Below are 57671 nucleotides of genomic sequence, written 5' to 3'. Positions count from 1 at the left end.
GCCCTTAGCATTTGCGCAAAATAAACAGCAAGGTGGTTATGATAATCGACATCCGCGCGCCCAACAAAATGCCTTAGTGGGTTTTGGTGCTCGGGCCAAAGCCGCCCACGAAAATAGCTTTGAAGCTTTAATTATGTTTACTCCAGGCGCTTTGAGCGTCATTGCCTTGAACCAAGTCGGTCCTATCGCTCAGTATCTGTGTATCGCATTTATTCTAGCGCGCGTAGCCTATTTACTGAGTTATTGGTTTGATTTTCACCTTGTTCGCAGTATTTGTTGGGGTTTAGGCTTCTTTTGCTCCATTGGTCTTATGGTTGTAGCTCTGTATTAGGCGCTACGTCACTGCACCTGATGGCTAAGCAGTTTTTGATTAAGCAAACGTTTGCTTTGTGCATATGGCCAAAAGTATTGTACTTCGCGGGTAGCAGCTTTTTGTTGAGCTTCTAACCAGAATGCCTGAGTCATTAAGTCGCCATGTAGTTCTTTAAGTAATAACTTCAGGTGTTTTTTTCCTACTATAAAATGCTCAAACTGCTCTGGGAAGACGTCGGTGGGCCCAACGGACAAAGTATCCAGAGCATAGGGGTCATCCGATTTGGGTAAAACTCTAAATTCTCGCTCATGCATATAACAAATTTCATCATAGTCATAAAAAATAACGCGGCCGTGGCGAGTAATGCCAAAGTTTTTATGTAGCATATCACCGGCAAAAATATTAGCCGCGGCGATTTGTTTGATACATAAGCCTAATTCGTCAATGGCGTTGCGTACTTTGTTTGTATCGGTCTCCTGCTCTAAATAGATATTTAAGGGGGTCATCTTTCGTTCAATATATAGATGTTTAATGATCACAGCATCTTCAGTCACTTCAATACTACTGCCACATTCTTGCTGTAATTCGCTTAATAAAGACGCTTCAATTCTGGCTTTAGGTAAACGAAAATTGACATATTCATGAGTGTCGGCCATCCGACCGACGCGATCGGTCATTTTGACCAGTCGATAACATTCTTTGACGCGTTCCCTAGTGATTTTTTTGCTTTCCGGGAAATGGTCCTTAATGATCTTAAATACCACGCCGTAAGAGGGCAGATGAAAAACGGACATCACTAAGCCACGTATACCGGGTGCAAAGGTAAAATCATCGTCACTGTGTGCTAAGTGTTGCAGAAAATTGCGATAAAAAACGGTTTTACCATGTTTGTACAAACCCAATGAAATATACAGTTCAAAGTGCTTTTTATTGGGTAATAGCTCATGTAAAAATGCTACGACTTCCGCCGGGTGTTGGGTATCTGCCATAAAATACGCTCGGGCAAAACCAAAAATAACACTGAGTTCGCTTGGTTCTAATAAAATAGCATCAATTTCAAGTTTTTTATCTTCATCAAGCATCAAAGCAATAACAAAAGGGATGGTCCGTTCTGGCATGCAAATATGACCAACTAAATAAGCTGATTTACTTCGATAAAACACGGGTTTTAATATTTCAATGGTATGAATACTGGCCAATTGCTGCCTATTCAAGTTTTGGCGAATAATTTGATCAACCAGAGCAAGATCCTTCTCTAAGTGCGCAAAATCAATATTAAAACGATAGGTATTAAAGATATCGTCTAGCAGTTTTCTTACCGTGCCGGTGGTATCAAAACTGTTGATCACTTTGTGGCGAAAATGGCCAGCTAAAAAACAACGGCTGGGCAAAACAAACATCATTTGATCATCAATCTTTTGATGTTTAAATATGCGGCCAATGACAGAGTTATAAAACGTTTCGGCTAACTCAAATTGGGGATGGTCATCGAGTAATTTTAGATAGGCATTTTTTAGGTCGTACCAAAATTTGTTATTTTGCTGCAGGGGGTATATGTGATGATAAATATCACTGACCGCGGCCGATAGGCTTTGCTCGTATATACTAATGCGTTCTTTGACTGCCAGTTGAGTGGCATGCCACTGACCTTGTTCAAAACGTTGTTGCGCGCCACCTGTTATGCGGCAGTACCAGCGAAAGCTTTTATCAAAGCCTGTCAGTATTTGGTAAGCCACTGTCGCCGTAAGTTGACTTAGTTCTGCTTTTTCAAATCCTTCAAGCATAGTGTTAACCTTCTTATTATTCGCTTAAACGGGTGCCGACTGGCATAACTCATTGGTCTTATTTATTTCGCGTTTTGCCGCACATCGACAATATATTCAGCAAAAGTACCATAGACTGCTGACATATTAAGCTGACTCAGTATGCAAATGCGTCTATTTTTGGTTTTATTTATCATTATTTATGTTTTAAATAGTTCGCCACTTGGTGCGGAGTTATTGTCAGTTGACGGCCATCAACTGCATTTTGAGACGTGGGGATCGAAGGAAGAGGCCCAAACACCGACTATAGTATTATTGTCTGGCCCAATTGATACTTGGCATTCTGATTCCGCTTGGTGGGCTAGCTTGGGTCCAAAGCTGGCAAAAAATTATCGAGTAATTGCTTTAGACAGAGCCGGTGTGGTAGTGGGTACTCCTGATGCTAGAGTGGGTTATCAACACTTCGCCAGCGATCTCGAACTGGTGTTTAATCAACTCAACATCGACCAGGCTACCTTGGTCGCCTTTGCCAGCAGTAATATCAGTGTGCAGTTATTCTTAGCTCAAAACCCCGAGCAGCGAGCTATCAAACAAGTCATTATGATCGATCCCGATGTCCTCTCGCCTTTTTCTATCAATCGATATAAAAATGATGCTGCCCAATTTAAGCAAAATTTGACGAGCTATATCGACTATATCCAAGCTGGAAATTATATCACTAGAACAGAGCAAAAAAATGCGGCTGAGATTGCCCAGTTAAAAGCATTAGGTATGGTCGCATCGTTTATCGATTGGCAATATGTAGAGAAGTTGCAACAGGCTCGACTTAACATTACAAACCAAGTCAATTTATTCCGTGAAATTGCTATTTACGACCAAGATCTAGATGCTGCGGCTGCGACTCAATGGCCAGCGACCATACCACTTATTGTGATTGACACCGATTTTGAAGCGAAATTGATCGATGAAGAAAAAGATCTTATCGAGAAACAAGACCTTGTTACTTGGCAGCAAGATGCAGGTCAATATTATAAAAGTCTAACTGTGCTGCATCCCACTAGTCGTTATATTGCAAGCGCCAGTCGCGAGCATTGGTATCAGATCGCCGAGTTAACGCGTTTAGTTGAGCTAGTCGAACAACAACAGACCAGCGTCAAAGGCAATAACTAGTTAAACACTTCAGTCAATATGGCCTGAGTGAAATTTTTACGTAAATAGAATCCGCGAGGACGCGTTTGTATAAGCGTGCCATTAGGACCAATCGCGTTGGTAAGGGCTTTACCGTCGGCTGCTTTGGGTCTGAGTTGCAAATGTTGCCCGAGGCGAGCGGTGATTTGTTCTATTTTACCCAGCGCGATTAACTCCATCAATTCTTCCCAATCTTGACGCAGTTGTTGTTCTTGCTCCGCACTGGGTGACCATAAAAACGGAGTTGCTATCATGCGAGCACTAGGCTCAATCTCACGTCTGCCATCAATCGGCACCCATAGCACTTGGTTAAGTTTATTTTTAACGTTGCAGTTATGCCATTCGATCCCGGCGATTTGGGTCAAGTGGGCATAACAAACATAGGTGGTCTCTAGCGGCTTTCCCTGTAAATCAATGGGAATGGTTTTGAGTTCAATACCCAGATGGGCAAAGTCTTGCTGGCTTTTAGAGCCCGCGCTGGCCCCTAAGCACAACTCCAGCAATTGACCGGTCCAGCCTTTTTCGCGTTTAAAATTAGCGGGTACCTTTATATTGAGGGTCGCAGCCAATTCGCCAAGGGTTAAGCCCGCAATTTGCTGGGCACGCTTAAGTAACTCATCGCAATCTTGTGGTGGCATACTAGTGCCTAACATAAGTATTCCCTTGCTTAATACAGCCTAGAAATAAGTAATACTGGGCTAAATAATAAGTCAACATCACTAATAAATGTTGTGCTGGTAAGGCTATTACAAACTTATTTACTGCAATTAAGCTGTCAGAAATAACAAATAGAAAAGCACCGATGAGTAAATAGGGAGTTTGTACTTGACTAAAAATGGCCAATACTGCCATCAAACTAATAATCCCCATGTAAACCAGCACGGGTAGGCGTAATTCTGCGGTGTGTGGCAATACCAGTAACAACACAACCAACAGTATCCCTACAAGAGGTAAAGCCTTTAGTAGGGCCTTATTCGACCATCTGCACCAAGGCCAAAATCCCACTGCGTAACATAGATGGGCAACGGCAAATGACAATAAACCAAAAATAAAACTATGCTCTATGGTGCTGGCTAATAAAATATCTCCAGTTGCACTAAATAGTAGGGCCATAGCTAACCAAAGTCGCAAACGGCCGGTGCATAAAAGACCAGTGAGAATCACTAAAAATAAGATTGGACCTGCTTTATGTAAGGCCTGCAGAGGATAAGGATAAAACTGACTAAGGAGCAAATAGCTAATAGCTAAGAGCCAATAGAATAGCTGGCTAAAACGGATGTTTTGACGATTCATCGATATCTCTAAGGTGATAAGTTTACAGAAATAATCATTTTGCGTCTGTTTGACACATTTTATTCCTTTGAAAGCCCAGTAGTTTATGGAAGAATGCCAAACATTAAAAGAATAGAGTTCTTGGGAGTCTAAGTGATTGATGCCGAAGGATTCCGCGCCAATGTTGGCATAGTAATTTGCAATGAACTAGGACAAGTATTTTGGGCAAGGCGCTATGGACAACATTCTTGGCAGTTTCCGCAAGGCGGAATCGATGAAAATGAAACTGCCGAACAAACGATGTATCGCGAACTCCATGAAGAAGTGGGCTTAAAACCAGAAGACGTAAAAATTCTGGCGGTAACCAAAAATTGGTTGCGATACAAATTACCCAAACGATTAGTAAGACAAGGGAGCAACCCCGTCTGTATTGGACAAAAACAAAAATGGTTTTTGTTGCAATTGACCTGTAAAGAAGAAGATGTAGATTTATTGCATTCAAGCCATCCTGAGTTTGATAATTGGCGCTGGGTTAGTTATTGGTACCCAGTGAGAAATGTGGTGTCGTTTAAACGCGAGGTTTATCGTCGCGTCATGAAAGAATTTGGGCCAGTTGCGATGCCTGAAATGGCTAACGTAGGCTTAGTTCAAAGTAATAAATCTAAGCGTCGGCGCAAGGCACAATAGGCTATGTTGAAAACGTTAAAAAGGATAGTACAGGAAGTCAATCAAGCGCCAAATTTGGATGAGGCCTTAAATTGCCTCGCCAATAGTCTGATCGAAGCGCTAAAGGTCGACTCATGTAGTATCTATTTGGCCAATTACGATCAACAGCATTTTTTGTTAGTCGCGACACAAGGGCTGGCTAAAACAGCTATTGGTCAAGTCACTATTGGTTTTTCTGAGGGACTCATTGGATTTATCGGGCAAAGGGAAGAGCCGATTAACTTGAGTGACGCTCCATCCCACCCGCGTTTTAAATATTATGCCGAAGTGCAAGAAGATCATTTTCATGCCTTTTTGGGTGCGCCTATTATCCATCAGCGTAAGGTCTTAGGTGTATTAACCCTTCAGCAAAAAAAGAAACGACGATTTAGTGAAGACGAAGAAGCGTTTTTAGTTACCCTTGCGACCCAATTAGCAGTGCAAATTGCTAATGCTAAAGCGCGTGGCTCGGTGCATTTGCTTGAGCAAAACGTGCCCAAAGATTGGCAAAAATCGCTGAAAGGCGTGGCGGGCTCTTCTGGCTTGGCGGTGGGTGTGGGTTATGTCAGTAATCTGCTAGTTAATATTCGCAATCAAGTTCCTACTCGAAATAAAGATGCGGCCAAACAAATTTCCCTCTATCGCAATGCGGTAAAACAAACCCGAGAAGATGTCAGTGTGCTAGCTGATCGTATTCAAGGTGAGGTGCCTGATGACGTGCAGGCTATTTTTCAACTCTATCACCACTTACTTGATGCCAATAGTTTAGGTCGAGAAGTTGAACAAAAAATCAATGCCGGTTGGGATGCGCCAAGCTCTTTGAAGATGGTAGTAGAAACCTATATCAGCCAGTTTCAAACTATGTCAGATCCTTACATGCGTGAGCGTTCGGTTGATGTAGAAGACATGGGTAACCGTGTGTTGGCAAATATACTGGGAATATCAAGCGGCAAAGTGATTGAGCGTCAGTATCCGGACCAAGCCATACTAATTGCTGAAGAAGTCACGGCATCAATGTTAGCTGAGTTTCCTAGTGAAAAATTAGTTGGCATTATCTCTATGCGCGGTTCTACTAACTCACATGCTGCCATCATGGCAAGAGCGATGGGCGTGCCTGCAGTGATGGGCCTATCCAATGTGCCTTTCTCTCTGCTCAATGAAAAAGACATATTATTAGATGGTTACACGGGTGATGTGATTGTTTCACCCAGCGCCACGATACGTCATGAATTTGGTTTATTGATCCAAGAAGAGAACGCATTAACCGAGCGTATTCATTCACAAGATACCTTACCAGCAATTACCGTTGATGATTGTGCAATGAGTTTATTGGTTAATGCGGGTTTGTCTCTTGAAGCGGAAAAAAATGATAATCCCTATTCTGATGGGGTAGGTTTATTTCGTACTGAAATTCCTTTTATGATGCGTGAACGTTTTCCAACAGAACAAGAGCAAGTCAAACTGTATCGCACCTTGTTGCAAAACCAGCCACAAAAACCCTTTACCATGCGCACTTTGGATGTGGGGGGCGATAAACCTTTACCCTACTTTCCTATTAGTGAAGAAAACCCATTTTTAGGTTGGCGCGGGATCCGGTTAACTCTCGATCATCCAGAAATCTTTTTGGTGCAAATTCGTGCCATGTTACGGGCGAGTATCGGTTTAGATAACCTAAATATAATGCTGCCAATGATCACCTCCGTTAACGAAGTCAAAGAGGCAAAAAGACTCATCGCCCAAGCTTTATTTGAAGTGTCTGAAGAGGCCGCCGAAAAGGGTGAGGTGTGTATTCGTCCTAAAATAGGTGTGATGCTTGAGGTTCCTGCGGTGATTTATCAATTGCCGCAACTTGCCAAACATGTTGATTTTTTCTCGGTAGGCAGTAATGACTTAACGCAGTATTTGTTGGCGGTGGATCGCAACAATGCCAGAGTGGCGGATTTGTATGATAGCTATCATCCTGCGGTATTAGCTGCCCTTTATTATATTGTTCAACAATCCAATAGTTTAGATGTGCCAGTTACTGTATGTGGGGAATTAGCCGGTGAGCCCGGTGGTGCAGTGTTATTATTAGGTATGGGTTACCGTAAATTGAGTATGAACAACCACAATTTACTTAAAGTGAAATGGGTCGTGCGCAATGTCAGCTTGCAGCAGTCGGAGCTTTTGTTGCAACGGGTTTTATTACTCGACAATCCCCAAGCGGTAAGACGAGAAGTAAATGTTTACTTAGAAACTATTGGCTTAGGCGGATTAATTCGAGCGGGAATCTAAAGGTGTTTAGAACCATCAGGAACGGTGAATAATTGGACGCTGTCATCAGCATTTTTGTGTGGTGTTTAGCAATGGGGGCTGTGATTGGATTTCTAGCCGGCTTACTCGGTATTGGTGGTGGTCTTATTATGGTGCCAGCACTACTCTATTTGTTCATGCATAAATTGCAGCTCGATCTTTCTTTTGCCATGCCGATGGCTATCGCGACGTCATTATCAACTATCATGTTTACTGGATTTTCTGCCTCTGTTGCGCATTATAAATTGGGGAATTTAGAACGATTTGTTTTGCTTTATAGTGGTGTTGGTATGGCGCTAGGGGCTATAATCGGCGCCCAATTTGCTAGTGTATTACCGGGTGAATTGTTAAAAAATGTCTTTGCCGTGTTGGTTATTGTGATCGTAATGTACATGATTTTTGGTAAGCGGGTAGAGTCAGCTCGGCAAGTTAATAAAACTAATTTAAGTATTATCGGCTTAACGACCGGTAGTTTGTCTTCCCTAATGGGAATTGGCGGTGGTGCTATTTTTGTGCCTGCATTGCTTTGGTTTAATATCGATATTAAACGAGCCATAGGTTGTGCTGCATTTTGTGGTTTAATTATCGCGATATTTGGTTCACTTAGTTTTGTGCAAGCGGGCTGGCATCATACTGATTTACCACCATTGTCCTTTGGATATGTCTATTTGCCTGCCAGTTTGGGCATAGTGTCATTATCGGTGTTTACTGCCTCCTGGGGTGCTAAGTTAGGACAAAGCTTAGATACACTTTTATTAAAGAAAATTTTTGCCGGCTTTTTAGTTCTTGTCAGCCTGCGTATGTTGTTAGGATAAGTTTAAACAATGAATGATAGTTATTTTGTGTTCCCCCATATAGATCCCATCATAGTAAGTCTAGGTCCGCTTAGCTTGCGCTGGTATGGGCTTATGTATCTGATTGGCTTTGTTGCTGCATTTTGGTTAGCGGGTAGGCGCTTAAATCGCACTCTCTGGACAAAGGAGCAACTCAGTGACATGTTATTCTGGGGGTTTTTAGGCGTCATTCTTGGCGGACGTGTTGGTTATGTATTCTTCTACCAATTTGCGACTTTTCTCGACGACCCTCTGTATTTGTTTAAAATTTGGACCGGCGGTATGTCATTCCATGGTGGTTTGCTGGGCGTCATTTGTGCGCTGTGGTTATTTGCACGCAAGACCCAAAGTCATCTTTTAACTGTGGGTGATTTTGTCGCACCACTTGTACCTATTGGTTTAGGTGCAGGGCGTATTGGTAATTTCATCAATGCCGAATTGTGGGGTAGAACAACTGACGTGCCATGGGCGGTGATTTTCCCCAATGCAGGCAATTTACCGCGCCATCCATCGCAATTATATGAATTTGCTTTAGAAGGCCTAGTGTTATTTTTTGTTCTTTGGCTTTATTCGAGCAAACCGCGGCCAAGAGGGGCGGTGAGTGGCTTGTTTTTATTAGGTTACGGCGCATTTCGCTTCATTATTGAGTATTTCCGCGAACCGGATCAACATATCGGTTTGTACCATGATTTTATTTCACGGGGACAAATATTGTCTTTACCCATGGTTATCGGTGGATTAGCCTTGATTATCTGGGCCTACCAGAGCAAAACAAAGACAGAATCGACTTTACCTAAGTCAAAAAAGAATATGCAGAAAAAAGTAAAATCTTAAAGTTATAAGAGTTAGAGACACTAATATGCAGCAATATTTACAACTTATGCGCCACGTGCTTGATACAGGCACAAAAAAAGAAGACCGCACGGGAACCGGAACACTGAGTGTTTTTGGTTATCAGATGCGCTTTGATTTGAGCCAAGGCTTTCCATTGGTCACAACTAAAAAGTGTCATTTGCGCTCGATTATTCATGAACTTCTTTGGTTTCTAAAAGGCGAAACCAATATTGCTTATTTACGCGACAATAATGTTAAAATTTGGGATGAGTGGGCAACGGAAGAAGGTGAATTAGGTCCTGTATACGGTAAACAATGGCGCAGTTGGCAAGGGGCCGATGGCCTAGTTATCGATCAAATCAGCGAACTTATTGAGCAAATTAAACATAATCCTGATTCTCGTCGCTTGATTGTTAGTGCTTGGAACCCAAGTGTTTTACCTGATACGCAATTTTCTCCTAAGGAAAACGCGCAACATGGGCGGCAAGCTTTGCCTCCGTGTCATACCATGTTTCAGTTTTATGTATTAAATGGCAAATTGTCTTGCCAATTGTATCAGCGTAGTGGCGATGTGTTTTTAGGCGTGCCATTTAATATTGCAAGTTATGCTTTACTGACTATGATGATTGCCCAAGTATGTGATTTGCAAGTAGGTGATTTTATTCATACTTTTGGAGACGCGCACTTGTATGTTAATCATTTAGAGCAAGCTGAATTACAATTGGTTCGTCAACCTTTTCCCTTGCCCAATATGCTGATTAATTCTAGTATAAAAAATATTTTTGATTTTACTATTGATGATTTTGAATTAAAAAATTATCAATCACATGCACACATCAAAGCACCCATAGCTATTTGAATTTTGTAAAAGGTAATAAAGTCATATGACAACACCTGTACTCATTTGTGATGATTCTGGTTTTGCCCGTCGGCAAATGGAAAGGTCGATTCCCGATGGTTGGGATGTTGAAGTTAGCCATGCTGAAAATGGTTTGCAAGCGCTTGAAATGATTCGAGCTGGCAAGGCTGATGTTATGTTTCTCGATCTCAACATGCCAGTCATGGATGGTTATCAAACCATGCAAGCTATTCGGGATGAGGATTTACCTACCATGGTTATTGTGGTTTCCGGTGATGTGCAACCAGAAGCTCGAACACGCATGATGGGTATGGGCGCCATCGATTTCATTCGTAAACCCATAGATAATGCCAAACTAATAGAAATTCTCAATCAATATGGTCTCTATTCTGGTGAAGCGATTGCCAGTCATCGGGCTGAAACGGTTCCAAGTTTTCAGATGGAGTCTCGAGACGAGAGTTTAGATGCCTATCGAGAAATGGCCAACGTAGCAATGGGGCAAGCCGGTGAGAGTCTAGCAACGATGTTAGACGAATTTATTAATTTACCTATTCCAAACGTGAATTTAATTACCAATAACGAATTACACATGGCCATTACTGATATTCAACGTAATGAGCAAGTATCGGCGGTTTCTAAGGGGTTTATTGGCTCAGGTATTAATGGCGAAGCGTTAGTCATTTTTAATGAGTCGAACTTTACTAATATGGTCAAACTGCTTAAGTACGATAAAGCAGTTGGCAGTGAAACCCTTGAACTAGAAGCCCTAATGGATGTATCAAACATATTGATTGGGGCGTGTTTAAATGCTTTGTCAGAGCAGCTACATGTGACATTTAGTCATAATCACCCGATTATTTTAGGTCGGCACTGCGATTTAGATGACATACTTAAAAGTAATATTAAAAAGCAAGATAAGATACTGGCGATAGAAATTGCCTATTCGATAAAGAGCCAGAATATTAATTTCGACTTGTTGCTTTTATTTCCAAATCAATCCATTGATTTGATCTTAGATAAATTGGTGCAAATTTGACCTTGAGGTGTGGTGATGGCAGTTGATTCAAGCCTAGCAGAAATGCATTGGAAACATGATCTTCTTGGTTCAATTGAGATGGGGATCGTGGTACTGAATAAAAACTACGAGGTACAAGTATGGAACCAGTTTATGGAGAACCATAGCAGTATCGTGCCCGGTTTTATTCTTAATAAGTCTATTTTCGACTTTTTCCCTGAAATTGATGAGCAATGGTTTAAACGTAAAGCTGAGCCTGCATTTAAACTGCGTTGTCCGGTTTTTGTAATTTGGGAGCAACGTCCACATCTATTCAAGTTCAGTACAATACGTCCGATTACATCGCAAACTGAGCATATGTATCAAAATATCACGATATTCCCGCTAGCGTCTTTAAGTGGGCAAGTCGAGCAAATTTGTATTTTGGTATATGACGTGACTGATGAAGCAGTCAATCGCCAAGGTATTCAAACCTTAAACAAAGAGTTAGAAAAAATCAGTCGGGTAGACGGCCTGACGGGTTTGTACAATCGGCGCTATTGGGAAGAGCAGTTTGAGTTAGAATACAAGCGTGAAAAGCGTCACGATCACCATTCGAGCGTGGTCATGATTGATATAGACCATTTCAAAAAAGTGAATGACAACTATGGACACCCAGCGGGTGATGATGTCATCAGATCCTTAGCTCATATCATTAAAAAAGCAACGCGTGAGACAGATGTCTGCGGCCGTTATGGTGGAGAAGAGTTTGCCTTGTTGCTGCCTAATACACCGGTAGCAAACGTGGAGTTTTTGACTGAAAGGATCCGTCGTTTAGTCGAAAAGTACACGGTTATTCACGAAGACCATGAGATTAATTTTACCATTAGTATTGGTATTGCCGGATTCAAAGGAGATTTTAAGAGTCACACTCATTGGCTCGAGGCCGCTGATCAGGCTTTATACAGAGCTAAAGAGTCAGGTCGAAACAAAGTTGTAGTAGCACCTGAATGAAGTAAGAAGACTAAGACGGAATGTGTGAATAATTGATTGAATATAGTCGGTGAACATGATCCAATAGCCTTCTGATTTCATCAAGATTTTGCTCGTGAGCCACACTTTTAAATCAACCCTGTTGTGCTATAAAGATAGACGTCTGTTATTCATTTTTTTATTCGGTATTGCCAGTGGTTTTCCTTGGGTCATGATCGGCTCAGCACTATCCGCTTGGTTGCAAGAGTCTGGTTTAAGCCGCTCTTCTATCGGCTTATTTGGCTCGATGTTTATTGCATATTCTATCAATTTTTTATGGTCACCCTTACTCGATCGTGTAAAACCACCCTTTTTAGGGCAGCGCCGAGGCTGGATTCTGACCACACAAATACTCATTGTCATGGGGTGCATTGGCTTAGCCATCGTACCCGTTAAAGAACAATTGTTGATTGCAGGTTTAGTTGGTTTTTCCATTGCTTTGTTTTCAGCGACCCAAGATATTTCAATAGATGCTTATCGCATTGATATTATTAAACCAGACGAGAAAGATAAATTGTCTGCTGCTTCTGCAATGGCAACAGCTGGCTGGTGGACAGGTTTTGGTGGCTTAGGTTCTATCCCTTTTTTTATTGCTGACCTTCCTAATTGGCAATGGTCTGAAATTTACTTTGTGCTGGCTGGGATAATGGCTTTATTGTCTTTAGTCGTCTTAGTCTCTGAAGAACCAGTTACCGACAGAGAGTATCGTCAACAGCTTGCCGCTAAGGCATATTCTGAATGGCAAACGACTAAGGGTGTCTTATTAAATACTAGACAAAAAGTAGTCAATTGGTTGTTAGTGACATTGCTTGAACCCTTCCGAGATTTTTTCCAGCGTAATACCTTCAAATTGGCTTTTTCAATTTTAATGTTTATTTTTCTGTTCAAAATTGGTGAGGCTTTTTTAGGCAGAATGAGTATCGTTTTTTATAAGGAAATAGGTTTTTCCAATAGCGATATTGGCAGTTATTCAAAATTATTGAATTGGTGGGTAACTATTGTATTTTCAGTGCTGGGCGGCATGGTAAACATTCGTTATGGTATCTATCGCGGCCTAATGACCGGCGGTATCGCAATGGCTGCGAGCAATTTAATGTTTGCCTTGATGGCCCATGTTGGACCGGATAAAACCTTGTTTGCAGCTACCATATTTGTTGATGGTTTTACTGCGGCTTGGAGCTCAGTTGCTTTAGTGGCCTTTATTTCCCTGTTATGTAATCAGGCTTTTTCAGCCTCACAATATGCCCTTATGGCCTCACTCGGTGTATTGGGTCGGACATTTATGGCATCAAGTAGTGGCTTTTTAGTTGATTGGATGGATGGCAACTGGAGTGCATTTTTCATTCTGACTGCGGTGATGGTGATACCCAGTTTGGTGTTTTTATGGACGCTTCGAGAACATATTGGTCGCTTAGAGCGAGGTGAGAAGTATATTGGGTAGAACATGTTAACCAGAACGTAAGTTAGATTAAGGTCTGATACCGATACAATCCTTTGGGAACGGATATTGGCCGGCTCCTAACAAGGCATCAATGCAAGACTCTAATTCTCCGCGTAAACATAAATCATTGAGCAAACTGTGTTGTGGCCAATAATGAATTTGATGCATTAAATGCCAAAACACATTTTCATTTCTGCCATAAGGCAGATGTTTACCTTGCTTAATTTGCGCCCACTCTTCCATCGTATCCCAAAAAAACAAATCGAGTTCAGCATAGATAATTTTTTGGTCAAGGTAAGCCCTAACAAAGTAGGCTAATTGTTTAGTTTTGTTTTCAATAAATTTTTGGACTGTTGGCACGAGTTCTTGAGTTCTGCGCTAAGAGAGTAGTTGCTGACAATTATAGTTAGTAATTCTGGTATTTGCGTAGCTCTACCTTTGTAAATTGTAGGTAAATGTTATGTACGTGAATTTTAATCGCAATTTACTGGTCAATTGGTATTACCAACCCATATGACTGAGCCAGCCATATATTTCTTTACTAATATAAGGTGCCACTCGTTCCATATCATTACTGCCAATGATTTGCCTTTGTCTGTATTGTAATTTGAGCGCTTTGACTGTCGCCACTTTACGTAAATCAACACTTGTTAAACTCCAAGTATTATCTCTAGTACTGAACAAGTCTAAGACTGGCATTGAAGTGTTAGCTAACTCTGTGGCCAGTTGATTGTTGTATATTCGATCTGGCCAAAAAGGAGCAATAACTACCAGAGCGTCGGGTGATGGGAGAGTTTGTTGTGCATATAATTGCGTCAAACTGGCAGCGCTCGTTCCTTGGGCAATGACTAAAATGAAGCCTGGGTATTCTTTGGCCTTTTCAAGCGCTGCCTGCATGATGAGGCTTAATTTTTCTAAATGCTCATCAAAGGTAGCTTGAGAGATGTGTTGAACAGGCATTTTGACTGACGCCGGTTCGAGAGGACTTTCAGCACCATCAATCAATAGTTCACGTGCAGTGAGAAATTCGGTGGCGGGGCTGGGCACCAACATAGTTACCCAACCAAGTTGTGTTAACTGGCCCACTAAGGGGGCCAAGCCTTGATTACTGGTCAGGGTGGTATTACCTTGGGTGAGCAAAATAGCAACACCTCTGGCAATTGCATTGGTGTTTTCATTGAGGACCACCAATAGGTCTTGCTCAGCCACTTTCAGCTTGATGTACTGATCACTAAATAAAGCTCTTTGCAAATCTATAGTAGAGAGTAATTGTTTATCTACGGCTGCTGATATAGGCAAGCTAAACAATAAGGCCGTGATAGCTATTGCAGTTAGTCTGATGATCACATTTCCCCACTGTTATAAACCTTAATCTTATATCGTACATATAGACCTAAGACTTTAACTTAAAACGGTACTGTGCTGTGAAATGTTTGCAAAGTCTCAGTGCCTGGATGAGTAAAGCGCAGCATTTTAGCATGCAAATTTAAACGCGTTGCTAAGGCCAGGGCAGATTTATGAGCATACAAGCGATCGCCAATGATAGGGTGGCCTAGACTTAACATGTGCACGCGCAATTGGTGAGAACGCCCTGTAACAGGAAATAGATCCACACGGCTAGTGTTGTCTTCCTGACTTACCACCTGCCATCGGGTTAGTGCTTGTTTACCGCGTTGAAAATCCACTATCTGCTTGGGACGATTAGGCCAATCACAGATTAAGGGCAAATCAACTTCGCCCGATTCTAGACTGAGTCGGCCAAATACGATGGCTTGATACGCTTTTTCTGTTTGCCGCAACTCGAACTGGCGAGATAAATGACGGTGGGATGTCTTGTGCATAGCCATCAACATAATACCTGAGGTCGCCATATCTAAGCGATGCACCACGCTAGCATTGGGGAAAACCCGTTGCACGCGGGTTTGTAACGAATCCGCGTGTTCTGGCGCCTTACCGGGTACACTTAGCAATCCACTGGGTTTATCTAAAACAATAATATCGTCATCTTGATAAATTATCTCCAAATAAGGTGTCAGTGGAGGAGCATAATGAATCAGAGCCATTAAGGATTGTTTACCACCAAACGAACCGCTTCTAAATTGAGCTTGGCTCCACTGATTAAACCATTCAGACTATCGATTTGATTGGCTAAATGGCTAATTTCTTCGGGTCTAATCGCCGGATTGACCTTTTGTAAACTTTGCAAACGAGCTAACTCATCTCCTAATAAACTATCCATCTGTTGTTGGCGTTCACTTTTTACCGTGATGGCCAGCTCTTCAGCTTTTACTTGAGCCGTCTCTAGTGCGGAAATAATTTGTTTGCGCAGAGCATTAATCAGCTGAGCGCCCATTTTTGGACGAATTGATTCAATTTTATAGAATTTTTTGTCTTCTAATTCGAGCTTAGTATTGATACATACTTTAATGGGCGTAGGCGGTAAAAAACGTGTAAGTTGCATACTTTTTTCGGCTTTGGCGGACAATACAAATAAACATTCGAGCCAATAGGCTCCAGTGGGTAAGCTTTTATCCTGACACAAGCCGATTGAACTTTTACCTATCACTTCTGTTGTCATCATATCCATGGCATGAGTGATCATGGGGTGATCCCAACTTAGAAAATGCGCTTGTTCCAAACGTGTTGCTGTGGTGCGTTCATAGGTAACGGTCATGCCCTCTTCATCCAAACCTGGTAAGGGACTTAACATGGTTTCTGTCGGTCTAAGCAAATAACAACTTTCGTCTTTTTCTTCTTGTAATACACCAATAGCATCAAATAATTTAGTCATAAATAATTCAAGTGTCGGTGATTCTTCGGCGCTTAAAATATGCGCCAAAAAGTCTTCCACTCGGCCATGACCCGAAGAGTTAAGTTCAAGCAGCTTATCCCGCCCCTGCTCCATTTTTAACTTCAAGGTTTTATGCAGTTGAGCCGTTTGGTTTATCAGTTGATGACACTGCACTTCGTCTTCTGGATTTTGCAGACAATTAAGTAATATTTCTTGGGTTTCTTCGAACACAATCATGCCAGTAGGGCAGGTTTGTTCAAAGGCATTGAGGCCTTGATGATACCAATCTAGCAAAACCTGCTGAGCGCTGTCTTTAAAGTAGGGAACATGCAGACACACATCGTGTTTTTGACCAATACGGTCCAAACGACCGATGCGTTGTTCGAGTAAATCTGGTACACGGGGCAAATCAAACAAAACTAAGTGATGGGCAAATTGGAAGTTCCGGCCTTCACTGCCAATTTCGCTACAAATTAGCACCTGTGCCCCTTCTTCATTTTGAGAAAAATATACGGCCGCTTTATCACGCTCTACAATGCTCATACCCTCATGAAACACGGTTGACCTGATGCCAGTTTTCACTCGTAAAGCTTCAGATAACTGCATAGCGGTAGCTGCATTGGCACAAATGGTTAATACTTTTTCTCCTTTTAACTCTCTGAGTTTATCAGCAAACCATTCGACTCGAGGGTCAACATCCACCCAACTATTGACTACGTTAGGGTGCCTTTCAGGGGTGAGATGCAGTTGCAAATTATTCGGCTCTAAGGCTAATAACATCTGGTATTCTAATGGCTGAGTGAGGGCATAAGAATGCAATATGCGAGCAGGAAATCCACTGACGCCAGCGCGACTGTTTCTGAAAAGCATGCGGCCTGTACCATGGCGATCAAGCAAGGTATGCAGCAGTTTTGTTCGTTGTTGATGCTCTGTTTGATTAATATTTGTGAGCATATCGTCATCGGCAAATTTGCTAATAGCCGCTATATCAGTGGGACTTAATGTTTCACCACTCAGTAAAGGAGTGATAGCTTGCGCTAAAAGACTATACTGCTGTTCTTCTTGCACAAAGCGCTGATAGTCATGGAAACGTGCAGGATCGAGTAATCGCAAACGAGCAAAGTGACTTTCGTGACCTAGTTGATCTGGTGTAGCGGTTAGTAATAATACGCCAGCGGTAACCTGGGCTAGCTCTTCTATCACTTGATATTCTTGCGAAGGCTGACCTTGTGACCACTTAAGGTGATGGGCTTCATCTACCACCATTAAATCCCATTGGGCAGCTAGGGCTTGTTGATAGTAGCGGCTGTTATGGGTCAAAAAGTCTAAGCTACAGATCACCAGTTGTTCTGCTTCAAAGGGATTGCTCGCATCTTCAGACATGGCTTCACAACGCTCTTCATCAAACACTGAAAAAGCCAAATTAACGCGACGTAACATCTCGACCAACCATTGATGAACGAGACTGGAAGGCACGATAATCAGTACTCTTTGCGCGCGCGCTGTGAGCAACTGTTGATGAATAATAAGCGCAGCTTCGATAGTTTTGCCTAGGCCTACCTCATCAGCCAGCAAAACACGTGGCGCATGCCTGCGCCCAACTTCTGACGATATATGTAATTGGTGGGGAATTAAATCCACACGAGCACCTACAAAACCTAAGAGGTCAGAAACGCTATGATTAAACTGATGGCGTAAACACTGCTCGCGCAAATCAAACCATTTTGGATGATCAAATTGGCCATTGAACAAACGCTGTTCGGGTTGATTCAATTGAAAATGGTGATCAATAAAAGTTTCTTTAAGCACAGCCGCATTTTTAGTGTCGAGTCGCAGGCCGTGATAAGTAAGTTGACCATTTTGCTCTGTTAAGCGCTCAATCAGTAGCTCCCAACCTTCGTGACATTGAATGGTATCACCTACTTCAAATTGAATACGGGTTAAGGGTGCTGATTGCGCTGCGTAAACGCGGGTCTCTCCTGTGGCGGGAAACAAAACGGTAACAGTACGACTGTCGAGTAATATTATGGTGCCTAATCCGAGATCAGTTTCAGTATCACTTAACCAACGTTGTCCCAATGCAAATAGTTGTTGTTTCGCCATAGTTGTTGAGGTTCCCCATTAAATATAAAAATCAGTGTTACTAAGAAAAATTGGTCATATTGACGCGTGTGAATGCAGGCATCGGGCGCATTCCTTTGTAAGGGCCGCCACTGTTCTATACCGAGCGCAGGCTCCTATTGTAACAAATTAAAATTGGCTTACCTGCTTAACCGCAAGTTTTTACGCAAAATTAATTAGGACTATGTCCGAAAAGTAGATGAATGTGCTTAAAAAGTGGTTTATTGTTTGTGAGTACCTTAACAAAAGAGGTATGACTAGTCTGTGAGTGTGGTTTGTTTAGTGCACAGAGAGGCTTTTGGTCCTATCAATGTGAACAAACAACGCCTTACCGCAGATAATTAGGCCTTATTGAAGCGGAGAGTCGGATGCCCAAAAAAACAGCACTAGATTCAAAAATTTATGTGTTAGATACCAATATACTCCTTCACGAACCACTCGCCTTTTTATCCTTTAAAGAAAATGATGTTGTAGTGCCCATGACGGTACTAGAAGAACTCGATTACATTAAAGACAGTAAAAAAGATGTAGCTCGAGATGCGCGTGTTTCAATTCGAGCCATGGAAGATTTATTGCACGACGCTACACCTGAGCAGATGGTTGATGGGGTTTCCATGAAAGGTTTAGGGGAGGGGCTTAGTGCACCAACTGGTAGCTTATCTATCTTTGTTGACCACGGTTTACCCATCGACAAGCACGTCTTTACCAGTAATGAAAATGATAATCGTATCATTAATAGTGCCTTGCATTTACAAGCAGAGTGCGCGCCACGCCAAGTGGTCTTAGTAACCAAAGATATTAATATGCGGCTCAAAGCCAAAGGCGCGGGTCTGGCTTTAGTTGAAGACTATCGAACCGACCAATTGATCAGTGATATCAAATATTTATCCAAGGGATATCACACTTTCAATGGTGAATTTTGGAGTGGGGTTAAGTCGGTAAATAGTCGTACTGAAGGCCGTGATACTATTCATACCATTGAACGCAAAGTATTGCCGGAAGCTTATGTTAATGAGTTTTTAATTGATGAATCTGGCACGTTTGCTGGCATAGTGGAGTCGTTGAGCGAAGACCATCTTGAAGTCCTCGATTTGGGTTTTGAACGGCTAATGGGTCGACGAGCATGGGGTATTACGCCTAAAAATATCGGCCAAGCGATGAGTTTGCATGCCTTACTTGATCCGCATATTGATTTAGTTATTTTAACCGGCCCAGCAGGTAGTGGTAAGACCTTACTTGCCTTAGCTGCAGCATTAGAAATGGTTATCGAAAAAAACATGTACGATAAAATTATCGTCACGCGCAGTACGCCAGAAATTGCTGAATCAATTGGTTTTTTGCCGGGTACCGAAGAAGAAAAGATGGCGCCGTGGCTTGCTGCTATTACTGATAGTCTGGAAGTATTGCACAAACATGATGAAAACGTTAAGGGCTCCATGAGTTACATTATGGAAAAAGCCAATATTCAATTTAAATCAGTGAATTTCATGCGTGGTCGCAGTATTCAAAATGCCATCGTAATTTTAGATGAATCACAAAACCTGACGGCTTCACAATTAAAAACAATTATTACCCGCTGTGGCGAGGGAACCAAGCTTATTTGTAGTGGTAACTTAGCGCAAATTGATAGTAATTACTTGAGTGCTGTTACCTCGGGTTTAACTTATCTGGTGGAGAAATTTAAAAACTTCTCGGGCAGTGCCACGGTTAACTTAGACGGTGTAGTACGCAGTCGTTTGGCAGAGTTTGCAGAAGAACAAATGTGATAGTAATAAGTCTATTGAAGTGCACTCGATTGGTATTAAGTGTGTATTTAAGGGATTTGCTCATAGCTGATTAAACCAGAGTTAATCGCGCTACTTGTGGTGGTTGCAATGGAGCCGAGGGGCATAACTGCAGGTCCTGTAGGCTCCATAAGTAAGTATTCACTACCATCAAAGCTAAAGGTTTGTTCGTTGCTTCTTGTGGGTAAACTTATACCTAATAATGCATGTTGAGGTAGATATATCATCACCAGCTTCACATCGGGTAATAGTGAGCGAATTAAACTTGCCATTAAGACTGATTTACTATCACAGTCCCCCTGATTTTGTCTAATAATGGCTAAAGGAGGAAGATAACCCGCGCCATTTGAGCTCATCCTATCTTCTAACTCGTTGTACGGGATACTTTGGACCCAACTCAATAGCAAGTTGACATAAATTCGACTTTCGCTATTAACCGCTAATGTTTCATAAATCGCTTGGGCCACAGGAAGTAAAGGGGTCTTGTTTTCACTAATATAACGAATATGGTCGGCCTTTACGGCTTCTTGACCTAAGTAAGACGTAAATCGAGCATAATAATTATCCTGTAAATACTTATCAAAAGCGGCTACTTCAGTATGTGCCATAGATTCTTGCCATTTTTCTAAGGTTGTTTGAGACCGACTGGTGACACTCACCTTAATATCTTGTGTGCCCCGCTGAATGGAGATTCGAGCTTCACGAGGATCAATTAGCCGCGCGGCCTTGTGTAATTCAATGAAGACGTACTGTTGCGCTAATTCGGGCACAAAACGTTTGTGAATCTGCCGAGCTGATTGCTTAATAGGGAGGTTAAATTCAAGGGCTTGGTTTTGAGAAAAACTGTCTAACCACTGATATTTAAAATTCAGTTGGGATTGTTTTTTAACTTTTTTATATACAACTTGCTCAGCATTAACTGGCGTTACAAACAAGCCTAGGCAAATACAAAAAATGATGCATAACAGGCAACTGCGCTGAGAAATCAAATGCTTATCAAAAATGCAATTAGACTCGTCATCATGACTATTTTTTTGGCTCCTTGGTGTTATTTGTTGGTTCGTGTTGCAATAATTCATTTTTGCTTTCCGCCAAATCTTCTCTAACCAATGTAGAATCATTATCTGAGAGATTAAGTAAATTATCGGTAATTTTGCCTAAGGCATTAAGTTTTTTATTTGGATTAACGAATATCGGGCGGGCTAATAACAAATTATTCGGATAAATCACATGTTCATTATTGCTGGTAGTCAGTTTTGTGTTCAATAATCCCAATTCAGCGATATAGCCCTCAATATAATTATCTGCATCGATGACACGAATATAATTTCCTTTTCGAAAAGATGTATGAAATAGCAAAATAAAAAACGAGGTCACATTACTTAGAATAGACCAACTAGCAAAAAGTGCGACACCCAGTAAGGTAATAATCGAGGTGGAAAAAATTAATAGGCCACTGAAATCAATACCCCAAATAAGCAGTACCACCGCAATTGTAACAGTCGCAAAGACTAACCTTACCATGTGGTAAGCCTTAGCGACTTGTTCACTTTTGAAGCCGCTATCGTCAGTTGATTTTGTTAAACGAGGCAAGGTTATACGTGTTACTAAAATATAACCAAAAAGAGCTAGGCAGCTCACCAGTAAGTTAGTGCGATAGGATGCGACCCATTGAAGTAGATCGACTAAAATTGATTCAAATTGCATTTAGAAAAACGTGTTTATAACCATCCCTTAAGTCTAAAGCATATTAAGCTCTAATTGTATTGCTTCTGACGCAATTGACCGTGGTTGTATTCAATATCTACCAGAGGAATAAAGCCTGCCGGTGTGGCAATGTTCACATAGCCGTTTTGGGTTTCTACTAATAGATCGCCAAAGGTTGCTTTGCGCAGTGGGGCTGGGGGGAGAATGGCCGGTAATTTGTCAGCCATTACCCAAGGGGAGACTCCGCCCGCTGCGGCAAAAGCGAGGTCCAGCTCGAAGCTGTCAACTTGTGTAGCGAAATCATATGAAGCGATTTCTTGGGTGACTAGTTTAAGCAGTTCCCGTTCACTTTTAACCAGACTGAGTCTTTGTTGTAGTATGGATGGCGCAAAATACATGGAAATCATAACTGATCAATGACCTTTAATATTGGAGTACCCCAATAGCAGCAGAGTTACTGAGCTAGCTGCCAAGGTGAGTGTTTATAGTTAAGGTCAGCTATCATGCTACTCACTGTCAGTCATGGCAAGGATATTAAACTGATCATGAATACCAAGGGTTACGGTAATTTCAATGGGACTGCAGCACACTTGGCAATCAACAATTTGTTGCTGATTTAAATCATTGTCTGGATCGACTTCTATGTCGTTTACTTCCATACAATAGGGACAACTAAATTCTGCATTGGTGGTTAGGCTCATCTTATATCCTTGTGATGTGAGATTTTTTCGATAAGTAATACGCCTCGATATCAAACATAGACCAAAAATGCAGATAAAATTAATTTATCCTCAAATCTCTAGCTCAGACTCGCTATATATTTTTTAAAGGCAATGTTTCCTGCCTTGCGATCTTCGGCAATTTTTTGCACATGAGGGTTTTCAGCCAATAAAGCCAATAATTCTTTAGCACCCGGAGCCAAGGCCAATAAATCAACATCAAAACATTTTTGTGCCACCACTGATGCTAAATCGGCGCTATATAAAAACATAATATCGGCGGCGCTAAATTCACTTCCAGCCAAAAATGGACCAAATTTGGCGGTTCTGCACAAACCTTCCATTCCTTTGAATAAGGCGCGTTTCACTTCCTTTTTAGTTAATTCATTAACTGCTTGACCAAAAAATGCTTCTGGATGACAGCGGCGGGCAGGGAGTTCAATGTAGAGTTCACACATTTTTACCAGCTCTTTTACTTTGGCTTTGGCAAAGTTATCACTTGGGTAAATAGGGTTTTCTGGATAAAGCGTATCTAAGTACTCAAGGATCACGCTGGTTTCACATAGGGTACCTTGCGGTGTTTCTAAGGCTGGCACCTTACCCATTGGACTTAAGGCCAAAAATTCAGGCCTTTGGTTGGGATATACGGTATTTTTAGTATATTCAATGCCTTTGTAGGCTAAGGCCAGTTTTATCATATTGTAGTAATTACTTACATCAAAACCATGCAGAGTTAACATCATTCAAACCATCCAATGTATATAAGTTAATCAGACTACATACAATGACTTAGCATAGATTAAGGCGCAACATAATTTTATTGATAGATAAACATAACAAACTCATTTGCATGTGGTGTAATTCAGTGGTCTTAGGTAAGCTTGTTAGATAGCAGAGTATCAATCGAGTATGTTGTCACGTGAAACTCAATTTAAAACAGGTCGCCAAGCAATTAGGCGTTTCTACCGCCACGGTATCTAATGCATTTAATCGCCCGGACCAATTATCAGCTAAATTACGCGAGCGTATTTTAAAAGAATCTGAAGAACTGGGATATTACGGGCCTAATTTAGCCGCTCGGTCTTTGCGTCGTGGTGAATCTGGGGTTATTGGCGTAATGCTGGCAGACTCCTTGAGTTACAGCTTTTCTGATCCTGTTGCTAATCAGCTATTGCAGGGTATTGCCGAAGTCTTGGTAGAAAAACAAAAACAGTTATTGTTGCTGTCTAGTGGTGTCGCTTCCGCTGAGCAAAGTAGTGCAGAGTCGCTACCTGATGGTTTTATTTTATATGGGGCCTTAAAAGGTAACGCCTTTAAACATGTGCGACGTACCGGCAAACCGGTAGTCGCGGTAGACTTTGAATATGCTGAAACAGGTTCAGTTAATATTGATAATGAGCAAGGCGCTTTTACCATCGCTCAGCACGCCTTGGCTAAAGAAGATAAAGCCAATATAGCAGTCTTGGGTTTAAGATTAATTGATTCTGCACGAGTTTGTCGCTTAACGGCCGATGATTTAGTGATATCCAGTGGCGAGATATCACGCAGTCGCCTGAATGGTTATCTGCGGGCAAGCCAAGCTAAAAATATCGCTATTAACCCCGATAGGATTTGGCATATCCCGATTAACTCGCCAGAGTATGCAGAAATTGCTGCACGTGAAGCACTTACTTCCAGCCCCTTACCTAATATATTGTTGTGCATGAGTGATGTGATAGCCCTTGCAGCACTGCGAGTGGCAAATGAATTGAATATTACTATCCCATTACAACTACAAGTAACAGGTTTTGATGATATACCTGAAGCATCCCGCAGCACTCCAGCATTGACCACAGTCTGTCAACAAAGTATGGAAAAAGGTCGATTAGCGGCCACTATGTTGCTCGCAGGAAATGCGCAAGATAATGTGGTACTTTCGACCCGTTTAGTTGTGCGCCAAACGTGTAAATAGGCCTCGCTTGACGCCGTTGGTCTACACTATCCACATCGCTTGGTAAGGCAATAAGGATAGATGTCCATTTGAACACCTTATGTCTTGTTGGGTAATCAGATCCTTGCCAGTAGAATCATAAAGTTGATCCATGATTTTACTGTCTATGTGTTGCTCAAACTCACTGAAATTACACAGTACAAGTAGAGTTTTGCCTTCGCTATTATGTCGAGTAAAAACAAACACATGTGAATTATCACAGTCTAAAATTTGCGTTTCAGCTTGGCCAAAAATAGCGTGCTGCTGACGAATTTTAATCAAGTGATGCAAACCCTGAGAAATTTTGTATTGCGCCGCTTGTGGATGGCTAGCTTGTAGAATGGCACTGTCAGTTAAGGCAATTCTGTGAACCCAGCGATCATCGTGTTTTTTATTGATATCTTGTTGATAGGAGTAGTCATTTAACAAACCTAATTCGTCGCCTGAGTAAAGTAATGGCACCCCACCAATACTCAAAATAATGCTGTGTATCAGGAGTATACGTTTGACTGCATGATCGATATTTTGTGCATGGTTGTGTTGAATAGCACTTTCTAAGCCCGCGAGCGAGGCTAACGAGCCGCACACCCTACAATCGCCTGTGCTTGGGTTTTCACCAAAAGCTACGCCACTAGCAAATGAACCTTCAAAACGCCCAGTATAAAATTGATTGAGAAAGTAACGATGGTCATTGCCATTTATGCCTAATTTTTGGGCGACAGCATCATCGAAAGTCCAGCCAATATCATCATGGCTGCGAATATAATTTGCCCAGGCACAGTGATTAGAAATGGCAAAACTTTTACGCATTGACTCAGTTAATAATTGCGTTTTGCGTGTCGCTAAACTTTCCCATACCAAGGCCATAAGTAGAGGGTTATAAGAGAGCTGACACTCTTGTTTATCAATGTATTTGAGCACTTCATCAGGATGTACTATGGCTTCTGATTTAAATACCACAGCTGGCGCACTTATCTGCAGACAACTATTGAAGGCCTGGATCAAGGTATGAGCTTTGTCTTGATTTTCACAGCTGGTACCCATTTCTTTCCAGATAAATGCCAAGGCATCAAGGCGCAGTGCTTCACAGCCTAAATTAGCTAGAAATAGCATTTCATCAGTTATGGCATTAAAAACTGCAGGGTTGGAGTAATTTAAATCCCACTGAAAACTATTAAAGGTGGTCCATACCCACTTTTTGGCTGGTTCGTTCCAGGTAAAGTTACCTCGTCTTACTTGTGGGAATATTTCGCGTAAGTTGTGCTCATATTGGTCAGGCAGAGTGCGGTCATCAAACATGTGATAAAACTCAGTGAATTCACTGATACCCTCTTTTGCCGCCATTGCCCAGCGATGTTCGTCAGAGGTATGGTTAAAAACGAAATCCAGAACCAAACTAATCCCCGCTTTTTCAAGTGCTTTGGCGAGGGTTTTGAGATCGTCAATACTACCAAGTTTCTCATTGACCTTACGATAATCTGACACCGCATAGCCGCCATCACTGTCTCCTTTGGGTACATCGTATAATGGCATCAAGTGCAAATACGTTATTCCAAGCTCTTTTAAGTAAGGAATTTTACCTTGCAACTTTACTAAATCGCCGGCGAATAAGTCGACATAGCAAGCCATACCTAGCATATTTTGAGATTGATACCAATGTGGCTCATTTAAACGTTTTTTGTCTTTATTTTTAAGGGCTCTCGAGCGCTGACTGTAGCCTTGGGCTAAGGTGTCGACCAGTTGTTGTAAATAGTAATAAAAGTCATAGCGATGACCATACAATTGAAATAACAACTCAAACAGTCGAGGGAATTCAGTATTGAGTCTGGCTTCAAACACGGCCATATCAGTTTTTGATAACTGTGAACGATCAAGGCTCGACATGATGCGATTCAATGAACGTTGACTTTCTAGATGTAAATTCATAATTAAATAATCTTCTAATACGTTTAAGTTAAAACTGCTTATGGTCATTAATAGTACTTTTTCCCTCTAATGTAAATACTTTGAATAGTTATTTTTACAAGCTATTTACAAATAAAGTTTGATTTGTTAATGTAATTCAGTAAGATCTTAAACGATTAAGTTTTTTAGGCAAGTAACGGTTAAGGTAATTTTGACTTAAGATTACCTGCAGCTCACACATTGAAGTTTAACATTAACGTTTTTAAACAGAATTTAAGGGTAATAAGCAATGAAAGACAATCACGTTGCCAATAACACTACGCTTATTCGTTGGCTGACTTATCTGATGTTTATGATGTTTGCTATGACGTCTGACTCGGTAGGAGAGATCATCAAGGAAGTAAAACGAGAATTTGACGTAAGCAACACAGAAGCAAGTTTGCTGCATTCATTATTTATGATAGGTATCGCTTTTTCTGGATTATTCTTGGGCTTTCTAGCAGATAAATTTGGCCGAAAGTTCACCATTATGTTGGGCCTTAGCCTGTTTGCTCTTTCATGTTATTTCTTTTTGGCGGCCAATAGCTTCGCTTTTATATTGGGTCTTATTACTCTGTCAGGCTTAGCGGTTGGGGTCTTTAAGACCGCTGCGCTAGCGCTTATTGGTGATATTTCACGTTCTACTAAGGAGCATACTGGCACCATGAATGGGGCTGAGGCTTTTTTTGGTATTGGCGCCATTATCGGGCCCCTTATTGTGGCGTGGATGGTAAGAGAAGGCGTTGACTGGAAATTACTTTATGTTCTGGCTGGTGGCATGTGCACTCTATTAATCTTACTCGCTTGGAAGGTTGACTACCCAGTTCACCAAAAGCAAAGCTCTAAGCAAGACGCTATGAATTTTATGAGCAGTATAAAATTGTTAAAAAACCCCTATGCAATGGGCTTTTCACTGGGAGCATTTTTATATGTGGCTGCTGAAAGTGCGATTTATGTGTGGATGCCAAGTTACTTAGTCTGTGATGCATCAAGTCTAAGCGATACCTTTGCTTGTTATACTGACGGCCCAGACAAAATGTTAGCTATGTACGCCGTATCTGTATTTTTCTCATTGCGAGCGGCCGGTCGATTTGTCGGAATTTGGATGATGCAGCGTTATAATTGGTCTTTGGTGCTGATGTTGTTTAGTTTTGCCATCATGCTGTGTTTTGTTGTCGGACTTATTGGTGGTAAAACACTGGCACTTTATTCCTTTCCCTTAACCGGATTATTTATGTCGGTGATTTATCCCACCTTTAATTCCAAGGGTATAAGTTGCTTTGGAAAACACGAACATGGCACTGTAGCCGGTGTTATTTTGTTTTTTACCGCAGCAGGAGCCGCAGCTGGACCATTTATTATGGGCGTTATTAGTGATGCCTATGGTGGTGATGCAAAGTATGGCTTTATAGTGGCGACAGTGTTTACTGCCATATTATTCGCGGGGCTATTGTATAACTATTTGTTTAATCCAACCGAAAAACGTTTAGCTGAGGTGGAGGCTGCTGAATATGGGCACTAATAACATGATGCAAAAGAACTACTATGCGGTGATAGAAGCTGGTGGCACTAAGTTTAACTGCGCCATTGTTGATGAGCAGCGTAACTTGCATGCACAAACTCGTATCGCCACCACCGAACCTGATGAAACTTTGGCTTTGGTTATCGAGTTTTTCCAACAACAACGGACTACTTTTTACTTTGATAAGTTGGGATTAGCCTGCTTTGGTCCTGTGGATTTAAACCCGCGCTCGAGCACCTTTGGTCATATCACGGCAACGCCAAAACCTAATTGGAGTAATACCGCCATCCTTTCTAGGCTAAAGGATGGACTGGATTGTGAAGTTTTTATCGATACTGATGTTAATGCGGCCGCGTTAGCCGAGCACCATTGGGGCGCTGCGCAAAACACTTCTGTTAGTATTTATATCACCATCGGTACAGGTGTTGGGGGCGGGGTTATTGTTAATGGTACTCCATTACATGGATTGATTCATCCAGAAATTGGCCATATGTTGATCCCGGCACCAGAGGGTATTCAAGGTGCTTGCCCTTTTCATGGTAACTGTGTTGAGGGTTTAGCTTCAGGCACGGCTATGGGTAAAATATGGCAACAATCTGCCGAGACTTTATCTGATGATCATCAAGCTTGGGATATTCAAGCGCAAGTATTAGCGCGCCTGTGCCATAACTTAATTGTTGGTTATAGTGCCGAAAAAATCGTATTTGGTGGTGGTGTTATGGCTAAACCTAATTTGTTAGATAAGGTCATTGCTTATACACAAACATCGCTAGCTGAATATGTCACATTTCCGCAGGGCAGTTCCTTGCACAACATTATTTGCTTACCAGGTTTAGGGCAACATTCAGGCTTATTTGGCGGGCTTGCACTCATTTTAGCTAAGCCTTGAGTAATTTAATGAATAGACATTGTAGTCAGCTGGCGTGACTACAATGCCCTAGTAGCTCCTTCATTTTAAAATTTTTTACAATATCACTTTCGTTTCAGGTTTATTCCTTGCTTCTAATGTCGCCTTCTTTTGTTTTTCTCTCTTTTTAAAACGTTTAAGTATTTATGGTTATTTTGCGCAACAAATATCTTAATAGCTATATTTAATGCCTTCTTAATCAATTAAGAAAAATTAACAAAAAGCTTGATCTTTACATCTTTGTAACGTACTTTTAACGGGAGATGTTAATGAAATGCTGTTTTCGGGACATGAATGAGGATACACAATGAAAAAATCACATAAATTTAAACCAGCAATGCTCAGCTTTGCTGTTTCCACTGCCTTATTAACAGGCTTAGCTACAGCACAAGAAACTCCAGCAGAGAGTGATGTTGAAGTTATTGCTGTTTCTGGTATACGCGGCTCACTTATAAGAGCGCAAGCCGTTAAACAAGATAATGCATCGATTGTTGAAGCGCTTTCAGCCGAAGATATTGGTAAGTTGCCTGATTCATCCATTGCCGAATCTCTTTCAAGATTACCAGGTTTATCAGGTGAGCGTGTGGGTGGCCGTAAGTCTGGTATTTCGGTACGCGGTTTTAAAGAAGATTTTACCGGTACCTCATTAAATGGCCGCGAATTGATTGGCATCGGTGACAATCGTGGCGTTGAATACGATTTGTACCCTTCAGAAATTATGACCGGTGCTACCATCTATAAAACAACTGATGCAAGCTTAATGGTGCAAGGCATTGGTGGTACAGTTGATTTACAAACCGCACGTCCCCTACAAGCCCAAGAAACCTTGACCTTAAACGGCAATTACGAATTAAGTGGCAGCAGTGCGGACAACCCTGAATTTGATAATAAAGGACACCGTTTGTCTTTGTCGTTTGTTGAAAAGTTTGCTGACGATACTATTGGTTTAGCCGTAGCGTTGGCTACATCAAAGTCGCCTAACAACCAACGTAAATACGGAGTGTGGGGTTACAGTGAGAATGATGCTGGTCAAATATTGCCTAGCGGTCTAGATACCCAAGCTATCAGCACTGAACTTAAACGCGACACCATTTCAGCCATATTACAATTCCAACCTACTGATGACCTCGATATAGTTATTGATGCCCTGAACATAGACTATTCTGATTCTGGTGTAATCCGCGGTTTTATTGAACCCTTTAATGCTACCAACGTGAGTGGTTCAGGGACCAATTCTACTGGTACACAAGTTGGTGCTAACCCAGTATTAAGAACTGACCCTGCACAAAAAGACGGTGACTTAAAGATTTTCGGCTTAAATGTTGAATACAATATTAATAATGATTGGTCAGTTGAAATAGATGTCGCCAAAAGTAAATCGACTAAACGTGATTTACGTGGTGAGTCATATTCTGGCTTGGCCCGCAACGGTGCCTTAACAAACGATGGCTTCGGTACGCGTAGTTTTGAGATGAGCCCAGATGGTATATTTTTCACTAACTCGACGGGTTTAGATGCTTTTTCTGATCCCGCAGCTTTGCAACTTGCTGGTCCACAAGAGTGGGGCGGTGGTTTAGCTAATTTGGCTTCTCAATTTGAAACTGATGTAACAAAAGCCAATGGTGATCCTTACAGCTACTTTAACGCACAAGACGGTTTCTTAAACTACGCCGATTTCAGTGAAAAACTGACTACAGTTAAATTTGAAGTAGTAGGTTTGCTTGAAGGTGATTTATTCACCCAGATTACAGCGGGCATTAATTACAGCGACCGCAATAAAGAAAAAGAAAACAAGGGTTTCTTTGCCACAGCAGAATCTTATCCCCTGTCTAGTGCTATACCAAGTTCTTACTTATACAATGGTTTAGCCGATTTAACCTGGGCTGGTTTGGGTTATGTGGTGGCCTATGACGGTTTTGCACCTTATGAAGACGGTACTTACACGCTAAATGATGCGGGTTTATTGGAGCCTGACCGCTTGGGTGATACCTATGTTATTGATGAAGAAGTAACAACTCTTTATATAAAAGCAGATTTTGCAACCGAGTTGGGTGATTTTCCAGTAATGGGGAATGTGGGTGTGCAATATGTCAGCACCGACCAGAGCTCTTCAGGTTATACCGGTGTTGTAGGCTCTAACTTCGCAGTGTGTGACGCCGATAACAACCAACAAATTGATGCGGATTGCGGCACTACGTTGGGCACAGATTACAGCCACGTATTGCCTAGCTTAAACGTTAGTGTTGAAGTGGGTGACAATCAGTTTGTGCGTTTTGCTGCCAATAAAACCATTAGCCGGGCACGTATCGACCAAATGAAAGCCTCTGGTTTTGTTAAATTTGACCAAAACATAGATTTAATTTCGATTCCTAATACACAGGCAGCAGTAGAAGAATACGGCTCACCTTGGTCTAAATTCGCCGGTAATCCCTTACTTAAGCCACTTGAGTCTAACAACGTTGATTTATCATTTGAAAACTACTTTGAAGACGAAGGTTACGTATCTTTAGCTTTGTTTTATAAAGACTTGGTTAACTGGACCCGTGATGGCAATTTGCTGATTGATTTTAGAAATGACGAAACTAACAACGGTGCTGATTATTTTATCCCTGGCTTCCATGACCGCGTAGTATCTAACACAGGCTTATATGGACCAGCTAACGTACAATATAACGCAGGTGACACGGTAACGCCGCCAAACTTTGGCACCTTCTCTTATTTTGAAGATGGTTTGACCGGTACGGTTAAAGGTGCTGAATTAACCGCTAATATTCCAATGAATGTTATTTCTGATGCACTTGATGGTTTTGGTATTGCGGCCTCAGGTACCTTAATTAATGCCAAACTAGAAGACGGCTCACCTATTCCAGGTCAGTCAGATCGAACCTATTCATTGACAGCATATTATGCCATGGGTGGTTTTGAGGTGCGTGTTGCAGGTACTGATCGCTCTGGCTTTTCTACCTATCAACGTGGTGGATCAAACAAGATCGAAACGGCTACTCGCAACGGCGTAACACTGGTTGATGCACAAATCTCTTATGACTTTGAAGATTCAGACGTAGATTATTTAAATGGTCTGCGTGTGTCGCTGCAGGGTACTAATTTGACTGACGTTGATGAAGAAACGGTAGATGATAATGGTATCGTTACTCTGCGTCGCCAGTTTGGTCCGTCATATATGTTGAACTTTAACTATTCATTCTACTAAACAGCAATAGGTCCCGTTAAAGGGCTCCTTAAGTCGTAAGACTTTTGGGGCCTTTTTTAATTTAACTTTTAGTCTATTCATTCCAAATGTTGGCTGTGCACAGAGGCCAAAAGCTGTAGCGGAGAATTGCATCTTTTAAAGTATCCAAGACTTAGGTAAACGATATTAATAAAGTCACAGTTTTTCTACAGGTTCTTAACGGTTTCTTGTTCAGGATATTGTTGAATATTTGGGGCGTCAGATAATACAGCTAAATACTGATATATTAAGTTATACTCATTTTTGCTGTTTCAATAACAACCCTTATTTATAAGTGAGTGATGAACAACTATGACCCTTCCTAAAATGAATTTGTGTAAGTTAGATCGTGTTATTAGAGGTGTTTTAAGCGTTGCTTTGATTATATTTGCAGTGTTTTGGGCGGATAAAATCGGAGATGTATTATTGCAAACTCTTATTATTGTTTTCGCGGTTTTAAATTTAATTTCCTTTGCCATTGGCTGGTGCCCTGTCTACAAATTAGCAAATATTTCTACTTTCAAAGACTGATTGTTGTTAAGGATTTATATTGTCTAATCTAGATGTTTCAATTTCTGATACGAGCTTACGGCGCAGGCTGCTAGTAGGCTCTATTAGTTTAGCCATTGCAGTTTCAATAATTTTTATTGTGGTGGCATATCGTCTAGCTAGTGATTTAGCTGAATCAACCGAAGTAAAAGAATTTAATAAACAGTTTCAGTGGGTTTTTGGCGAACTGGAAGGTCTGTATAGTGAAATAGAAGACCCTGATAAACTATTAACAGCAGTGCTAAATGCCCCATTTTATCAAAGCCTTGAAAGTGACCTTGTGGCAGTCGAGATATTGGTAAATAACAAATTGCAGTATCAAATTCGCAACACGGTAGATACTACTCAGATAATAGAAGAGCTGGGTATGCTGAACTTTCCCATAAATGCCAATGGCGCAATGGACGTCAATGACCAACATCTGGTTTGGCAATTTCAACGTTCATCAGACAATACATTTTCCTTACTAGTGGTACGTAAAATTAGTGGTTTAGAAGATGCCTTAGACTATATTGCCAATCGCTTGTCGATTACCGCATTTTTAACCTTCTGGCTGGCAATATGGGCCGCTCTAGTGATGTCTGCACTCATTACTAAACGCTTCGAACAGAATAATGAAAAATTGGCTTACCTAGCTATGCATGACTCACTCACTGGTTTGAAAAATCGCACTTACTTAGTAGAGTTCTTTAATTCTCAGCATGCAGAACGAAAAAATACAGAGCTTTCAACTGACGTAAACTCTTCCGCTTTATTGATGATCGACCTGAATAAATTTAAAGATGTAAACGATACCTTTGGTCACACTACGGGCGATCAGTTAATTCAGGTTATTGCGCTGCGTTTAAAAGAAGCCATAACTAAAAAAGATGTGTTGGTCCGTTATGGTGGTGACGAGTTTGTTATTTTGCTTAATTTAGATGATTCGAGGGATGTAATACCCTTAGTGTCAGCAATTTTAATTTGCTGTGGTCAGCCAGTTCCATTAGCAAATACACAGTTTGAAGTCGGAGCGAGTATCGGAGTTGCCTATTATCCGCAAGATGGTGAAATCCTAGATACCCTGTTTAAACATGCTGATATTGCTATGTATCAAGCAAAAAAATTACGCACTGGCTTCGAGTTTTATCAGAAGCAGTTACCTGACTTTAGTGAGCGACAGGTACTTTTACGCGGTCAGTTAAGTCAAGCCATAGAATCACAACAATTTATCTTGGTATATCAACCGAAAGTGTCCTTACCAGACGGCAAATTAATAGGGCTCGAAGCGTTAGCCCGATGGCAACACCCAGTTGAAGGCTTGCTAAGTCCGGCCGAATTCATTGATTTAATAGAGCAAAGTGGCACCATACACAGCTTCAGTCGTTTTGTGATCACTGAGGCGATACGCCAAGCTAGTGAATGGTTGGCCGGCGGTAAATCTATCCCTATATCAATAAACTTATCTGCCTATAATTTGACTGATGTTGAATTAGTACCTTTTTTCAAACAGCAATTAGACCACTATCAAGTACCTGCTCATTTGTTGGAGGTAGAATTGACTGAAAGTGCCAGTATGGCAGATATTAAAATCACCCAGAACGCTTTTGCCCAGTTACATTCATTGGGTATAAAACTATCAATTGATGACTTTGGAACCGGTATGAGTTCTTTTGCCTACTTGCGTGAATTAGATATGGATTTTGTTAAAATCGATCGTTCATTTGTCGCGACTATGTTGGACGATAGACGCAACGAATTGGTCATTAAAGGGCTAATTTCAATGTGTCATAGTCTTGAGAAAAACGTTATTGCTGAAGGAATAGAAACCGAAGCACAAGCACAGAAATTATTTGAGCTGGGTTGCCGCATAGGCCAAGGCTACTTTTTCGGTAAACCAAGTTTTGTCAGTGATATTACCCCGCGTATTAGCTAAATGTAATAAATCGCCCTCAATTATAGGGCATTTTAAGCAAGCGTCTAAAAATGTTTAACCCGTAGTGCGGTCTTGTGGTTTATAATCGCCCCAACTAGTGAAGTCTTAAATTATTGAGAAAAATATGAAAGTGATTGGCGTAGAATTAAATGCAAACGATGCAAATGTTTGTTTGTTGTCATTAGATAATGAGTTATTTCAAATTCCTGATTGTAGAGCCCGCAAAATTTCATTGCCGAAAAATGCGACCAGTAAAGATTTACGTTATTTTCAGGCGACGTTTGCAAAGTTAGTTCAAGATTACAAAATTGACCATATAGTCATTCGTGAACGCCCGATGAAAGGTAAATTTGCTGGTGGTGCCGTGGGTTTTAAAATGGAAGCAGCATTAGAGCTTATTTTAGAAGTAGACGCCGTTATTATGGCGCCAACAGCTATTAAAGATGCGATAAAACGTAACCCAGTGCCATTGGACTTTGCTGAAACCGGTCTAAAAGGTTTTCAACAAATAGCCTTTGATGTGGCATATGGCTATTTGATGAAAGACAAATACGAGATTTAAGCTGACAAATTGGCAACTTCTAGTCACGAACTAAAGACGGCTAAAGATAAATGATAAAACGTGAACAACCCATCGACGCCACTACGTGTCGATCAATGGGCTTCTACAACCTAGCTATTAAGGCTAGGCTGCTTCTTTTTTCTCAGTTCCAACAGCAAACTTCGACAACTCGAAGACTTTCGTTTTACTCGCTGATTTCTGCTGAGATACGGGGGTTACCCTTGCGACGATCCCAGCCGCAATTAAATCTAATTCACCTGTAGCAGCGATGCTTTTAGCCGCAGATAAGTCGCGATCTTGGCAAACTCTACAAGCTACACAAGTGAAATTTCTATCGTTCAATGTAAGTACATGGCGCTGGCCGCACTCACTGCAAATCCCTGTGGATTTTTCGAAGCGTCCAATTTCATGGTAGAGCTTACCCTCAAGCTTTGTTTTATATTTGGAAAGCTGAGTGATTAAGCCCATAACGTTGTCAGCTACCATACTGCCATTAAACTTTTGCATCACTTTAACGTTTAAATCTTCAAACACTAAAATGTCATTTCCATTGGTTATCTGTCGTGAAATTTTATGCGCAAAGTCGAGCCTTTGCCTTGAGATTTTACCGTGCAATTTATTGATGCGCTGCTTGGTTTTGTGCCAGCGATTAGAGCCGTTATTTCGGCGTGCAAGCTGACGTTGCAATTGATTTAGCTTCTGCTTTGATTGCTTTAGAAACTTCGGATTGTCGGCGACAAAGCCGTTTGACCCGACAACCGTTTGTTTCGAATTAATATCAAATCCTGTAATACTTTCTAAAACTTGTTTAGCTGCTTTACACTCCACTTCTTGAGTAATACTACACTCCCACTTTCCATGACGATATTGAACGGTCACGGTTTTTACTTTACTCGCAAGATCACGGTGTAAAATGAGCGGGATTTTACCTACTTTTGGAATGCTGATAGCGCTATCTTCGATGCGGATGCAATTGGAATTGTTGACGGCTCGAAAACTGTCGTTATGAAGCTTTTTCTTTTTGTATGAGATTTTATGCTTTGGGAAACGCTGCAATCGTCCCTTTGAAAAAGCGTTCTTGAGAGCAGTTTCTAAATCACGGGCCACCTGTTGAGCTGCTGCTGAATCAAACGCTTTAATCCAGTCAAACTCTTCGAATGGCTTTAATTCCTTGAGAAGTGAGGCCATATCTTTGTAGAACAAAAAAGTTTTATCATGCTCATATCGACGCATATTTTCAGACAATAACAGATTCCAGATGCCGCGAGCTGTCGCGCCAAACTCGATGAGTTTTGCCTCCTGCTCTGGCGTAGGACTCAGCCTGTAATTGTATCTGAGTGTCTTCTTCATATACTGTATAGACTACTGTATAGAAATGGGTTGTCAAGATGGAATATCAAACCAAATCACACTGCAAATACCTAATAGCATTGCATTTAATCTTAGTTGTGAAATATAGGAAACAACTGCTTCAAGGCATTGTGGGGGATTTTGTAAAACAAAAAATCACCGAAATTTCAGCGCGTTCTGAATTTAATGTTGAAGAAATTGAAGTGGACAAGGATCATATTCACATACTGCTGACGATATCGCCTTCCATTTGTGTGGCGAGTTATGTGCGGAGAATTAAGCAATCTACAACACAAAGTATCTGGGGTAGATTCAAATGGCTCAAGAAGCAATTCTGGTTTGAAAAAACGTTTTGGTCTGATGGGTATTTTGTTTGCTCTGTTGGCAATGCTTCTACCGATACCATCCGAAAATACATTCAAGAGCAAGGTTAGTTCTCCCGATTCATCCCACCGACGCCGCTTCGCGTCGATCAGTGGGTTTTCTCGGAGCTTTTCGATAAATATGCTTGAATAAATTTGACCTCATTGGGTTTAGAGCTCAAATTTTTTAAAGTAAAGCGGTTAGCAAATTAGGTGACAGTTATTAGATGCTATCATTAGTTCAAAAAGCTGACGGCATGCTTTTTGAACTAATGGACTATACTTGAGCCAACAGGAATACGAAGTAGATAAGGTGTCAGTCAAACACCTATTTAGTTATGTTGGTGAAAGCTTGGCAACCCTTTATTCTGCCATTCAATTACTATCCCGAGTTGGGGTTACTTAGACCACGGTCTACAGGATTGCTTGGGTATTTTTTACTTCGGGAATTTCTTCTATTTCACAAACAATATTTCTTCCGCTATTTTTCGCTTTATACAAAGCAACATCGGCAAGTTTGATCAGATCCTCTAAACTCTTCATTTGCTCATTATACCCAGCCACGCCGAAACTAGCGGTTACTGATAGTAAACGCCCATCATGCAAAACTGTCGTTTCTTCAATTATTTTGCGAATTACATTAGCAAGATTCATTGCCGCAGATTTATTGGTATTAGGTAAAAAAATGATAAATTCTTCGCCTCCCCAACGAGCTAAAACATCACTTTTTCTGATTTTCTGTTTTAAGGCACCAGCAATACTTTTAAGTGCTGCATCTCCCGCCGCATGGCCATAATCATCGTTTATTTGTTTAAACCAATCGATATCCAGGAGGATCATCGAGAATTCTTGCTGATGTCTGACTCCTAGTTGCCATTGGGGGTTAACAACAGCGGCAAAAGCCCGGCGATTAAATAACTGAGTTAAGTGGTCTATTTGTGCTTCAACTTCAGCAGTAAGGCGCGCTCTATCCATTTCTTTTAAATTAAATGCTAAGGCTAAAGCTAAGATAAACATTTCAATCAACATGCCCACTTCAATGCTGTGAAATAGCAGCGTATTGTAAGGAATGACTCCCCACGTAGTTGCTGCAGAAATGGCCGCTCCACCTGCGCCCATCAATACCGCAGGCAGAAAGAATTTAACCATACCATGGCCGTTTTTTAAGGCTAATAACCCTAAAGACATAAAAATAACTACTAATAACGAGGTAAGTGCTACACCCACTTTAACGGCAAGCAATTGGTCTGCATGTATAAACAGCAATACCGCTACGGAAATCAAGCCAGTGTATATCCAAAGTCTTAACCGATAGACTTTGGGTAAAAACACCTTTAATTTCAGAAATTCAAAACAAAAGGCCATACCAAAAGTAATGTAACAATACAAAAAAACTATCATTAACCATTGCTGCAAGAATATATTGTTTGGCCAAATAAATTTAAAACCGTGACCAGTGTAAGCAATATTTAAACTCAAAAATGACAGTAAATATAATGAATAGAAAACATATCGAGCATCTTTTAAACTTAAAGAAAGAGCGATGTTGTAAACCAGTAGAATGAAAAATGCGCCATAGATAAACCCGTAAAAATAGCTTGAAATAATTTGATTATTTTCTATGACTTCTTCTGAAGATAAATAGAGCGGAATCAGTAAAGGATCTTTTGATTCAAAACGCATAAGCACCTGGGTGGTGCCTGATTTAAAGGTATGTGGTTGAGCCCACATCCGGGTTCGATTTTTTCTGATATTAAAGGGTAATGTATCTCCAATAAGACCTGTTTCTATTACCTTATTCTGCCGAATGAAGAAGAAGTTAGCACGATCTAACCAAGCAGTATCCAGATAGATAACCTTTTTTATTTCTTTCTCTGTTGAATTATTGATTAACACTGACGCCCAGATGACATCGTGAGTAAATCCAAAGCTAACTCTTTCATTCACGTTTTTGGTGAAATTCCCTTGAGTGTATTGTTTAAAAGCATGCTCGAACGACAAATCCGCACTAGGGTCTTGTAGAATATTTAAGTGTTCATTAATGAATAACTCACTAGGAACAGTCGATAAGTCAATCGCTTTGCTTACAGCACAAAAACTAAAAGAAAATAAAAACAATAATAAAAAACGGATGGTCAATATCCAAAAAATAATTTGATGAAAGCCAACAGGTTATCTCCTCTTGCGCCTTTTGTCTAACAACGGTGGGTGGCGCAAAGAATAAGTAAAACTCTCAATAAAACCCGATTATAAATACCGTTAAACATAAGAATATCATGGGTGTTTGCGTATTATCATCAAGCCTCTCCACAGCAATATCAGGATAATAAATGCATAAATTAGTTCAGATAAATTAGCAGTGTTAGAGCTTTACTAATGAGTTATTGAGTTCAAGCATCAGTTTAAAAGCACTTTTTCCAGATATATCATAAGGGTTGAAGTGATTAGAGCCTGAAAATTTCAAATTAAGGGATTCAGTTAAACTGGAACTTGGCACATAAGCCATCGCCCAACTGGCAAATACGCGTTCATCTATTTCTTGAAAGTCTAATATATGGGCATTTTCATGGCGTTTGTCGTTCAAAATTCTATTATAAGTGCTGTTGACGTTGGCCCGTGGACCTTCAAGACATTGTAAAAAAAACTTCTGATGAAAACACAGCATTCCAGTCAATTTGTTTTTGCTATTGTTTCTACGGGAAACGTCGAGAATATTTTCCAGTAAAGATTGGTTAAACCCTTCGCTTAGCGTACTAACGTAAATCAATCTTGATAGATACATGAAAGTTCCTATAGTTATTTGCCCGAACTATAGCCAAGTATTAAATTATTTGTAATAGAAGTTAAGAAATAAATAGCCACTGTAATTGTGAAAACAAACAATTATTGTTTATTAGCTAGGTCTGTATTGGCAAAAAGACAAGAGTTAGAAAATAGAAAATAGAAAATAGAAAATAGAAAATAGAAAATAGAAAACGTAACGATTACTCGAAAATAAAAGCAAGACATCCTTGTCCTACTTATTCACTTGAGTCAATAATCTATTTGCTCGAAGCTCGAAGCTCGAAGCTCGAAGCTCGAAGCTCGAAGCTCAAAGCTCAAAGCTCTACTTAGTTTGCAACAACTTGCCAAACTGCAACTGTGCCGCTGATTTCGTTGCCGACAATAACTAATGGCCTACCTGTCGGGCTAGTTGCTGCATCAACAAATACCATGCCTTCTGGTCCATTATCACCCATAAGAGCGCCGCCTTCGGTTAAATCACGATTGATCACATAGTCCACAAAGGTGGCGTTGTAAGGATTAGTAATGTCGTATACAAAAATCCCACCCATACGCTCTAAACCAATGAAGGCATAAGTGCGCTCACCTACTTGGCCTACGGTCAATGCTTCGGGCTCTGGACCTTTATTAGCTGAACGACCGTCTCCCGCATTTTCATCGTTTTCATTATTAAAGGCGTTACCATGGATGGATGCAGTAATTCGCTCAAAGTCATCGCCAGAGTCAAAAACGGCTAAACCGTTGTTGTCCCAAATGGTAAATGAGCGTGCACCATAGGCGTAAATAGCTTCGTATTCGCCATCGTTATTGCTGTCACCCAAGGTACTGGTAACGTTTAAGCGCCCAAGGGGGTTCGCGGTAAAGTCAGAGCTTCTGGGGTCGCCGCCGGCAATGGTGTCAAGATTTGAACCGGGAGCAAAGTCAAGTCGGCGTGCTTGGGTTTCTTCAGTAAATGACAAACAACCATCGCCTGAATCAAAGTCTTGACCCCCTGCGGCTAGGCATAAATCTTCGTCTTGGTCGCCTGCAGCATTAAGCGTATCGAAGAAGTACTCCCGTGCATCTCCTTCGTTGGCAGTGACGATAAAACTGGCACCTTTCCATGAGAACGAGGCTATGGTGTCAGGCATATACAAACCATAAACATCTTGGTATTGACCAAAACTGACTGTGCCGTCTTCCATGCCATCCAGTTGGTATTGGCTCCAGTCTTTAAAACCAAGTCCTTTGATAGAGACTGAGTTGTCAGTTAAATCTACAATCGCTATGCCGTTGTTTTCTTGCAAGCTCACATAAGCCGTGTTGCCGCTAATAGTGATGTACTCTGGCTCTAAATCCTGGGCTATCGTCGTCGTGATGAGTTTACCGTTAATAGTACGACCGCTGGGATTTGGAAAGTGCATACCCATAGCAACCAATTCAGCTTGTTTGTCGTTATAAGCTGTAAAAGTGATGGCAATTGCAGTATCAGCTGGAATGTTGTCAGTAAAATTAATGACTGAGATTGAGCCTTCTGGATCGGTGCCATAATCGCCGCTTGGCTCACCTTCATTGGCCGTAAGTACTTTATTGCCTGCGGCATTAAAAGTCACCATATCCGGTAAGTTACCTACCTCTACCGCCTTAACAAACACAGGTGTTGCAGTGTTTAAACCGTTGTAGAAGAGCACAAAACCATTATTAGCTTTGGCGTCAGCGGGCACGGCTACTGCCATCCAATCGCCATTAACGGCGACACTTGTTGGACCTGCCAAGGCAATATTATTAGCCGTAGAGGGCAATGCTAACGCTATTGCCGTCATGTTGTTGGCTGTTAAAGGATTGCTTAAAGCCTCGGTGCTTAACGCAGAGGCATCTATCATTTCAATGGTAGGTTGTTCAGCAGCACTATTAACCGCGTAAATCATTTTGCTGGCAGCATGAAATTGTACTATTTCAGCTGCACCTTTGGGATCGCTGGGGTTGAGTAGGATACGCCCTACCAGTTCCATGTGAACCCCTAATGATGCATCTTGGCCATCTGCACCCATTGAACCATCTGCACCAGGCGAACCGACCGAGCCTTGCTCTCCAGCAGGGCCTTGTACTCCGTTATCGCCTTCCAAAAAACAGCCGCTAAGCGTCATGCTTATTGCCAATACTACGGCACTATATGATATCCGTTTAACTAACTTCATGTGTTATCCCTTTGCTAAGTTTATGACCTTAGACAGGATAAAAGTTACATATGACAGTTAAACTAACAATTGATGACGGCTTAGTGACCAAACGGTTGCAGTTTTATTACTGAGCTGATTGACTGCGCAGAGTAATCCACATGCACTAGTAGTAACGCAAATGTTCGACTTTGCCCCAAAAGACTCGGTATGAAAATGCGGTATAGGCCAATATACAGGGAATAACAATTAACGCCCCCACCAAGATAAAACGTAATGATTCCGGTGCGCTAGCAGCCTGCCAAATAGTTAATTGTTGTGGTACTACCCAAGGGAAAAAACTAAATGCGAGGCCACTAAAACAGCATATAAACAAGACAAGAGTAATGACAAAGGGCAGCCAACAGCCACTATCATCTTTCAGGGGTAAGCGATTTAATACGGCGTTGCCCACAAACAAAAGTACAAAACTTATAAAGGGGATAATGGCCATGAAATAGGCATAGGGCGCATTAGTCCAACGCTCTAATACAAAGGGGTTGATTAGGGGATTAACGATACATACAGCAATAATCCCAGCGAAACTTATTTTGCCGGCTAATTTAGCCCAGCGTATGGCCTTAAGTTGTAATTCACCTTCGGTTTTCATGATCAACCAAGCACTGCCTATTAATGCATATGCACAAGTAACCCCTACAGAACTTAAAGCAGAGAATAAGTGAGCACTAACACTGCTTTCAAATCCCATTACATACATGCCAAGCATATATCCTTGAGCCGCGGAAGCGACAATTGAGCCTATCTTAAAGATTTTGTCCCACGTTCGTTTATGATCAATATGTACTTTGGCGCGAAAATCAAAGGCCACGCCACGTAAAATTAGCCCAATCAGTAGAATAAAAGCAGGAATGTATAGTTCTTTGAACACTAAATTATAGGCCTCGGGAAAGGCTATCAACAATAAACCCACAGCCAGCACTAACCAAGTTTCATTGGCATCCCAGAAAGGCCCAATGGACGCAATCATTTCATCACTGTGGGTTTCATTATCTAGGGGAAGTAACACTCCAACCCCTAGGTCATAACCATCAAGAATGGCGTAAACGACCAGTGATAAGGCCATGAGGCCGGCAAAAATAACCGGTAAAGTACTATCAAGTATCATAAGTTTGCCTCTGTATTGAGTTTGGTTGCACTGCTGTGTTTAAAGCCTTTTTGCGTACTGCGTTCTTCCAGCTTAATTTCTTCAATTAATACCGAGTTGCGAGCCATTCTGAATAAGGTCTTGATATAAGCAGTTAGCAACAAGGCATAGACCACTAAGTAGCCAATAAAACTGAACAGTACGTTGCCTGAGGGGATTGTTGTTACCGCATCGGCAGTAGTTAAAATTCCCGTGACCAAATAAGGCTGACGGCCAATTTCAGTTACATACCAGCCTGCGATAGTCGCTACCCAACCGGAAAAGGTCATGATGACCAAGACATTAAGCAATAACTTAGGCAGAGATTTACCACGAAAAATAGTGAAACTGACAAACCATGAGATAGCCAGCATAAGGAAACCGGTGGCTAACATAACGCGAAAAGCATAGAAAACTGGCGCCACAGGGGGATGGTTGTCGCCAAATTCATTTATACCTAAGACTTCACCATCTAATGAATGGGTTAGGATCAAACTTGCGCCATTTGGTATTGCCACTTCGAAATGATTGGTTTTTTCTTGTGCGTCGGGTATGGCAAAAAGGACTAAAGGTAAGCCTTGTTTGGTTTCCCAAGCTGCTTCCATGGCAGCTACTTTTTGTGGTTGGTGTTCAAGGGTATTCAAACCATGTTGATCCCCCACTAAGATTTGAATAGGCATTAATATCGCAGCAACAATAATGGCAGATTTTAAAGTAAGTTTAGGCGCTTTCTTATCGTCTCCCCGTTTGATCCGATAGGCTGAAATGCCTGCAATTAAAAATGAAGCGGTTAATCCTGAAGCAAGCAATACGTGCATCAAGCGATAGGGCATAGACGGATTAAAAATAATCGCCCACCAATCCAGTGCATGGGCCACACCGTCACGCATTTCAAAGCCTGCAGGCGTATGCATCCATGAATTTAAACTAATTATCCAGAATGCTGAAAGAGTGGTGCCAATAGCAACGATGACTGTTGCAAGGGTATGCACCCATGGCGGCACGCGGTTAATCCCAAACAACATAATACCTAAAAATGTGGCTTCGAGGAAAAAAGCAGTAAGGACTTCGTAGCCCAGCAACGGACCCGCAATATTACCTACAGTAGCCATATAGCCGGGCCAGTTAGTACCAAACTGAAATGACATAGTAATGCCACTGACGACTCCAAGAGCAAAAGTGAGGGCGAAGACTTTGACCCAAAAACGATAAATGCGCATCCACACCGGATGGCCAGAAAGGTTAAAACGCAGTTTGAAATAAAACAAAAACCAACCAAGGGCGATGGTAATACTGGGAAACAGTATGTGAAAGCTTATATTGGCGGCAAACTGCATACGTGAAAGCAGCAATACATCAGCCATAAAATCCTCTATTTTGTTGAAAGTTAATATTTACTTCGTTTTTGATTTTGCTAACAATTTGTCTTTAAGGTCGAGCACCTTGCCCACACCCGATCCTAGCTTCATCAAGGCATTGAGCTTTTCTGGGCTTAGACGTTGTAGTTCGCTAGACCACTTAGTGATCCCTTCAAGTAAGTCATGTACTTCTTGCAATTTTTGCTGAGCATGCAACTCCTGTTGATTAGCGGGTTTATCGAGCAGAATATCGCGCAGTAAACTTAAGGTTGGATCCATTTCCCGCTTGCGGCGCTCTTCAAAAACGCGATTAGCCATATCCCAGATACTGCCATTTGCCTGAAAATATTCTTTACGCTCTCCTGGTTTATGTTGTAATTGTACCAGTCGCCATGCCTGCAATTCTTTCAACCCCATGCTCACATTACCGCGAGAAATACGTAAGGCATCAGCGATGTCATTGGCGGTTATCGGTTCTTCACTGATAACCAGTAGAGCGACAATTTGGCCAACGGTGCGATTAAAGCCCCAGCGACTACCCATTTCACCAAAGTGCATAACAAAGGATTCAAGCATTGGAGTAAGTTGCATATTTTATCTTCTGAAGTTTCAGTAATTTCTGAAAGTTTAAACATTGGTTGATATATGTCAATAGTAATGTGCAAAAATTGTTTTATGGGTTGGAGGTAAGTTAAAGCTTGAGAGCCAACCGAGACTGACAATGTAAAAATTGTTTGAGTAATAGTTATAGGGTAGTTGGGTTGGACCTTGTTGCAGGTGGGTGATGCAACTAAGGTAATATCTGAGACGTGTTGTGCGAACTTAGTTTATGTAATTTTTGCAAGATAAGCTCGGATTCAAAAATACCGTATTGCAACTTTAAATGATTTATTAATGTAGGGTGTATTCGCATAAAGTTGTTTATTTCGTCAATTAATCTAGTTTGCTTAATCGTCGATAATTTAAACTCAACCTGTGAGTGGGGTAAACTGAGATCAAATTTAAATTGATTAAATTCAGGGTTATTTTGCAATTGATATTGACTGACAAAATAATCCACTTCGGCCGCATCTACCCTATCTAGCGCTAAAAGTTGTAATTCAGCCATAGGCGTTACTACTGAAATAAGTGTGACTTGCCGGGCGTCAATTAGACTCTCCCAGCCCAGCTGAGGTGTAAAACCTAAGGGAATACTTAAGCGCACAATTTCACTGATAGGCTTGCCCAGTCTCGATGATTTAACCATCGCCCCACCTAAAGTACGCACAATAGTATCGCTATAGTATTTGCCTTTGGCAAAAATCTTATTGTCATTAAACAGCGGGTTATCAGGGTAAACGAGATCAATGTTACCTTTTTCTAACTCTCTCTGGAGCCGCAGGACAGGCATAGTATTATAAATAAATTGGTGTCCGCTAAATTTACTAAATTCTTGCAACATAGCCCAGATAAAACCTTTGTCTGTCTGTGACTGAAAATTATAGTGGGGGTAATAATTGAAGTTTTGTGAGGCTACGATATATTTTTCTGCTTGCACAGAGGGGAGCGACAAGCAAACGAAAAAGATAAGAGATTTAAGCATAGCGCCATCTGTTTTTACTGCAAGAACCATTAGTTTAACGTAATTTTCTGTGCAATAAAGCTTTACCTTTAGTGGTGTAAACAAAATTGAAATTTGCTTATCGAGAGTCAAATAGTTGAAATTGAGAATTGCATTAACAATCCTAGTTGCTCTGAGTACTTTAATTGGCTATCAAGATCCCACTTAGGGGTCTTGATAGCCAAGATCAAAACAACTTAAACTTTAGTTGGGTTGATATAATATTTAGCGCCAGTCTTTTTGGCATTGTAGTCATTGATAGTAGCCGGTGTTATGGCCTCTTCAAAACTTAGTTCTTGCGTAAAAGTAGTGGCAAAAGTGGTGTTGATTTCATCAGCAACCAACTTATGTAACTCAACAACGCGCTCTGGCTTGAGCTTGCCCAGAAAACGCATTAGCAACCACCCACCGATACCCCAAGTCATACCATAAGCACGGTTTAGAATGGTGGGTGAAAAGTCTAAACCACCATAAATATAAACCTGTTTATTATCTGCTGAGCCATAAGTATTGAAGCCTTTAGCATCTTTACTGCCGACTCTTTCCATTGCAGTGAGAATGTCACTGACCAACTCTCCACCACCAATGGCATCGAAAGCTAGTGTTGCGCCAGTTTCATCGATGGCTTGGAGTAAGTGTTTTTTAAAGTCGGCTGCAGAAGAATCACAAATATATTTAGCCCCGATTTTTTTCAGAATGTCAGCTTGTTGTTGATTGCGCACAATATTGACAACATTCACACCTTGCTTTACACAGATTTTATTCAACATTTGACCCAAGGCCGATGCTGCAGCGGTATGCACTAGCGCGGTATGGCCTTCCATACGCATGGTTTCAACCATGCCCAAAGCGGTCAATGGATTCACAAAAGAAGAAGCAGCCTGTTTAGCTGTAGTACCTTCATGGTGCACAATACAGGCTTGCATTGGCACGCAGCAATATTCTGCATACGTGGCGCCCGATAAAATAGCAACGGTTTTGCCTAACATAGCTTGCGCAGCCGGATGTTCACCAGCAGCAACAACAGTGCCCGCCCCTTCGTTACCTATGGGGAGTACTTGATCTAATCTAGAACTTACCCGCGATAGCATACCTTGATAAATGGGGGCGTTGAGCTGCATCTTAGCTTTGTCTAATTTTGCTTCTGCTAAATTTGCCGGTCCGAACATCGGCCACATGTCAGAAGGGTTAATCGGTGCCGCTTCGATCTTAACTATGACTTCATGGGCTTTAGGTGTTGGTAATGGGGTGTCTTTGAGTGACATTTCCAACTGACCTGCAGCGGTGATCAAAGTAAAAAGTTGTTTAGATGATTGCATTGTCCTGTCTCACTATATTGAAAAACGTGTGGACCTAGTCTAGCACTTCATTTTGTCTTTAATTCATACACTGATGAATTGATCTCAATAAATATTATAAATAAACCTAGCTTTACATTTGCCTCAATCTCCTTCAATTGAGCGGCACTTATAAGCTAATTCAGAGTCGATTCAGTTTTGGTTAAGTTGAAAAAACGTATAAATATCTAAAGTTTAGCGAATTGAGTTCACATGTTATTTAACTCAACACGAGACAAACTTGCGGCTATTTAATCAAGTCACATCGACTTTATATTTAAGGAAAAGTAACAAATGAAAAAAATGACTTATATCGCATCACTCTTCGCCTTTGGTTTAAGCAGCGGTGTTGCTCATGCAGATTTTAATACGGAGTTAAACGGCTCGGTATTAAAATCAGATGACCTAAAATTATTTGCGCTGGGTGGCAGTTATTATTTCGACCAAGTGAATACCAACAAAGGCCCCCTAGCTGAAGCGACTTTTCTTGATCAACAAAGCTCAGTCGATGCTGTTTTTACTCGTTTTGACTTTGATGACGATAATGTCAATGCCTGGGCCATAGGAGGCACTTACGTATTGCAAGGGACGGGACTATATTTAAACGCCGCTGTTTCTCACATAAATGGCTATTCAGCCGATACTTATAATTTTGGTGGTGGTTATTATTTAAGCCGCGATTGGGCAGTATCAGTTAACACTGAATTTGACAAAGACTTAAATTATCAAGGTTTTAGTTTGGGCAGCAAAAAGTTGTTTAACTTAGGCGGTGATACCTTTGTCAGCCTTGCAGGAGAGTATACAAACCCAGATCAAAGTGACGATAGTTTTGCCGTATCGAGTGACTTTTATTTGAATCGTAATTTGTCTGTGGGCTTAGGTTATCAATGGGCAGACAGTTTCAGTGATGGTGTAAGCAGTGTTCGCAGCCAATGGTTTATCAATGACAAGTTTGCTGTATCGGCCGAAGTAACCTATGCCGATTATGACAACGGTTCAGATACAAACTATATGTTAGGTGCCACCATGCGTTTTTAATTTTAGCGCGACTGACAAATACGTAAAACAAGAGTGCTTCGGCACTCTTGTTTTTTTGCTTGGCAATCCCATTTTAGATTGTAAGTTGATTAAAAAGTATCAAGAAAGATTATGTTAAATCAAGATTATGCTAAAAAAGTAGTGATTGAAACGCCTTTATTGGATTGGGAAAACTCCCCAGCTAAAGGGGTTACACGCAAAAAATTAGAACGTGAAGAGGCTGAGCGGGGCAGAGCGACTTCGGTTGTGCGTTATGCTGCAGGTTCGGCCTTTCCCACTCATTATCATCCCCATGGTGAAGAAATATTTGTTCTCGATGGCATATTTTCTGATGAAAATGGTGATTACCCAGCAGGTACGTATTTACGTAATCCAGCAGGCAGTTCACACGCGCCTTTTTCTAAGGACGGTTGCACCTTATTTGTCAAACTTTGCTATTTTGACCCATTAGATACCGCTCAATTAGTTATTAATACCCAGCAACAATCTTGGTTGCAAGGCATGGTAGCGGGCTTACAAGTTATGCCCCTACATACTTTTGAAGCACAAAATACAGCCTTGGTTAAATGGCAAAGTCATACTCAATTTAATCCACATCGTCACTGGGGCGGAGAGGAAATCTTTGTATTGCAAGGCGAATTTTGCGATGAACATGGTCGTTATCCCGCCCTAAGTTGGATACGCAGTCCACACCTAAGTCAGCATCAACCTTTTGTTGAAGAGCAAGAAACGATTATTTTAGTTAAAACGGGCCACTTACCTATGTGAGCAGGTGCTAATCAGGTTATTGCATGATTTCCCCCAAACTTTAATTTATACAAATAGTTCATGCTGTGAAATAATAATCAACGCTGCTAGGTCAATAAGGTAGGTGAATCGGAATGGTATAAACCTTAACGGTCTCGCACCTATAGGTTAAAACCTAATTGACTTGATTTACCTTGATTGAAATAGGAAGCACATGGGCCACAATAAAATAGAGTTTGAGAGTCAGTTACAGACGGTTAAACAAGCCATTGAGTTTTTAAGCAATATCTCCGTTGAGCGTTATCAGCATGTTCTTCGTCCCCATTTTACTGGCAGTTCTGGTGCACATATGCGTCATATTCTCGATCATTACATTGCTTTGAAACAGGGTTTAGAGACTAAAACGATTGATTATAATTACCGTCATAGAGAGTCAAATGTTGCGCTATGTCCCAAAAGTGCTATCGCCGCTTGGTTAGAAATCAAAGCATGGCTGATCGAGGTCGGCTCGTTAGACCCGAGTATGCACTTGAAAATAGTATGTGAAATGTCGCTGACTGAGAGTAAAAGTAGTACCACAAGCTCCAGCTTAGGTAGAGAACTGCTGTTTGCTTCTAGCCATGCTATTCATCACTTTTCATTACTGTCAGTCATCAGTTCCTTACTTGGTGACTCATGTCATAGTGATTTTGGGATGGCACCAGCAACGGCGAGTTATTTGCGCCAAAGTGCGTAGTTGCATATCTAGGCTGGTAATCCATACAAAAAGTAAGGATAATTACGCTCCCATTTTATCTATTGGCGTTTAAATCGCTGATACCTTGTGTAAAGGATGCTCAATGAGCGAACTACCCCATTGTCCTGCTTGTCAGTCTGAATATACTTACGAAGACGGACTTAATTATGTTTGCCCAGAGTGCGCCCATGAGTGGTCTAAAACGGCAGAAGTCGAAAACGAAAAAGTGATTAAAGATGCCAATGGCAATATTTTGCAAGACGGCGATACGATTACGGTCATCAAAGATTTGAAAGTCAAAGGCTCGTCTTTGGTCGTAAAGGTTGGCACAAAAGTAAAAAATATCCGCTTGGTGGATGGTGATCATGACATTGATTGTAAAATTGATGGTATAGGAGCCATGAAACTTAAATCAGAATTTGTAAAAAAAGTCTAAAATTGTTGATAGCCTGACTGTTTAATCCAACAGTCTGGCTCAATGCTTTGCCCCTCTTATACACACCTTATCTTTTGTTAAGCTTTAAAATTCGTCTGAATATACTGCTAACTGCTTGATAAATATTGATTTAATTCTGATCTTCTACTGTTAATCGATTTGTTAAAAACACCTATTTTAGAATTTTTTTGAATATTGCTTGATCAATTATAAATTAGTTGTACCATTACAGCACATGGTTCAACTGGTTCATTAAATTATTATGCACATTACGATTGATATTGACGACCCCATTCCCTTGTTTACTCAACTCATTGAGCAAATAAAGCTGGCGGTGGCGAATAAACATATTGCGCCGGGCGACCCTTTACCATCGATCCGTCAACTCGCCAGTGATTTAGAGTTAAACAGTAAAACTGTGGCCAAAGCATATAAGTTACTTGAACGTGATTCGGTCATCCAAACCCGAGGTTATCGCGGTACGTTTGTGCATCCCGATGCTCAAGCAAACTGCAGTGTTGATTTAGCTGCTTGGACTAATGAAATATTAAATACAGCCATAGGGCAATTGCGCTCCGGGGGTGTGACAGATTCAGAAATTCGTATTGCTTTTACGCAGACAATGAATCAAACCAATCGTTATTAAATACCTACAAAGGAACAAAACATGGAAACTAACTATCTCGCTTATTTGGTTTTATTATCGCAACTGATATTACTTTCATATTACTACCCTAAAAAAATTGCTGATCGAATTAAACAGTTACTGCAGGATTATCCGGCTAGCACTTATCCTAAGTTATATCCCCAATCTGAAGCTAAATTACTGGCTGGGCAGGGTTTATTTAAGTGGTTAAATTGGGGGATTTTGTTGTTAGGCACGCTTGTTTTGTGCTTGGTCATTTATACTCTTGAAAAAGAGCTAAAAACGGCCGGACAACTCGCTTTTATTCCTTTGGTTTTGGGCCTGTTCCAAGCTATTCCTTATGCATTGCTTGAGTTGTCTAATTACCAGCAACTAAAAGTCATGCGCGCACTAAATAATCAGAGCAGACGTCAAGCAGAGTTAGCGCCCCGTAATCTCTTTAGTTTTATCTCGCCTGGTAAAGTGTTTAGTGCCGTAGTGCTGTTTATCACCTGTGCAATGAGCATGGTGTATTTCGAAAACTTTACCTTAAGTTTTGATTTAATCGTACTACTGTCGTCAATGTTGTTGAGTAATGGTTTATTTGTGTTTGTGACCATTAATCTCTTATATGGTCAAAAGAGGGACCCGCATCAAAGTGCAACCGATAGAGCAAAAATGATTCGAGCCAATCTACATTCTTTTGTCTATACCAGTATTTTGATCAGTGTTTATTTTATCTTGAATAAGAGTGTCGATGCATTTAACTGGCAGCACATTGAAATCATTTTCAATAGTTTATATTGGCAATTTGTGATTTTTCTGAGCACGGGAACCTTACTCAGAGGCGCTCGCTTAGATGCTATTAATTTTGAGGTCTATCGAGCATAAACAAAGTGAATAAATGGAATTTTTATTTTGCAAAAAGATAGGTTTTCCAACCTTCTGCTAGATAGAGTTTTAATAACTTTTCTGGAGCAGAGGGTAGGTCTACACTCAGCAACAAACCCGGTGTGTCATTGAAGTGCTTATCAATACCCAAACAATGAAAGGTGGCACCTAACTTTTCATAATGTTTAAGCAGAATAGGCACATCTTTGCCATCTGCCTCTATACCTTTGAGCAGAGCAGTAAGATGTGGCCTCAAGTTGTTCTGGGCGATAAAATCTATAACCTCTGGGTGTAATTGATAATCAAAACAGGCTCTTGGTCTAACTGTTGTTGTTTGGGTCACCATGGCTTTTTCGATTAAGGCAACGCTGCGTGGATCGTAAAGTTTACTTATCGAAACCGTGCCATATAAGGTGCGGTAGTGGGGGAATTTGCATACAAAAGCGCCTATGCCTCGCCATAACAAATATAAACCTTGAAAACTGCGTTGATATTCAGGAATTAAAAACGAGCGGCCCATTTCTAAACAAGGTTGCTGACGGTTGACAAATTCAGGACCGAATTCAAACATTCTGTGTAGATATAGTTTATCCAACTCACCCTCAGCTAATAGTTTATCGCTTTGGCCCATACGATAAGCACCAATAATTTGCCCAGTGGCGCGTTTCATCAAAAACAGATGTGTGTAACTGTCATCAAATTTGTCGGTATCCAGTGCTTCACCGCTGCCCTCATTATGTTGGCGAAATACTAATTCACGCAATCTGGCTATTTCTAATACAGTATTGGGCATTTGCTGTTTGTAGCCAAAATAGACTGATAGATCTTTGTGATCGAGCAAGTGTTGCTCACTGGGTAGTGCGTGCACTTCTTGCAATATCACTTCATTAGCTATGGTTGGGTAAAGAGGTTTTAATTGAGTTACAGGGTCTTGCGGCCAAGGAGATTGCCATTTTGGATCTAATAAATAGCTCTGAGCGCGCATCAACTGTGCCTGCAAATTTAGCTGGCTCTCACACTTGAAATCCTTACTGGAAACCGGATAACCACTGCTAATCTCAATACGTGTATCGCGTTTGTTGGCTAATTCTCGTGGCAACATTAACATTCTAAGGCGATAGTAAAGTCGACCAAGCCGATAAAACAAAGGACTATTTTGACCAGCGACAAATACCGGAACAAAATTTGCGCTACTGCGATTGACCAAACTGGCAACTAATCTGTTCCATTGATGGTCGGCAATGCGTTTTGTGTCTTTGTGAAAATAACTCACTCGACTCGCCGGGAAGATAAGTAGTGCTCCATCTTTTTTCAGGTGTTTGAGGCAGGTCCGAATCGAAGCTGCATTGATCGGGTCATTTTCAAGTAAGGGGTTGGTAAAAATAAAGTAGTCACTCAACTCAGGAAATATTTTAAGACCTTTGTTGGCCATCACTTTAATATCGGGCCGAACTTGCTCAATCGCCCACGCTAATATGACGCCTTCTATGCCACCAAACGGATGATTACTGGCAATAACAAGGGGGCCGGTCTTGGGGATTTTTGCTAAAAAATCCTCTAAGCCAATAAGGTGCAGATTTAGGCCCTGAATTAAACTAAGTGCAAATTGACTTTTTTCTAAACCAAGTAGTTGATGTTGTTGATAAAGATTGTCGAGGTGATGAATGCCCAGTATTTTATCCGCGATGCGCAGGCTTATTCTTGTTAGCAGATTTCTTTGATGGTCCGGGATGAGGTTAATTAGGCTAATGGCGACTGGCATTGACTGTATTTCCGCTGCTAAAGGCTATGTTTAAATGACTGTTTGGCTCTATTAAACCTGATTACTCAGGCATTTATTTCAAATTATTTTACTAAGTGGCAATAATGACAGGGTATAGACCTTAATAAAAAAACAATAGTTATTTTGCAGTTAAAATTACGGCATAATAAGCCATTATATGCTCCTAAAGCATTCGTTTTTATTTAAAGGGTCACTATGCAGACATTAACGATAACCACACCAGATGATTGGCATTTACATTTTAGAGATGGTGACATGCTTGATGAAACAGTGCCTGCTACCGCCCGATGTTTTGCCCGAGCCATCGTCATGCCTAATTTGGTACCGCCTATCACATCAGCAAAAATGGCACTGGAATATCGCAGTAGGATTCTGCAAGCAAGAGGGCAATATACTAAATTCGAGCCATTAATGACCTTATATCTGACTAACCAAACTACGGCTGAGGATATAATAGAGGCTAAACAAGCGGGCATACCTGCGGCAAAACTTTATCCTGCTGGGGCAACTACCAATTCTGATGCGGCCGTTAAAGGCATTGCCAGTTTATATCCGGTGTTTGCTGCTATGGCTGAACAGGGTATGTTGTTATTAGTACATGGTGAAGTGACTGATAGTCATATTGATATTTTTGACCGCGAACAGGTATTTATCGATCTTTATCTGAGTAAACTAGTGAATGACTTTCCGCAGTTAAAAGTGGTGTTTGAACACATTACCACTGCCGGGGCTGTAGATTTTGTCAATGAAAGTTCGTCTAATGTGGCGGCAACCATTACCCCACAGCATTTATTGTTGAACCGCAATGATATGTTAGTGGGTGGTATTAGACCGCATAATTTCTGTTTACCTGTGCTTAAACGCAGCACTCATCAGCAGGCCTTGCGCGAAGCGGTTGCTAGTGGCTCTACAAAATTCTTTTTGGGTACTGATTCAGCTCCGCACGAAAAACATCGTAAAGAATCTGCCTGTGGTTGCGCCGGTTGTTATAGTGCGTGGAGTGCCTTGGAATTGTATGCCCAAGTTTTTGAAGACCTTAATGTTTTAGATAAGCTAGAGGGTTTTGCTAGTCACCACGGGGCTGATTTTTATGGCCTGCCACGCAATACCAATAAGGTCACCCTGCATAAACAAGCTTGGCAAGTTCCTGAGTCAATAGTATTACCAAATGGTAATCCAATTGTGCCGTTTTTTGCCGGTCAAACAATTAACTGGCAGTTACAGTTGTAGTTTTGCTGATGGTGGCAACGACAAAGCGAGGTTGAATTTCTGGCTTGTTGTTGTTGTGGCGATTTTTGTTAGTGCAAAACACTCTGAATTAAATAGACTTTAAAAAAGGTTAAGCAAAATATTATGACTAAATTAGTTACTGTAGTGATAGAAAACCAGGTGGCAACGTTAACGTTGAACAACGGTAAAGTGAATGCGATATCTCATCAAGTCGTTGATGAATTTAATCAAGCCCTTGATTTAGCAGAACAACAAAAAGCGGTGGTTGTTATTACCGGTCAAGCAGGCATGTTATCCGGCGGTTATGATTTAAACGTTATGCGTGAAAGCATGAGTGCTGCCATGCAACTGGTTGAAAAAGGCTCACGCTTATCTAGACGTTTATTAGCCTTTCCTTTTCCTGTTTTGGTCGCTTGCAGCGGGCATGCTGTTGCCAAAGGTGCATTTTTGTTGTTATCCGCAGACTATCGTATTGGTGTTGAGGGCAAATTTAAGATTGGTTTAAATGAAGTGGCCATAGGTATGACTATGCATTATGCGGGCGTTGAAATTGCTCGTGGTCGATTATCTCCGGTATTTTTTAATCGTGCTGTTATACTAGCCGAAATGATGTCTCCACAAGAGGCCGTCACTGCCGGATTTTTAGATAAAGTGGTCAGTGAACAAGAATTTTTGCCAATGACGGCAGCTATTGCACAGGCAATGACTAAACTCGATATGAAGTCACACTATCAAACCAAATTAAAAGCCAGAGCCGAATTACTGGCTATTTTGGATGAGTCCATTATTAAAGACCTAAGCAGTTCGTTATAAGACTACTGGGGTTTATTTACCTACTAAATAGAGAATATTTTGAATAAAGAATTTGCGTCATTAGGCCTAAAAGCAGCCTTACTCGACAATTTAGCCACTCTGGGTTTCAGCCAAATGACTGATATTCAAGCCTTGAGTTTACCCGCCATATTACAGGGTAAAGATGTGGTGGCTAAAGCGAAAACAGGCAGTGGTAAAACCGCCGCTTTTGGTTTGGGCCTATTGCAAAATCTTAAGGTTGAACGCTTTCGTATTCAATCTTTGGTACTTTGTCCTACTCGTGAGTTGGCCGAGCAGGTTGCGGAAGAAATTCGTCGTTTGGCGCGCGGAATTCATAATATTAAAGTGCTTACTCTATGCGGCGGAGTGCCGATGGGACCACAAATTGGCTCGTTAGAACACGGTGCTCATATTATTGTAGGTACGCCTGGGCGCATCATTGATCATTTATCCCGTGGCCGCCTCGATTTGAGTGAAGTGAATACCTTGGTCTTAGACGAAGCTGATCGCATGTTAGACATGGGCTTTGAAGATGAAATGGCAGCGGTTATCCGTCATGTGCAAGATGATCGACAGACACTGTTGTTTTCAGCGACGTACCCAGAGTCAATTGCACAAATAAGCAGCCAAGTACAAAGCAATCCTGTGGAAGTGAGCATAGACGCTGCTCATGATACCAGTAGCATTGAACAAATATTTTTTGAAGTAGAAGAGGCTCATCGTGTTAAAGCCGTTGCGGCTTTATTGAGTCACTATCAACCTGAATCGGCAATCATCTTCTGTAATACTAAAATTGCCTGTCAGGAAGTGGCTGATGAACTCATTAGCCTTGGAGTATCGGCATTAGCCCTGCATGGCGATTTGGAACAAAAAGATCGCACTCAAGTGCTAACTCGCTTTGCTAACAAAAGCGCTTCGGTACTAATTGCAACAGATGTTGCTTCGCGCGGATTAGATGTTAAAGAAGTCACCGCGGTTATTTCTTATCAAATTACCCCTGACCCAGAAGTACATATTCACCGCATTGGACGTACCGGGCGAGCTGACGCCAAAGGTTTAGCCTTAACTTTAGTCGCACCCAAAGAAATGGCCAGAGCCAATGCTATTGAAGACTATCAGGGTTCTAAAGTTAAGTGGGTGGGTATTCAATCGATTCGCTTTCATCAAAATCGTTTAGTTGAACCTGAATTTGTCACGGTATGCATTGATGGTGGTAAAAAAGATAAGTTGCGACCTGGTGATATATTGGGCGCGTTAATTAAAGATGCCGATATTCCCATTGATGATGTAGGTAAAATTAACGTCACTGCCACCCACACCTATGTGGCGATTAAAACTCGCAGTGTGAAGCGCAGTTTAAAACAATTCAGTGAAGGTAAATTAAAAGGTCGTAAGTTTAAAGCCCGTAAGCTGGGTTAATACGCCGGCTGATAATCAAAAGGAAGCGCGATGATCTATAAGGGGAGTTGCCATTGTAAGTCCGTTACATTTGAAGTAGAGGCCGCGGCTGAGTTAGAAGTCGATTACTGTAATTGCTCGATTTGCACTAAATCGGGCTTTTTGCATTTAATCTTACCGCTGAGCAAATTTACCTTACTCAGCGGTGCTGACAATCTAACCAGCTATAGTTTTAATACCGGCGTAGCCAAACATACTTTTTGTTCGACTTGTGGTATCAAACCCTTTTACATACCACGCTCCAACCCTGACGGTATAGATATTAACGTTAATTGCCTAGATACTAAAGCAAACTCAGTCAAAGTGACGGAATTTGATGGACAAAACTGGGAAGTGGGCGCTCACACTTTAGCCCACAAAAGCGTTGACAAGAGCTAAAAGCCTTAAGCTAAAAGCAAAAGCAAAAGCAAAAGCAAAAGCAAAAGCAAAAGCAAAAGCAAAAGCAAAAGCAAAAGCATTTTCACCACAGAGATGTATGGACTCCCTCCCCCTAGGGGGATAGCGTAATAAGTAAGCAAACTTTTACCAACAGGAGCCCA

General features: G+C 41.2%; 52 protein-coding genes (1 of these 52 running past the window's edge). 29 read left to right on the top strand and 23 right to left on the bottom strand.

Annotated elements, in window-relative coordinates; all coding sequences use genetic code 11:
- Positions 1-331 carry the 3' portion of an MAPEG family protein gene (locus ABKW31_RS16130; RefSeq protein ID WP_348617596.1) on the top strand. The gene continues 59 nt to the left of window position 1, outside the view, so 331 of the gene's 390 nt are visible here — the last part of the coding sequence; its start codon lies beyond the left edge, outside the window; its stop codon occupies positions 329-331.
- 8 nt (positions 332-339) lie between these two features.
- Here ABKW31_RS16130 and aceK read toward each other — a convergent pair whose 3' ends face one another.
- Positions 340-2097: a bifunctional isocitrate dehydrogenase kinase/phosphatase gene (gene aceK / locus ABKW31_RS16125; protein WP_348617595.1), complete on the bottom strand. Its 1758-nt coding sequence runs from the start codon at positions 2095-2097 to the stop codon at positions 340-342.
- A 141-nt stretch (positions 2098-2238) separates the two neighbouring features.
- Here aceK and ABKW31_RS16120 point away from each other — a divergent pair, with 141 nt between their 5' ends.
- Positions 2239-3246 (top strand): alpha/beta hydrolase, encoded by a 1008-nt coding sequence (locus ABKW31_RS16120; protein WP_348617594.1) that lies wholly within the window; start codon positions 2239-2241, stop codon positions 3244-3246.
- Here ABKW31_RS16120 and mutH read toward each other — a convergent pair.
- Together mutH and ABKW31_RS16110 are read right to left on the bottom strand one after the other, a co-directional pair.
- A complete protein-coding gene (mutH, locus tag ABKW31_RS16115; protein WP_348617593.1) occupies positions 3243-3917 on the bottom strand; it encodes a DNA mismatch repair endonuclease MutH in 675 nt (224 codons plus the stop codon). The genes ABKW31_RS16120 and mutH overlap by 4 nt on opposite strands.
- Positions 3904-4557, bottom strand: a complete 654-nt coding sequence (locus tag ABKW31_RS16110) for a lysoplasmalogenase (protein WP_348617592.1) — start codon at positions 4555-4557, stop codon at positions 3904-3906. Before ABKW31_RS16110 ends, mutH begins: the two co-directional genes overlap by 14 nt.
- 132 nt (positions 4558-4689) lie before the next feature.
- Between ABKW31_RS16110 and rppH the strand changes: the two genes are divergently transcribed.
- The 8 genes from rppH (at position 4690) to ABKW31_RS16070 (ending at position 13526) form a co-directional block, all read left to right on the top strand.
- Positions 4690-5223 (top strand): RNA pyrophosphohydrolase, encoded by a 534-nt coding sequence (gene rppH, locus ABKW31_RS16105; RefSeq protein WP_348617591.1) that lies wholly within the window; start codon positions 4690-4692, stop codon positions 5221-5223.
- Positions 5224-5226: 3 nt separating this feature from the next.
- Entirely contained in the window at positions 5227-7515 is a 2289-nt protein-coding gene (gene ptsP / locus ABKW31_RS16100) for a phosphoenolpyruvate--protein phosphotransferase (RefSeq protein ID WP_348617590.1), read from the top strand.
- Positions 7516-7547: 32 nt separating this feature from the next.
- On the top strand, positions 7548-8348 hold the full coding sequence (locus ABKW31_RS16095) for a sulfite exporter TauE/SafE family protein (RefSeq protein ID WP_348617589.1): 801 nt from the start codon (positions 7548-7550) through the stop codon (positions 8346-8348).
- A gap of 9 nt (positions 8349-8357) precedes the next feature.
- A complete protein-coding gene (gene lgt, locus ABKW31_RS16090) occupies positions 8358-9200 on the top strand; it encodes a prolipoprotein diacylglyceryl transferase (protein ID WP_348617588.1) in 843 nt (280 codons plus the stop codon).
- Positions 9201-9225: 25 nt separating this feature from the next.
- Complete coding sequence (locus ABKW31_RS16085) at positions 9226-10059, top strand: thymidylate synthase (RefSeq protein ID WP_348617587.1); 834 nt, start codon at positions 9226-9228, stop codon at positions 10057-10059.
- A 25-nt stretch (positions 10060-10084) separates the two neighbouring features.
- The gene (locus ABKW31_RS16080; RefSeq protein ID WP_348617586.1) at positions 10085-11095 is read left to right on the top strand and encodes a response regulator; all 1011 of its coding nucleotides are present in this window, start codon (positions 10085-10087) and stop codon (positions 11093-11095) included.
- A 15-nt stretch (positions 11096-11110) separates the two neighbouring features.
- A complete protein-coding gene (locus ABKW31_RS16075) occupies positions 11111-12067 on the top strand; it encodes a sensor domain-containing diguanylate cyclase (protein ID WP_348617585.1) in 957 nt (318 codons plus the stop codon).
- Between the two features lie 94 nt (positions 12068-12161).
- Positions 12162-13526 (top strand): MFS transporter, encoded by a 1365-nt coding sequence (locus tag ABKW31_RS16070; RefSeq protein ID WP_348617584.1) that lies wholly within the window; start codon positions 12162-12164, stop codon positions 13524-13526.
- Positions 13527-13553: 27 nt separating this feature from the next.
- Here the strand turns inward: ABKW31_RS16070 and ABKW31_RS16065 are convergent, their stop codons facing one another.
- The 4 genes from ABKW31_RS16065 to rapA form a co-directional block, all read right to left on the bottom strand.
- Positions 13554-13886, bottom strand: coding sequence for a hypothetical protein (locus ABKW31_RS16065; RefSeq protein WP_348617583.1), 333 nt, complete (start codon positions 13884-13886; stop codon positions 13554-13556).
- Between the two features lie 141 nt (positions 13887-14027).
- The gene (locus ABKW31_RS16060) at positions 14028-14873 is read right to left on the bottom strand and encodes a DUF3530 family protein (protein ID WP_348617582.1); all 846 of its coding nucleotides are present in this window, start codon (positions 14871-14873) and stop codon (positions 14028-14030) included.
- A 59-nt stretch (positions 14874-14932) separates the two neighbouring features.
- Complete coding sequence (locus ABKW31_RS16055; protein WP_348617581.1) at positions 14933-15589, bottom strand: RluA family pseudouridine synthase; 657 nt, start codon at positions 15587-15589, stop codon at positions 14933-14935.
- Positions 15589-18420 carry an RNA polymerase-associated protein RapA gene (gene rapA / locus ABKW31_RS16050; RefSeq protein WP_348617580.1) on the bottom strand — a complete coding sequence of 944 codons (2832 nt, stop codon included), beginning with the start codon at positions 18418-18420 and terminating at the stop codon, positions 15589-15591. The genes ABKW31_RS16055 and rapA overlap by 1 nt, the downstream gene beginning before the upstream one ends.
- A gap of 386 nt (positions 18421-18806) precedes the next feature.
- Between rapA and ABKW31_RS16045 the strand changes: the two genes are divergently transcribed.
- Positions 18807-20204, top strand: a complete 1398-nt coding sequence (locus ABKW31_RS16045; protein WP_348617579.1) for a PhoH family protein — start codon at positions 18807-18809, stop codon at positions 20202-20204.
- 47 nt (positions 20205-20251) lie between these two features.
- Here ABKW31_RS16045 and ABKW31_RS16040 read toward each other — a convergent pair whose 3' ends face one another.
- The 5 genes from ABKW31_RS16040 to ABKW31_RS16020 form a co-directional block, all read right to left on the bottom strand.
- The gene (locus tag ABKW31_RS16040; protein ID WP_348617578.1) at positions 20252-21157 is read right to left on the bottom strand and encodes a hypothetical protein; all 906 of its coding nucleotides are present in this window, start codon (positions 21155-21157) and stop codon (positions 20252-20254) included.
- Between the two features lie 91 nt (positions 21158-21248).
- The gene (locus ABKW31_RS16035; RefSeq protein ID WP_348617577.1) at positions 21249-21929 is read right to left on the bottom strand and encodes a mechanosensitive ion channel domain-containing protein; all 681 of its coding nucleotides are present in this window, start codon (positions 21927-21929) and stop codon (positions 21249-21251) included.
- Between the two features lie 50 nt (positions 21930-21979).
- The gene (locus ABKW31_RS16030) at positions 21980-22336 is read right to left on the bottom strand and encodes a hypothetical protein (RefSeq protein ID WP_348617576.1); all 357 of its coding nucleotides are present in this window, start codon (positions 22334-22336) and stop codon (positions 21980-21982) included.
- Positions 22337-22435: 99 nt separating this feature from the next.
- Positions 22436-22630, bottom strand: a complete 195-nt coding sequence (locus tag ABKW31_RS16025) for a CPXCG motif-containing cysteine-rich protein (protein WP_348617575.1) — start codon at positions 22628-22630, stop codon at positions 22436-22438.
- 98 nt (positions 22631-22728) lie between these two features.
- The gene (locus ABKW31_RS16020; protein ID WP_348617643.1) at positions 22729-23388 is read right to left on the bottom strand and encodes a glutathione S-transferase; all 660 of its coding nucleotides are present in this window, start codon (positions 23386-23388) and stop codon (positions 22729-22731) included.
- A 179-nt stretch (positions 23389-23567) separates the two neighbouring features.
- Here ABKW31_RS16020 and ABKW31_RS16015 point away from each other — a divergent pair, with 179 nt between their 5' ends.
- Positions 23568-24599, top strand: coding sequence for a LacI family DNA-binding transcriptional regulator (locus ABKW31_RS16015; protein WP_348617574.1), 1032 nt, complete (start codon positions 23568-23570; stop codon positions 24597-24599).
- Between the two features lie 21 nt (positions 24600-24620).
- On the opposite strand, the gene ABKW31_RS16010 is transcribed toward ABKW31_RS16015, so the two are convergent.
- Positions 24621-26543, bottom strand: coding sequence for an alpha-amylase family protein (locus ABKW31_RS16010; protein ID WP_348617642.1), 1923 nt, complete (start codon positions 26541-26543; stop codon positions 24621-24623).
- A gap of 325 nt (positions 26544-26868) precedes the next feature.
- Between ABKW31_RS16010 and ABKW31_RS16005 the strand changes: the two genes are divergently transcribed.
- The 6 genes from ABKW31_RS16005 to ABKW31_RS15980 all read left to right on the top strand — a co-directional run bounded on the left by ABKW31_RS16005 (position 26869) and on the right by ABKW31_RS15980 (position 35245).
- Complete coding sequence (locus ABKW31_RS16005) at positions 26869-28083, top strand: MFS transporter (protein WP_348617641.1); 1215 nt, start codon at positions 26869-26871, stop codon at positions 28081-28083.
- The gene (locus tag ABKW31_RS16000) at positions 28073-28972 is read left to right on the top strand and encodes an ROK family protein (protein WP_348617573.1); all 900 of its coding nucleotides are present in this window, start codon (positions 28073-28075) and stop codon (positions 28970-28972) included. Before ABKW31_RS16005 ends, ABKW31_RS16000 begins: the two co-directional genes overlap by 11 nt.
- A gap of 325 nt (positions 28973-29297) precedes the next feature.
- On the top strand, positions 29298-32201 hold the full coding sequence (locus ABKW31_RS15995) for a TonB-dependent receptor (protein WP_348617572.1): 2904 nt from the start codon (positions 29298-29300) through the stop codon (positions 32199-32201).
- A 330-nt stretch (positions 32202-32531) separates the two neighbouring features.
- Entirely contained in the window at positions 32532-32750 is a 219-nt protein-coding gene (locus ABKW31_RS15990; RefSeq protein WP_348617571.1) for a DUF2892 domain-containing protein, read from the top strand.
- A gap of 19 nt (positions 32751-32769) precedes the next feature.
- Complete coding sequence (locus ABKW31_RS15985; RefSeq protein ID WP_348617570.1) at positions 32770-34683, top strand: bifunctional diguanylate cyclase/phosphodiesterase; 1914 nt, start codon at positions 32770-32772, stop codon at positions 34681-34683.
- Positions 34684-34807: 124 nt separating this feature from the next.
- Positions 34808-35245 (top strand): DUF3010 family protein, encoded by a 438-nt coding sequence (locus ABKW31_RS15980; RefSeq protein WP_348617569.1) that lies wholly within the window; start codon positions 34808-34810, stop codon positions 35243-35245.
- Between the two features lie 123 nt (positions 35246-35368).
- Here the strand turns inward: ABKW31_RS15980 and ABKW31_RS15975 are convergent, their stop codons facing one another.
- Positions 35369-36595, bottom strand: coding sequence for a transposase (locus ABKW31_RS15975; RefSeq protein ID WP_348617568.1), 1227 nt, complete (start codon positions 36593-36595; stop codon positions 35369-35371).
- A gap of 38 nt (positions 36596-36633) precedes the next feature.
- Here ABKW31_RS15975 and tnpA point away from each other — a divergent pair, with 38 nt between their 5' ends.
- Complete coding sequence (gene tnpA / locus ABKW31_RS15970) at positions 36634-37029, top strand: IS200/IS605 family transposase (RefSeq protein ID WP_348617567.1); 396 nt, start codon at positions 36634-36636, stop codon at positions 37027-37029.
- A gap of 342 nt (positions 37030-37371) precedes the next feature.
- On the opposite strand, the gene ABKW31_RS15965 is transcribed toward tnpA, so the two are convergent.
- The 8 genes from ABKW31_RS15965 to ABKW31_RS15930 all read right to left on the bottom strand — a co-directional run bounded on the left by ABKW31_RS15965 (position 37372) and on the right by ABKW31_RS15930 (position 47357).
- Entirely contained in the window at positions 37372-39075 is a 1704-nt protein-coding gene (locus ABKW31_RS15965; RefSeq protein ID WP_348617566.1) for a diguanylate cyclase, read from the bottom strand.
- Positions 39076-39319: 244 nt separating this feature from the next.
- A complete protein-coding gene (locus tag ABKW31_RS15960) occupies positions 39320-39739 on the bottom strand; it encodes a BLUF domain-containing protein (protein WP_348617565.1) in 420 nt (139 codons plus the stop codon).
- A gap of 328 nt (positions 39740-40067) precedes the next feature.
- Positions 40068-41918: a choice-of-anchor I family protein gene (locus ABKW31_RS15955; protein WP_348617564.1), complete on the bottom strand. Its 1851-nt coding sequence runs from the start codon at positions 41916-41918 to the stop codon at positions 40068-40070.
- 145 nt (positions 41919-42063) lie between these two features.
- Positions 42064-43062 carry a cytochrome d ubiquinol oxidase subunit II gene (cydB, locus tag ABKW31_RS15950; protein ID WP_348617563.1) on the bottom strand — a complete coding sequence of 333 codons (999 nt, stop codon included), beginning with the start codon at positions 43060-43062 and terminating at the stop codon, positions 42064-42066.
- Positions 43059-44444 carry a cytochrome ubiquinol oxidase subunit I gene (locus ABKW31_RS15945; RefSeq protein ID WP_348617562.1) on the bottom strand — a complete coding sequence of 462 codons (1386 nt, stop codon included), beginning with the start codon at positions 44442-44444 and terminating at the stop codon, positions 43059-43061. The genes cydB and ABKW31_RS15945 overlap by 4 nt, the downstream gene beginning before the upstream one ends.
- A gap of 30 nt (positions 44445-44474) precedes the next feature.
- Positions 44475-45029: a GbsR/MarR family transcriptional regulator gene (locus ABKW31_RS15940; protein ID WP_348617561.1), complete on the bottom strand. Its 555-nt coding sequence runs from the start codon at positions 45027-45029 to the stop codon at positions 44475-44477.
- A gap of 199 nt (positions 45030-45228) precedes the next feature.
- The gene (locus tag ABKW31_RS15935) at positions 45229-46020 is read right to left on the bottom strand and encodes a hypothetical protein (protein WP_348617560.1); all 792 of its coding nucleotides are present in this window, start codon (positions 46018-46020) and stop codon (positions 45229-45231) included.
- Between the two features lie 215 nt (positions 46021-46235).
- On the bottom strand, positions 46236-47357 hold the full coding sequence (locus ABKW31_RS15930) for a zinc-binding dehydrogenase (RefSeq protein WP_348617559.1): 1122 nt from the start codon (positions 47355-47357) through the stop codon (positions 46236-46238).
- A gap of 312 nt (positions 47358-47669) precedes the next feature.
- Between ABKW31_RS15930 and ABKW31_RS15925 the strand changes: the two genes are divergently transcribed.
- From ABKW31_RS15925 to ABKW31_RS15900, 6 genes are all read left to right on the top strand, one after another.
- Positions 47670-48413, top strand: coding sequence for a putative porin (locus tag ABKW31_RS15925; protein ID WP_348617558.1), 744 nt, complete (start codon positions 47670-47672; stop codon positions 48411-48413).
- Positions 48414-48524: 111 nt separating this feature from the next.
- Entirely contained in the window at positions 48525-49181 is a 657-nt protein-coding gene (locus tag ABKW31_RS15920) for a cupin domain-containing protein (protein ID WP_348617557.1), read from the top strand.
- Between the two features lie 193 nt (positions 49182-49374).
- Positions 49375-49896, top strand: coding sequence for a hypothetical protein (locus tag ABKW31_RS15915; protein ID WP_348617556.1), 522 nt, complete (start codon positions 49375-49377; stop codon positions 49894-49896).
- A gap of 103 nt (positions 49897-49999) precedes the next feature.
- Positions 50000-50332 (top strand): zinc ribbon domain-containing protein YjdM, encoded by a 333-nt coding sequence (locus ABKW31_RS15910; protein WP_348617555.1) that lies wholly within the window; start codon positions 50000-50002, stop codon positions 50330-50332.
- Positions 50333-50594: 262 nt separating this feature from the next.
- Complete coding sequence (locus ABKW31_RS15905) at positions 50595-50978, top strand: GntR family transcriptional regulator (protein ID WP_348617554.1); 384 nt, start codon at positions 50595-50597, stop codon at positions 50976-50978.
- Between the two features lie 21 nt (positions 50979-50999).
- Entirely contained in the window at positions 51000-51848 is an 849-nt protein-coding gene (locus ABKW31_RS15900; protein ID WP_348617553.1) for a hypothetical protein, read from the top strand.
- 22 nt (positions 51849-51870) lie between these two features.
- Here the strand turns inward: ABKW31_RS15900 and ABKW31_RS15895 are convergent, their stop codons facing one another.
- Positions 51871-53610, bottom strand: coding sequence for a lysophospholipid acyltransferase family protein (locus ABKW31_RS15895; protein ID WP_348617552.1), 1740 nt, complete (start codon positions 53608-53610; stop codon positions 51871-51873).
- Positions 53611-53826: 216 nt separating this feature from the next.
- Here ABKW31_RS15895 and pyrC point away from each other — a divergent pair, with 216 nt between their 5' ends.
- The 4 genes from pyrC to ABKW31_RS15875 all read left to right on the top strand — a co-directional run bounded on the left by pyrC (position 53827) and on the right by ABKW31_RS15875 (position 57510).
- A complete protein-coding gene (gene pyrC / locus ABKW31_RS15890) occupies positions 53827-54861 on the top strand; it encodes a dihydroorotase (RefSeq protein ID WP_348617551.1) in 1035 nt (344 codons plus the stop codon).
- 123 nt (positions 54862-54984) lie between these two features.
- A complete protein-coding gene (locus ABKW31_RS15885) occupies positions 54985-55674 on the top strand; it encodes a crotonase/enoyl-CoA hydratase family protein (protein WP_348617550.1) in 690 nt (229 codons plus the stop codon).
- A gap of 39 nt (positions 55675-55713) precedes the next feature.
- Positions 55714-57093 carry an ATP-dependent RNA helicase DbpA gene (gene dbpA / locus ABKW31_RS15880; RefSeq protein ID WP_348617549.1) on the top strand — a complete coding sequence of 460 codons (1380 nt, stop codon included), beginning with the start codon at positions 55714-55716 and terminating at the stop codon, positions 57091-57093.
- A 30-nt stretch (positions 57094-57123) separates the two neighbouring features.
- Complete coding sequence (locus ABKW31_RS15875; RefSeq protein WP_348617548.1) at positions 57124-57510, top strand: GFA family protein; 387 nt, start codon at positions 57124-57126, stop codon at positions 57508-57510.
- Positions 57511-57671: the final 161 nt, after the last annotated feature.

Source organism: Paraglaciecola sp. 25GB23A (assembly GCF_040012495.1).
GTDB lineage: Bacteria > Pseudomonadota > Gammaproteobacteria > Enterobacterales > Alteromonadaceae > Paraglaciecola.
Note: the sequence above shows the minus strand (reverse complement) of the source record. Positions and strands in the feature narration are given on the sequence as shown.

Coding starts and splice junctions, on each gene's coding strand:
- ABKW31_RS16085 (WP_348617587.1), top strand. CDS start 9,226: ATGCAGCAATATTTACAACTTATGCGCCACGTGCTTGATACAGGCACA.
- ABKW31_RS15895 (WP_348617552.1), bottom strand. CDS start 53,610: ATGCCAGTCGCCATTAGCCTAATTAACCTCATCCCGGACCATCAAAGA.
- ABKW31_RS15995 (WP_348617572.1), top strand. CDS start 29,298: ATGAAAAAATCACATAAATTTAAACCAGCAATGCTCAGCTTTGCTGTT.
- ABKW31_RS16020 (WP_348617643.1), bottom strand. CDS start 23,388: ATGTTAACTCTGCATGGTTTTGATGTAAGTAATTACTACAATATGATA.
- ABKW31_RS16035 (WP_348617577.1), bottom strand. CDS start 21,929: ATGCAATTTGAATCAATTTTAGTCGATCTACTTCAATGGGTCGCATCC.
- ABKW31_RS16000 (WP_348617573.1), top strand. CDS start 28,073: ATGGGCACTAATAACATGATGCAAAAGAACTACTATGCGGTGATAGAA.
- ABKW31_RS15940 (WP_348617561.1), bottom strand. CDS start 45,029: ATGCAACTTACTCCAATGCTTGAATCCTTTGTTATGCACTTTGGTGAA.
- ptsP (WP_348617590.1), top strand. CDS start 5,227: ATGTTGAAAACGTTAAAAAGGATAGTACAGGAAGTCAATCAAGCGCCA.
- cydB (WP_348617563.1), bottom strand. CDS start 43,062: ATGATACTTGATAGTACTTTACCGGTTATTTTTGCCGGCCTCATGGCC.
- tnpA (WP_348617567.1), top strand. CDS start 36,634: ATGGAATATCAAACCAAATCACACTGCAAATACCTAATAGCATTGCAT.
- ABKW31_RS15975 (WP_348617568.1), bottom strand. CDS start 36,595: ATGAAGAAGACACTCAGATACAATTACAGGCTGAGTCCTACGCCAGAG.
- ABKW31_RS15925 (WP_348617558.1), top strand. CDS start 47,670: ATGAAAAAAATGACTTATATCGCATCACTCTTCGCCTTTGGTTTAAGC.
- ABKW31_RS15920 (WP_348617557.1), top strand. CDS start 48,525: ATGTTAAATCAAGATTATGCTAAAAAAGTAGTGATTGAAACGCCTTTA.
- ABKW31_RS16075 (WP_348617585.1), top strand. CDS start 11,111: ATGGCAGTTGATTCAAGCCTAGCAGAAATGCATTGGAAACATGATCTT.
- ABKW31_RS15875 (WP_348617548.1), top strand. CDS start 57,124: ATGATCTATAAGGGGAGTTGCCATTGTAAGTCCGTTACATTTGAAGTA.
- ABKW31_RS16010 (WP_348617642.1), bottom strand. CDS start 26,543: ATGAATTTACATCTAGAAAGTCAACGTTCATTGAATCGCATCATGTCG.
- ABKW31_RS15930 (WP_348617559.1), bottom strand. CDS start 47,357: ATGCAATCATCTAAACAACTTTTTACTTTGATCACCGCTGCAGGTCAG.
- ABKW31_RS16045 (WP_348617579.1), top strand. CDS start 18,807: ATGCCCAAAAAAACAGCACTAGATTCAAAAATTTATGTGTTAGATACC.
- lgt (WP_348617588.1), top strand. CDS start 8,358: ATGAATGATAGTTATTTTGTGTTCCCCCATATAGATCCCATCATAGTA.
- ABKW31_RS16110 (WP_348617592.1), bottom strand. CDS start 4,557: ATGAATCGTCAAAACATCCGTTTTAGCCAGCTATTCTATTGGCTCTTA.
- ABKW31_RS16005 (WP_348617641.1), top strand. CDS start 26,869: ATGTTTATGATGTTTGCTATGACGTCTGACTCGGTAGGAGAGATCATC.
- rapA (WP_348617580.1), bottom strand. CDS start 18,420: ATGGCGAAACAACAACTATTTGCATTGGGACAACGTTGGTTAAGTGAT.
- ABKW31_RS15955 (WP_348617564.1), bottom strand. CDS start 41,918: ATGAAGTTAGTTAAACGGATATCATATAGTGCCGTAGTATTGGCAATA.
- ABKW31_RS15905 (WP_348617554.1), top strand. CDS start 50,595: ATGCACATTACGATTGATATTGACGACCCCATTCCCTTGTTTACTCAA.
- ABKW31_RS16025 (WP_348617575.1), bottom strand. CDS start 22,630: ATGAGCCTAACCACCAATGCAGAATTTAGTTGTCCCTATTGTATGGAA.
- aceK (WP_348617595.1), bottom strand. CDS start 2,097: ATGCTTGAAGGATTTGAAAAAGCAGAACTAAGTCAACTTACGGCGACA.
- ABKW31_RS16030 (WP_348617576.1), bottom strand. CDS start 22,336: ATGATTTCCATGTATTTTGCGCCATCCATACTACAACAAAGACTCAGT.
- ABKW31_RS15885 (WP_348617550.1), top strand. CDS start 54,985: ATGACTAAATTAGTTACTGTAGTGATAGAAAACCAGGTGGCAACGTTA.
- ABKW31_RS15910 (WP_348617555.1), top strand. CDS start 50,000: ATGAGCGAACTACCCCATTGTCCTGCTTGTCAGTCTGAATATACTTAC.
- ABKW31_RS15945 (WP_348617562.1), bottom strand. CDS start 44,444: ATGGCTGATGTATTGCTGCTTTCACGTATGCAGTTTGCCGCCAATATA.
- ABKW31_RS15900 (WP_348617553.1), top strand. CDS start 51,000: ATGGAAACTAACTATCTCGCTTATTTGGTTTTATTATCGCAACTGATA.
- ABKW31_RS16120 (WP_348617594.1), top strand. CDS start 2,239: ATGCAAATGCGTCTATTTTTGGTTTTATTTATCATTATTTATGTTTTA.
- ABKW31_RS16055 (WP_348617581.1), bottom strand. CDS start 15,589: ATGGCTCTGATTCATTATGCTCCTCCACTGACACCTTATTTGGAGATA.
- pyrC (WP_348617551.1), top strand. CDS start 53,827: ATGCAGACATTAACGATAACCACACCAGATGATTGGCATTTACATTTT.
- ABKW31_RS15990 (WP_348617571.1), top strand. CDS start 32,532: ATGACCCTTCCTAAAATGAATTTGTGTAAGTTAGATCGTGTTATTAGA.
- ABKW31_RS15935 (WP_348617560.1), bottom strand. CDS start 46,020: ATGCTTAAATCTCTTATCTTTTTCGTTTGCTTGTCGCTCCCCTCTGTG.
- ABKW31_RS15960 (WP_348617565.1), bottom strand. CDS start 39,739: ATGTATCTATCAAGATTGATTTACGTTAGTACGCTAAGCGAAGGGTTT.
- ABKW31_RS15915 (WP_348617556.1), top strand. CDS start 49,375: ATGGGCCACAATAAAATAGAGTTTGAGAGTCAGTTACAGACGGTTAAA.
- ABKW31_RS16080 (WP_348617586.1), top strand. CDS start 10,085: ATGACAACACCTGTACTCATTTGTGATGATTCTGGTTTTGCCCGTCGG.
- mutH (WP_348617593.1), bottom strand. CDS start 3,917: ATGTTAGGCACTAGTATGCCACCACAAGATTGCGATGAGTTACTTAAG.
- ABKW31_RS15980 (WP_348617569.1), top strand. CDS start 34,808: ATGAAAGTGATTGGCGTAGAATTAAATGCAAACGATGCAAATGTTTGT.